Annotated in this window: 51 protein-coding genes, 6 tRNA genes and 1 pseudogene (2 of these 58 running past the window's edge); 24 read left to right on the top strand and 34 right to left on the bottom strand. The window is 67.7% G+C overall.

What is annotated here, in order from left to right:
- The 7 genes from mltG to AC4D14_RS02915 all read right to left on the bottom strand — a co-directional run.
- Positions 1-159 carry the start of an endolytic transglycosylase MltG gene (gene mltG, locus AC4D14_RS02945; RefSeq protein WP_490900073.1) on the bottom strand. It extends 1,071 nt beyond the left edge of the window, so only the first 159 of its 1,230 coding nucleotides appear in the window; its start codon is at positions 157-159; its stop codon lies off the left edge, out of view.
- Complete coding sequence (ruvX, locus tag AC4D14_RS02940) at positions 156-734, bottom strand: Holliday junction resolvase RuvX (RefSeq protein ID WP_490900072.1); 579 nt, start codon at positions 732-734, stop codon at positions 156-158. Before ruvX ends, mltG begins: the two co-directional genes overlap by 4 nt.
- Before the next feature lie 12 nt (positions 735-746).
- Complete coding sequence (gene alaS, locus AC4D14_RS02935) at positions 747-3,425, bottom strand: alanine--tRNA ligase (protein WP_490900071.1); 2,679 nt, start codon at positions 3,423-3,425, stop codon at positions 747-749.
- A gap of 70 nt (positions 3,426-3,495) precedes the next feature.
- Positions 3,496-3,756, bottom strand: a complete 261-nt coding sequence (locus AC4D14_RS02930) for a DUF6167 family protein (protein ID WP_490900070.1) — start codon at positions 3,754-3,756, stop codon at positions 3,496-3,498.
- Positions 3,757-3,823: 67 nt separating this feature from the next.
- Positions 3,824-4,198, bottom strand: coding sequence for a DUF948 domain-containing protein (locus tag AC4D14_RS02925; protein WP_490900069.1), 375 nt, complete (start codon positions 4,196-4,198; stop codon positions 3,824-3,826).
- A gap of 155 nt (positions 4,199-4,353) precedes the next feature.
- On the bottom strand, positions 4,354-4,980 hold the full coding sequence (gene rpsD, locus AC4D14_RS02920; protein ID WP_307083131.1) for a 30S ribosomal protein S4: 627 nt from the start codon (positions 4,978-4,980) through the stop codon (positions 4,354-4,356).
- 222 nt (positions 4,981-5,202) lie between these two features.
- Positions 5,203-6,624, bottom strand: coding sequence for a replication-associated recombination protein A (locus tag AC4D14_RS02915; protein WP_490900068.1), 1,422 nt, complete (start codon positions 6,622-6,624; stop codon positions 5,203-5,205).
- A 190-nt stretch (positions 6,625-6,814) separates the two neighbouring features.
- On the opposite strand from AC4D14_RS02915, the gene AC4D14_RS02910 reads away from it, so the two are divergent.
- Entirely contained in the window at positions 6,815-7,486 is a 672-nt protein-coding gene (locus AC4D14_RS02910; protein WP_490900067.1) for an acVLRF1 family peptidyl-tRNA hydrolase, read from the top strand.
- A gap of 104 nt (positions 7,487-7,590) precedes the next feature.
- Here the strand turns inward: AC4D14_RS02910 and rpe are convergent, their stop codons facing one another.
- From rpe to AC4D14_RS02885, 5 genes and pseudogenes are all read right to left on the bottom strand, one after another.
- Positions 7,591-8,256 (bottom strand): ribulose-phosphate 3-epimerase, encoded by a 666-nt coding sequence (gene rpe / locus AC4D14_RS02905; protein WP_490900066.1) that lies wholly within the window; start codon positions 8,254-8,256, stop codon positions 7,591-7,593.
- Between the two features lie 59 nt (positions 8,257-8,315).
- Positions 8,316-9,839 (bottom strand): RsmB/NOP family class I SAM-dependent RNA methyltransferase, encoded by a 1,524-nt coding sequence (locus AC4D14_RS02900; protein WP_490900065.1) that lies wholly within the window; start codon positions 9,837-9,839, stop codon positions 8,316-8,318.
- Positions 9,836-10,792 (bottom strand): methionyl-tRNA formyltransferase, encoded by a 957-nt coding sequence (locus AC4D14_RS02895; RefSeq protein WP_490900064.1) that lies wholly within the window; start codon positions 10,790-10,792, stop codon positions 9,836-9,838. The genes AC4D14_RS02900 and AC4D14_RS02895 overlap by 4 nt, the downstream gene beginning before the upstream one ends.
- On the bottom strand, positions 10,789-11,400 hold the full coding sequence (gene def, locus AC4D14_RS02890; RefSeq protein WP_490900063.1) for a peptide deformylase: 612 nt from the start codon (positions 11,398-11,400) through the stop codon (positions 10,789-10,791). Before def ends, AC4D14_RS02895 begins: the two co-directional genes overlap by 4 nt.
- Positions 11,401-11,652: 252 nt before the next feature.
- A pseudogene (locus tag AC4D14_RS02885) lies at positions 11,653-12,513 on the bottom strand (cytochrome); the annotation flags it as partial.
- A gap of 162 nt (positions 12,514-12,675) precedes the next feature.
- On the opposite strand from AC4D14_RS02885, the gene AC4D14_RS02880 reads away from it, so the two are divergent.
- The 5 genes from AC4D14_RS02880 (at position 12,676) to AC4D14_RS02860 (ending at position 13,933) form a co-directional block, all read left to right on the top strand.
- Positions 12,676-12,749 (top strand) — tRNA-Gly (locus tag AC4D14_RS02880).
- A gap of 51 nt (positions 12,750-12,800) precedes the next feature.
- Positions 12,801-12,874 (top strand) — tRNA-Cys (locus tag AC4D14_RS02875).
- A 26-nt stretch (positions 12,875-12,900) separates the two neighbouring features.
- Positions 12,901-12,975 (top strand) — tRNA-Val (locus tag AC4D14_RS02870).
- Between the two features lie 420 nt (positions 12,976-13,395).
- Positions 13,396-13,472, top strand: a tRNA-Gly gene (locus tag AC4D14_RS02865).
- 206 nt (positions 13,473-13,678) lie between these two features.
- On the top strand, positions 13,679-13,933 hold the full coding sequence (locus tag AC4D14_RS02860) for an antitoxin (protein WP_490900062.1): 255 nt from the start codon (positions 13,679-13,681) through the stop codon (positions 13,931-13,933).
- 84 nt (positions 13,934-14,017) lie between these two features.
- On the opposite strand, the gene zapE is transcribed toward AC4D14_RS02860, so the two are convergent.
- Entirely contained in the window at positions 14,018-15,046 is a 1,029-nt protein-coding gene (gene zapE, locus AC4D14_RS02855; RefSeq protein WP_490900061.1) for a cell division protein ZapE, read from the bottom strand.
- Positions 15,047-15,231: 185 nt separating this feature from the next.
- On the opposite strand from zapE, the gene AC4D14_RS02850 reads away from it, so the two are divergent.
- Both AC4D14_RS02850 and AC4D14_RS02845 read left to right on the top strand, forming a co-directional pair.
- A complete protein-coding gene (locus tag AC4D14_RS02850; protein ID WP_490900060.1) occupies positions 15,232-16,185 on the top strand; it encodes a sulfurtransferase in 954 nt (317 codons plus the stop codon).
- Positions 16,182-16,622, top strand: coding sequence for a SufE family protein (locus AC4D14_RS02845; RefSeq protein WP_490900059.1), 441 nt, complete (start codon positions 16,182-16,184; stop codon positions 16,620-16,622). The genes AC4D14_RS02850 and AC4D14_RS02845 overlap by 4 nt, the downstream gene beginning before the upstream one ends.
- Here AC4D14_RS02845 and AC4D14_RS02840 read toward each other — a convergent pair.
- Positions 16,603-17,880: an alpha/beta hydrolase family protein gene (locus tag AC4D14_RS02840; RefSeq protein ID WP_490900058.1), complete on the bottom strand. Its 1,278-nt coding sequence runs from the start codon at positions 17,878-17,880 to the stop codon at positions 16,603-16,605. The genes AC4D14_RS02845 and AC4D14_RS02840 overlap by 20 nt on opposite strands.
- A 124-nt stretch (positions 17,881-18,004) precedes the next feature.
- Between AC4D14_RS02840 and AC4D14_RS02835 the strand changes: the two genes are divergently transcribed.
- The 9 genes from AC4D14_RS02835 (at position 18,005) to AC4D14_RS02795 (ending at position 28,163) form a co-directional block, all read left to right on the top strand.
- Complete coding sequence (locus tag AC4D14_RS02835) at positions 18,005-18,496, top strand: hypothetical protein (RefSeq protein WP_490900057.1); 492 nt, start codon at positions 18,005-18,007, stop codon at positions 18,494-18,496.
- A gap of 14 nt (positions 18,497-18,510) precedes the next feature.
- On the top strand, positions 18,511-18,948 hold the full coding sequence (msrB, locus tag AC4D14_RS02830) for a peptide-methionine (R)-S-oxide reductase MsrB (RefSeq protein ID WP_490900056.1): 438 nt from the start codon (positions 18,511-18,513) through the stop codon (positions 18,946-18,948).
- A 273-nt stretch (positions 18,949-19,221) separates the two neighbouring features.
- Positions 19,222-20,616 (top strand): DUF6421 family protein, encoded by a 1,395-nt coding sequence (locus tag AC4D14_RS02825; RefSeq protein ID WP_490900055.1) that lies wholly within the window; start codon positions 19,222-19,224, stop codon positions 20,614-20,616.
- On the top strand, positions 20,613-21,365 hold the full coding sequence (locus AC4D14_RS02820) for an SDR family NAD(P)-dependent oxidoreductase (protein ID WP_490900054.1): 753 nt from the start codon (positions 20,613-20,615) through the stop codon (positions 21,363-21,365). The genes AC4D14_RS02825 and AC4D14_RS02820 overlap by 4 nt, the downstream gene beginning before the upstream one ends.
- 24 nt (positions 21,366-21,389) lie before the next feature.
- Positions 21,390-22,460, top strand: a complete 1,071-nt coding sequence (locus tag AC4D14_RS02815; RefSeq protein WP_490900053.1) for a threonine aldolase family protein — start codon at positions 21,390-21,392, stop codon at positions 22,458-22,460.
- Between the two features lie 124 nt (positions 22,461-22,584).
- Entirely contained in the window at positions 22,585-23,217 is a 633-nt protein-coding gene (locus AC4D14_RS02810) for a DUF3000 domain-containing protein (RefSeq protein ID WP_490900052.1), read from the top strand.
- Between the two features lie 32 nt (positions 23,218-23,249).
- Positions 23,250-24,608 (top strand): HRDC domain-containing protein, encoded by a 1,359-nt coding sequence (locus AC4D14_RS02805; protein WP_490900051.1) that lies wholly within the window; start codon positions 23,250-23,252, stop codon positions 24,606-24,608.
- 148 nt (positions 24,609-24,756) lie between these two features.
- Positions 24,757-26,043, top strand: a complete 1,287-nt coding sequence (locus AC4D14_RS02800; RefSeq protein WP_490900481.1) for a thiolase family protein — start codon at positions 24,757-24,759, stop codon at positions 26,041-26,043.
- Entirely contained in the window at positions 26,040-28,163 is a 2,124-nt protein-coding gene (locus tag AC4D14_RS02795; RefSeq protein ID WP_490900050.1) for a 3-hydroxyacyl-CoA dehydrogenase NAD-binding domain-containing protein, read from the top strand. Before AC4D14_RS02800 ends, AC4D14_RS02795 begins: the two co-directional genes overlap by 4 nt.
- Positions 28,164-28,509: 346 nt before the next feature.
- Here the strand turns inward: AC4D14_RS02795 and AC4D14_RS02790 are convergent, their stop codons facing one another.
- From AC4D14_RS02790 to AC4D14_RS02765, 6 genes are all read right to left on the bottom strand, one after another.
- Positions 28,510-29,487: an aldo/keto reductase gene (locus AC4D14_RS02790; RefSeq protein WP_490900049.1), complete on the bottom strand. Its 978-nt coding sequence runs from the start codon at positions 29,485-29,487 to the stop codon at positions 28,510-28,512.
- A gap of 122 nt (positions 29,488-29,609) precedes the next feature.
- On the bottom strand, positions 29,610-30,026 hold the full coding sequence (ndk, locus tag AC4D14_RS02785) for a nucleoside-diphosphate kinase (RefSeq protein WP_490900048.1): 417 nt from the start codon (positions 30,024-30,026) through the stop codon (positions 29,610-29,612).
- A gap of 79 nt (positions 30,027-30,105) precedes the next feature.
- Entirely contained in the window at positions 30,106-30,549 is a 444-nt protein-coding gene (locus tag AC4D14_RS02780) for a DUF4233 domain-containing protein (RefSeq protein ID WP_490900047.1), read from the bottom strand.
- 4 nt (positions 30,550-30,553) lie between these two features.
- Positions 30,554-31,930, bottom strand: coding sequence for a bifunctional folylpolyglutamate synthase/dihydrofolate synthase (locus tag AC4D14_RS02775; protein WP_490900046.1), 1,377 nt, complete (start codon positions 31,928-31,930; stop codon positions 30,554-30,556).
- Positions 31,927-35,247, bottom strand: coding sequence for an isoleucine--tRNA ligase (ileS, locus tag AC4D14_RS02770; protein ID WP_490900045.1), 3,321 nt, complete (start codon positions 35,245-35,247; stop codon positions 31,927-31,929). The genes AC4D14_RS02775 and ileS overlap by 4 nt, the downstream gene beginning before the upstream one ends.
- Positions 35,248-35,628: 381 nt before the next feature.
- Positions 35,629-36,429, bottom strand: a complete 801-nt coding sequence (locus AC4D14_RS02765) for an SDR family oxidoreductase (protein ID WP_490900044.1) — start codon at positions 36,427-36,429, stop codon at positions 35,629-35,631.
- Positions 36,430-36,510: 81 nt separating this feature from the next.
- Between AC4D14_RS02765 and valS the strand changes: the two genes are divergently transcribed.
- Entirely contained in the window at positions 36,511-39,132 is a 2,622-nt protein-coding gene (gene valS / locus AC4D14_RS02760; protein WP_490900043.1) for a valine--tRNA ligase, read from the top strand.
- A gap of 83 nt (positions 39,133-39,215) precedes the next feature.
- Here the strand turns inward: valS and AC4D14_RS02755 are convergent, their stop codons facing one another.
- From AC4D14_RS02755 to AC4D14_RS02730, 6 genes are all read right to left on the bottom strand, one after another.
- Complete coding sequence (locus tag AC4D14_RS02755; protein WP_490900042.1) at positions 39,216-39,830, bottom strand: mycothiol-dependent nitroreductase Rv2466c family protein; 615 nt, start codon at positions 39,828-39,830, stop codon at positions 39,216-39,218.
- A 131-nt stretch (positions 39,831-39,961) separates the two neighbouring features.
- Entirely contained in the window at positions 39,962-41,254 is a 1,293-nt protein-coding gene (clpX, locus tag AC4D14_RS02750; protein ID WP_490900041.1) for an ATP-dependent Clp protease ATP-binding subunit ClpX, read from the bottom strand.
- A 147-nt stretch (positions 41,255-41,401) separates the two neighbouring features.
- On the bottom strand, positions 41,402-42,076 hold the full coding sequence (locus AC4D14_RS02745) for an ATP-dependent Clp protease proteolytic subunit (protein ID WP_490900040.1): 675 nt from the start codon (positions 42,074-42,076) through the stop codon (positions 41,402-41,404).
- 50 nt (positions 42,077-42,126) lie between these two features.
- Positions 42,127-42,750, bottom strand: a complete 624-nt coding sequence (locus AC4D14_RS02740) for an ATP-dependent Clp protease proteolytic subunit (protein WP_490900039.1) — start codon at positions 42,748-42,750, stop codon at positions 42,127-42,129.
- Positions 42,751-42,976: 226 nt separating this feature from the next.
- Entirely contained in the window at positions 42,977-44,380 is a 1,404-nt protein-coding gene (gene tig / locus AC4D14_RS02735; protein ID WP_490900480.1) for a trigger factor, read from the bottom strand.
- Between the two features lie 90 nt (positions 44,381-44,470).
- Positions 44,471-44,544 (bottom strand) — tRNA-Pro (locus AC4D14_RS02730).
- A gap of 111 nt (positions 44,545-44,655) precedes the next feature.
- Here AC4D14_RS02730 and AC4D14_RS02725 point away from each other — a divergent pair.
- Positions 44,656-44,729, top strand: a tRNA-Gly gene (locus AC4D14_RS02725).
- Between the two features lie 90 nt (positions 44,730-44,819).
- Here AC4D14_RS02725 and AC4D14_RS02720 read toward each other — a convergent pair.
- Positions 44,820-45,701 (bottom strand): Fpg/Nei family DNA glycosylase, encoded by an 882-nt coding sequence (locus AC4D14_RS02720; RefSeq protein ID WP_490900038.1) that lies wholly within the window; start codon positions 45,699-45,701, stop codon positions 44,820-44,822.
- Positions 45,702-45,742: 41 nt separating this feature from the next.
- On the bottom strand, positions 45,743-46,216 hold the full coding sequence (locus tag AC4D14_RS02715) for a ribose-5-phosphate isomerase (protein WP_490900037.1): 474 nt from the start codon (positions 46,214-46,216) through the stop codon (positions 45,743-45,745).
- Between the two features lie 199 nt (positions 46,217-46,415).
- Here AC4D14_RS02715 and pepN point away from each other — a divergent pair, with 199 nt between their 5' ends.
- The 4 genes from pepN to AC4D14_RS02695 all read left to right on the top strand — a co-directional run bounded on the left by pepN (position 46,416) and on the right by AC4D14_RS02695 (position 50,635).
- Positions 46,416-48,968: an aminopeptidase N gene (gene pepN, locus AC4D14_RS02710; RefSeq protein WP_490900036.1), complete on the top strand. Its 2,553-nt coding sequence runs from the start codon at positions 46,416-46,418 to the stop codon at positions 48,966-48,968.
- Positions 48,969-48,972: 4 nt separating this feature from the next.
- Complete coding sequence (locus AC4D14_RS02705) at positions 48,973-49,446, top strand: OsmC family protein (RefSeq protein WP_490900035.1); 474 nt, start codon at positions 48,973-48,975, stop codon at positions 49,444-49,446.
- Between the two features lie 56 nt (positions 49,447-49,502).
- Complete coding sequence (locus AC4D14_RS02700) at positions 49,503-50,144, top strand: mechanosensitive ion channel family protein (RefSeq protein WP_490900479.1); 642 nt, start codon at positions 49,503-49,505, stop codon at positions 50,142-50,144.
- Positions 50,145-50,206: 62 nt separating this feature from the next.
- Complete coding sequence (locus AC4D14_RS02695; protein WP_490900478.1) at positions 50,207-50,635, top strand: globin; 429 nt, start codon at positions 50,207-50,209, stop codon at positions 50,633-50,635.
- Between the two features lie 59 nt (positions 50,636-50,694).
- Here the strand turns inward: AC4D14_RS02695 and AC4D14_RS02690 are convergent, their stop codons facing one another.
- A complete protein-coding gene (locus tag AC4D14_RS02690) occupies positions 50,695-51,360 on the bottom strand; it encodes a DUF8185 domain-containing protein (protein ID WP_490900034.1) in 666 nt (221 codons plus the stop codon).
- Between the two features lie 6 nt (positions 51,361-51,366).
- Positions 51,367-51,828 carry an acyl-CoA thioesterase gene (locus AC4D14_RS02685; RefSeq protein ID WP_490900033.1) on the bottom strand — a complete coding sequence of 154 codons (462 nt, stop codon included), beginning with the start codon at positions 51,826-51,828 and terminating at the stop codon, positions 51,367-51,369.
- 224 nt (positions 51,829-52,052) lie between these two features.
- Here AC4D14_RS02685 and AC4D14_RS02680 point away from each other — a divergent pair, with 224 nt between their 5' ends.
- A complete protein-coding gene (locus AC4D14_RS02680; RefSeq protein ID WP_490900032.1) occupies positions 52,053-52,949 on the top strand; it encodes an acyl-CoA thioesterase in 897 nt (298 codons plus the stop codon).
- 262 nt (positions 52,950-53,211) lie between these two features.
- On the opposite strand, the gene ettA is transcribed toward AC4D14_RS02680, so the two are convergent.
- The 4 genes from ettA to AC4D14_RS02660 form a co-directional block, all read right to left on the bottom strand.
- Positions 53,212-54,894 carry an energy-dependent translational throttle protein EttA gene (gene ettA, locus AC4D14_RS02675; RefSeq protein ID WP_490900031.1) on the bottom strand — a complete coding sequence of 561 codons (1,683 nt, stop codon included), beginning with the start codon at positions 54,892-54,894 and terminating at the stop codon, positions 53,212-53,214.
- Between the two features lie 50 nt (positions 54,895-54,944).
- The gene (locus AC4D14_RS02670; RefSeq protein WP_490900030.1) at positions 54,945-55,457 is read right to left on the bottom strand and encodes a hypothetical protein; all 513 of its coding nucleotides are present in this window, start codon (positions 55,455-55,457) and stop codon (positions 54,945-54,947) included.
- A complete protein-coding gene (locus AC4D14_RS02665) occupies positions 55,454-56,002 on the bottom strand; it encodes a GNAT family N-acetyltransferase (protein WP_490900029.1) in 549 nt (182 codons plus the stop codon). The genes AC4D14_RS02670 and AC4D14_RS02665 overlap by 4 nt, the downstream gene beginning before the upstream one ends.
- 113 nt (positions 56,003-56,115) lie before the next feature.
- Positions 56,116-56,512, bottom strand: partial view of a single-stranded DNA-binding protein gene (locus AC4D14_RS02660; protein WP_490900028.1) — the 3' portion only. It continues 188 nt past the right edge of the window; the window shows 397 of its 585 coding nt (coding positions 189-585); the start codon falls outside the window, past its right edge; it ends in the stop codon at positions 56,116-56,118.

Genomic DNA, 56,512 nt, shown 5'->3' with positions numbered 1-56,512 from the left:
GGAGGGCCTCCGGTTCCGGTCGCGGCGGCTCAATTCCTGGTTCTGGAAAAACTGCTCGACCGGCTCAGCCAGCGTAGGCTCCTCTTCATAGGTGACGCCTTCCGCGTGCCGGTCATCCGGGTCATGGGCTGCCGGGGACTGCGGGTAACGGGAACTCACAGTTCCTGGTCCTTCCCACTCAATGTGCTATCCGAAATGACGGGTTCCTCCATTGAGGCCAACAAGGGAACCGAAGGTGTGCTGTGCTGACGCGCGGTGACATGCTCCCCCACGTCCCGTCCGAGTGAACGTTGCATGTCGATGGCATGCTGGAGTATTTCAACCGCAGCCACCTGATCAACTACCTTACGATGTTCCCGGCTGCTCAATCCAGCCTGACGCAACGATCGGTGTGCCGAAACGGTGCTGAGCCGCTCGTCGATGAGCCGAACCGGGATGTCCGTGCCGGCGGCCTGGAGGGCGTCGGCCACCAGTTGGGCGTAGCCGCGGGCCATCGCGGCCGACTCCGCTTCCCGCCCGCTGAGCTGGCGGGGCAGCCCGACGAACACCTCGACGGCGCCGCGTTCGCGGGCCTCCTCGACGAGGACCCGGATGTCGCTGTTCCTCCTGGCGTCCCGTTTCAGGGTCCGGATGGGGGTTGCGAGGAGGCCGTCACGGTCGCTGCCGGCCAGCCCTACCCGCACCATGCCAACGTCGACGCCCAGTTTCGGGCCCGCGGGGTGGTCTCCTGGCATGGGACGGCCCGGTCAGCGCGCCGCGACTGCGGCGCGGATCGCTGCGAGGGCGTCGGACACCTTCTCCGGGTCGGCTCCGCCGCCCTGGGCGACGTCGTCCTTCCCGCCTCCGCCGCCGCCGAGCACTCCGGCCGCGGTGCGCACAAGCGCCCCTGCCTTGACTCCTTCGGCGCGCGCCGCCTCGTTGGTTGCGACGAGGATCAGCGGGCGCCCATTGGAGGTGCCCGCTGCGGCGACGACGGCGGGAGCGGAGCCGAGGCGTCCGCGCAGGTCGAGGGCGAGCGTCCGAAGGGCGTCAGCGCCGCCGACCGCTCCGGCGTCGTGGGCAATAAGGCGCACCCCGTCGACGTCAACCGCCGTGTCGACGAGTGAGGCCGCTGCCGCGGTGAGCTGTTCGTTGCGCAGCCGCTCAAGTTCCTTCTCGGCGGTCTTGAGCTTCTGCAGGGTCAGGGAAAGCCGTTCGGGGAGCTGGTTCGAGGGAACCTTAAGCATCTCAGAGAGCTCGGTGACGAGCGCGCGCTCGGCCGCGAGGTGGCGGAAGGCGTCCATGCCCACGAGGGCCTCGACGCGGCGGTTTCCTGAACCCACCGACTGCTCCCCGAGCAGCGTCAGCGATCCGATCAGCGATGTTGAATCGACGTGCGTTCCGCCGCACAGTTCACGGGACCAGTCTCCGTTGATCTCCACGACGCGCACCTTGTCGCCGTACGCCTCACCGAAGAGGGCCATCGCCCCGAGTGCCTTGGCTTCGGCCAGGGGCATGATCTTGGTTTCGACGGTGTGGTTGCTGCGGATGGCGAGGTTCGAAACCTCCTCGATCTCGCTCTTGGCCGCGGCGCTGATCCCCTCGCCCCAGGCGAAGTCGAAGCGGAGGTAGCCGGCCTTGTTGAATGATCCGCGCTGGGTGGCCTCGGGGCCGAGGATCTGGTGCAGCGCAGCGTGGACGATGTGGGTTCCCGAGTGGGCCTGCTCCCCCGCGTTGCGGCGCTGGCGGTCCACGGCCGAGGTGACGGCGGCACCGCGCGTGATCTCACCTTCCCGCACGACGGCCTTGTGCACGTTGAGGCCCTTCACGGGGCGCTGCACGTCAAGGACCTCGACGACGAACCCGTCGCCGGTGATCAGGCCGACGTCGGCGGCCTGGCCGCCCGATTCGGCGTAGAAGGGGGTGCGGTCCAGGACGAGTTCAATCTCCTCGCCCTGGGTGGCGACCGGAGTTGCCTGTCCGTTGCGCAGCAGTCCGGTGACCACGCCGTCCGTGGTGAGTTCCTCGTAGCCGGTGAAGATGGTCTCCCCGGCCGCGAGGATGTCGTTGAACACCGAAAGGTCGGCGTGGCCGGCCTTCTTGCCGCGGGCGTCGGCCTGAGCGCGCTGGCGCTGCTCGAGCATGAGCGAGCGGAAACCCTCGGCGTCGACGGCGAGTCCGGCCTCCTCCGCCATCTCAAGGGTGAGGTCGATGGGAAAGCCGTACGTGTCGTGCAGGGCGAAGGCATCCGAGCCCGAAAGCGGCCGGTTGGCGGCCTTGGATTCCTTGACCGCCTCCTCGAGGCGCGCGGTGCCTGAGGCGATGGTGCGCAGGAACGCCTTCTCCTCGGCGTACGCGATGCGGCTGATCCGCGCGAAGTCCTGTTCGACCTCCGGGTAGACGCCCTTCATGGCGTCCCGCGAGACCGGGAGCAGGTCCGGCAGGCAGGCCTTTTCGACGCCGAGCAGGCGCATGGCGCGCACGGCGCGGCGGATCAGCCGGCGGAGCACGTACCCGCGGCCCTCGTTCGAGGGCGAAACGCCGTCGGCGATCAGCATGAGCGCGGAGCGGATGTGGTCGGCGACCACGCGCATCCGGACGTCGTCGGTGTGGTGCGGGTCGTCGTCCGATTCGGCGCTGGTGTACTCGCGGCCGCTGAGTTCGGCTGCCTTGTCGAGGACGGGGCGGACCTGGTCGGTCTCGTACATGTTCTCGACGTTCTGCAGGATCATCGCGAGGCGCTCGAGGCCGAGGCCCGTATCGATGTTCTTCTTGGGCAGCTCACCGAGGATCTCGAAGTCGTCCTTGCTGGTTCCCTCGCCGCGCTGGTACTGCATGAAGACCAGGTTCCAGATCTCCACGTACCGGGAGTCGTCGGCCTCGGGCCCGCCTTCGGCGCCGTACTCCGGTCCGCGGTCGTAGAAGATCTCCGAGCAGGGGCCGGCCGGGCCGGGCTGGCCGGTTGACCAGTAGTTGTCCTTCTTGCCCAGTTTCTGGATCCGGTCAGCCGGCACGCCAACCTCGTCGCGCCAGATGGCAAGGGCTTCGTCGTCCTCGTGATAGACGGTGATCCACAGCTTCTCCGGCGGCAGGCCGTAACCGCCCTGGTCGACGCCGGAGGTGAGCAGTTCCCATGCCATCGCGATGGCGTCCTTCTTGAAGTAGTCACCGAAAGAGAAGTTGCCGGCCATCTGGAAGAACGTGCCGTGGCGTGCGGTCTTGCCGACCTCTTCGACGTCGGCGGTGCGGATGCACTTCTGGACGCTCGTGGCGCGGTCGTAGGGCGCCTGCTCGCGGGCGGTGAGGTACGGAATGAACGGCACCATGCCGGCCACGGTGAAAAGCAGCGAGGGGTCGCTGGAGACGAGCGACGCCGACGGCACGACGGTGTGGCCGTTCTTTTCGAAGTAGCTCAGCCAGCGGCTTGCAATCTCGTGGGACTTCATGGGGGTTGGAGATCCTTCTCGTCAGGCGGGGGGGGAATGCGGGCGGGGGCTCCGGGTCGCGGGAGCCGGCTCAGCGGCGGGCGGCGCTCGCTGCGGACGCCGGCGCAGCGGGTTCGTCGGCTGAGATCCCGAGTGCGGCGCGCAGGTCCGACTCGCGCTCGTGCATGCCGGAGCGCAGCGCGTCGGCAAAGTCGGCGATGCTGTCGGAAAGTTCACCGACGGCCCGGTTGATCCCCTGGGGGCCGATCGCGGACTTGGCGGCCGAGACCTTGCGCACGGCGAGAACACCGATGGCAACACCTGCTGCCATCCACAGGGCTCTTCTAATCATGGGTGCCTCCTCGGGCGGTGCTCTGGTCGGATAACCGCCGGCCTGTCTCGGACCGGCGTCGAAGGTGTCAGCGGCTGCGGCGGCGCCGGACCGGTGATTTGCGTCCGGCGAAGGCCGAGCGCACGCCGTAGGAGAACGCGGCGACCTTGATCAGGGGCGCGCCGAGCGTCGCGGCGAAAAGCGATGAGAGGGCCGAGATGTTGGCGGAGGCATCCGAGACGTTCGAAGTGATCCCGTCGACGTTCTTCAGCTGCTGGTGTGTTGTGCCGACGGTGCTTGTCACTTCGGCGATCAGGGGCGTCGTCTCGTCGCTCACCGTGCGGATTGCCACGCGCAGTTCGTCGAACACCTTGCCGAGCTTCCATACGGGGATGGCCAGCAGGGCGACGAGCACGGCGAACACTCCGGCGGCAATGAGGCCAGCAATATCTCCACCGGACATGTTCGGTCTCCTTAAGACAGGGAAAATGGGGGGCCGCCACGGGGCGGCCGGTTTCTCTATGTACCTTACCTACTCAATAGCCCGCGGCGTTCGCCGCGGGCTATTGAGCCAAGCTGTTCAGTTAGGTCCGGCGGATTCCTCCGCCGGCGCACGGGTTAGCGTGCGTAGTACTCGACCACGAGCTGCTCTTCGCAGGTCACGGGGACCTCGGAGCGCTTGGGGCGGCGGACCAGGCGGGCCTGGAGCTTGTCGAGCTGAACGTCGAGGTAGCCCGGGACTGCGGGCAGGACGTCGCGGTGGGCGCCTGCTGCAGCAACCTGCAACGGGACCATGGTCTCGCTGCGGGAGTGGACGTGGATGAGCTGGCCTTCGGCGACGCGGAACGACGGGCGGTCAACGCGGGCGCCGTCAACCATGATGTGGCGGTGCACAACAAGCTGGCGGGCCTGGGCGATGGTGCGGGCGAAGCCGGCACGGAGCACGAGGGCATCGAGACGCATTTCGAGCAGCTCGATGAGGTTCTCACCGGTCAGGCCTGCGGTGCGGCGGGCTTCCTCGAACACGCGGGTCATCTGCGCTTCGCGGATACCGTACTGGGCGCGCAGACGCTGCTTTTCGCGCAGGCGTACGGCGTAGTCGCTGTCCTGCTTGCGGCGGGCGCGTCCGTGCTGTCCGGGCGCGTACGGCCGGCGCTCGAGGTACTTCTCGGCCTTGGGGGTCAGAGCAATGCCGAGGGCACGCGAAATGCGCACCTTCCGGCGGGCACGTGTGTTGTTAGCCACGTTTACCTTTCACTGTTTCTGCGGCAAAGAGCCTGGGCCGCTTCCGCGTCCGGGCACTTTCTTTGTGTTGCTGGCCTCCTCTTGCGGAGAGCCGGGAGTAGCCGCGTCCCGGTACTACAGTCAGCGGAGCGCACAGCCCGACCCTCCGGTAACCGAGGGGATGGGCACAAGCGCAGCGCTACTTGCCAGTCAACCAGCTATCTTAGCAGTCCCCGGAGGCGCTTACTTGCCACGCAGGATGCGCCGGAGCCTGGCGAGCCGCGTGCCGATGTCGCGCTCGGCGCCGCGGTCGGTCGGCTTGTAGTAGTCCTTGCCCACGAGGTCATCGGGCGCGTACTGCTGGGCCGCGATTCCATGGGGTTCATCGTGGGAGTAGATGTATCCCCTGCCGTGGCCGAGCTGGGAGGCACCGGGGTAGTGGGCGTCGCGCAGGTGGGCGGGGATGCCCTGGCCGCGTCCGGCGCGGACGTCTGCGACGGCAGCGTTGATCCCGTTGTAGGCGGCGTTCGACTTCGGCGCCGTCGCGATGTGGACGACCGCTTCGGCGAGGATGATCCGCGCCTCGGGCATTCCCACAAGCTGCACCGCCTGGGCCGCCGCCACGGCCGTCTGAAGCGCGGTGGGATCGGCCATGCCCACATCCTCCGATGCCGAAATCATCAGGCGCCGCGCGACGAAGCGCGGGTCCTCCCCCGCCTCGAGCATCCGGGCGAGGTAGTGGAGAGCGGCGTCGACGTCGGATCCGCGAAGGGTCTTGATGAAGGCGCTTGCGACGTCGTAGTGCTGGTCCCCGGCGCGGTCGTACCGCAGGGCGGCGACGTCGAGCGCCTTTTCAGCGTGCTCGAGCTCAACGATCACCGGCCCGTCCGGTTCCTGCTGCGCCGAGGTGGCGACTCCCGCCGCCGCCTCAAGGGCGGTCAGGCCCCGGCGGGCGTCGCCGGCGGCAAGGCGCACGAGGTGCGCGAGGGCTTCCTCGCTCAGGGTGACCGTGCCGGCCAGCCCGCGCTCGTCGGCCGCGGCGCGGGTGAGCAGCCCTGCAATGTCTGCCTCCGTGAGCGGCCGCAGAGTCTGGAGCAGCGAGCGTGAGAGCAGCGGTGAGACGACGGAGAAGGAAGGGTTCTCGGTTGTTGCGGCAATGAGGACAACCCAGCGGTTCTCCACGCCCGGCAGCAGGGCGTCCTGCTGAGCCTTGTTGAAACGGTGGATCTCGTCGAGGAAGAGGACAGTGGTCCTGCGGTAGAGGTCGCGTGCGGTGAGGGCCTCGTCCATGACCCGGCGGACATCCTTTACGCCCGCCGTGATTGCGGAAAGTTCAACGAACTGCCGGCCCTGCCCCCGCGCGATCACGTGGGCGAGGGTTGTCTTGCCGGTGCCTGGCGGGCCCCAGAGGATGACCGATGACGGCCCGGCCGGCCCTCCGGCGGCGGCGTCGCCCGCGAGGGTCCTGAGCGGAGAGCCCGGGCCCAGGAGGTGCTGCTGGCCCACCACTTCGTCGAGGGACCGCGGACGCATTCTCACGGCGAGCGGGCTGCGGGGGCGCTGCGCCGGAGTGCCGGCCCCGGAACGTCCCTGGCGGTCCGCGGGCGCCGTGGAGTCATCGGAACCCGACGGGTCCTCCATGTCCACGCTGAATAGATCATTCACACCGCCAAGGCTACTGTGTAGCACGGACACCGGCAGCGCCGGCGCCCGTGGCCGCAGGGCGCATACGCCGGCCCTGACATTTACGGGCTGGAGCCGACGCGCGGACGGAACCGGCCGGCGCGCCGAAACCGTCCGACGGCCCTGAGCCGGGCCCACACGTCCACTCAACCGGCGCAGAGGAAAGGGCCCGATGACTGATACACGAAGGGTCCTTGTCCCGGGGCAGCGTCTGGCCGGGTGGGTTGAACGGTTCGCAGAGCGCAACGGCGGCTACACCGCAGCGGCGGGAGGTGGTGGGAACGAACCCGAGGGGAGCCTGGTGCTCACGGCAGCGAACGGCTGCCGCGCGGTGCTCACTCCCCCGCTGACCCGCACCCCGTCCACCGCTCCGGCATCCCTTGAGTCGCTGGCCCTGACGGCGTCGGCGCCCCGCACCGTGGGCCTGCTCCTGGTGCGCCGCGGCGGCTATTCGGTCGGCGCAGCGCGGGGCGGGTCGCTCCTCGCGACGAAGACGGGAACGCGGTACGTTCAGTCGCGCACAGCGGCCGGCGGCTGGTCGCAGCAGCGGTTCGCGCGGCGGAGGGCGAACCAGGCCTCGGCGCTCGTTTCAACGGCCGCGGAGCAGGCGGCCGCGGTCTGGGCGGGGCATCCCGTCGACTGCCTTCAGCTTGGCGGCGACCGGCAGCTCGCCCTCGAGGCGCTCCACCAGCCCGGTCTTGCGCGCTACGTGGCCCTTCCGATGCTGCCGTTCATCACCGTTCCCGACCCGCGCCTCGAAGTGCTGCGCCGGACCGCCGCCGACGCGATGTCGGTGCGCATCACCATCACCGACGCGCCGCCGCTGGCCGGCCCGCCCGGGTGAACCGCCCGCGTGCCCGCCTTGGGCTCGCGCGGGCGGGCCCGCCGGAGCGCCGTCACCGGTGCGCCGCCAGGTGCTGACCGCGACCAGCCTTTCGGGACTCCTGCCTAGGGCTGCGCCGATTCGGCGGCGCGCCGCAGCCGGTCGATGGCCTCGGCAGCGTCATCGGCCCCGTACACGGAGGATCCCGCAACAAAGACGGTTGCCCCGGCTTCGGCCGCCCGCACGATCGTTTCCTCGGTGACGCCGCCGTCAACCTGGACCCGCACGGGAAGGGAACCGTCGCCGATCGCCCGGGCTGCCTTTCGAATCTTCGGCAGGGTGAGCTCAAGGAATGACTGGCCCCCGAATCCCGGCTCCACCGTCATGATCAGCAGCATGTCCAGCTCGCCGAGCATGTCGAGGTAGGGCTCGACGGGCGTGGCCGGCCGCAGTGCCATTCCGGCGCGGGCGCCGCCGGCCCGCAGTTCCCGGGCGAGCCGCACCGGTGCCGTTGCCGCCTCGGCATGGAACGTCACCGACTGGGCCCCCAGTTCGGCGTAGGCCGGGGCCCACCGGTCGGCGTCGTCAATCATCAGGTGCACGTCCAGGGGCAGCGGGCTGACCTCCCGGATGCGCTTCACCACCGGCTGTCCCAGGGTCAGGTTCGGCACGAAGTGGTTGTCCATGACATCGACGTGCACGGCGTCGGCGGTGGCGATCCGTTCGAGCTCACGCTGCAGGTTCACGAAATCGGCGGAAAGAATGCTGGGGTTGATGGAGCAGGCTCCCATGGCGGTCCTTCGGGTCGGTGGCGGGCGAACCGGTCCTCGCGGGCGAGGGCCGGTTCCGGTCAGGCGGGTTTGCGGATCAGGGCGAGGAACATGGCGTCGGTGCCGTGCACGTGCGGCCACAGCTGGGCCGTTTGGCCATGGCCGGCGGCGAGCGGTCCGCCGATGCTCACCGCGTCGAGCGCCGCACCGGCGTCGAGGAGCTCAAGGTCCTTGCGCTTCCGCAGCACGTCCTCAACCACCGCAGAAGTCTCCGCGTGGTGCGGGGAGCAGGTGACGTAGGCGACGACGCCGCCTGGCCGCACCGCGTCGAGCGCCGACTCGAGCAGGCCGCGCTGCAGCGGGGCGAGCGCGACAAGGTCGGAGGGCGAGCGCCGCCAGCGCGCCTCGGGCCTGCGGCGGAGGGCACCCAGGCCGGTACACGGCGCGTCGACAAGCACGCGATCGAAGCTTTCCGGGTCCTCCTGGCCGATCTCACGTCCGTCGCCGACGCGCACGGTCCACGTTTCACTGTTCACGGGCCGCAGCGCGTTGCGCACGAGCTGCGCGCGGTGCGGAACCGGTTCGTTCGCCACAAGGGTGGCCCCGGCCGGCTGCGCCAGGGCGGCGAGCAGGGCCGACTTCCCACCCGGACCGGCGCAGAGGTCGAGCCAGCGCTCATGGACCGGGGCTTCACCTTCGGATCCGCCACCGCCGAGCGTCACGGCCGCCAGGGCGCGGGCCACGAGCTGGGATCCGGCGTCTTGAACGCGCAGGGTCCCTTCACGGACCCCGGCGAGCCGGCCGATGTCGCCGCCTGCGAAGTAGGCCGATCCCTCGGCGAGCTGTCCGGGCTCGGCGCCCGCCTCAAGCGCCTCATCCAGGGATCCGAGGCCGGGCAGTGCCACGAGGTTCACCACGGGCGCGGCGTTGTCCGCCTCGAGGAGCTGGTCGATCTCGGCCGGATCGCGTCCATGCGCGGCAAGGGACTGCCGGAGGGCGCGGATAATCCATTCGGGGTGGCTGTGAGCGATCGAGGCGACCTTGACCGCGTCATCCTGGCCGGCTGTGAGCTCGGCGATCCACTCCGCGAAGGTCCGTTGCGAAACCTTGCGCAGGACGGCGTTCACCAGGGAGGCCGGTCCGGCACCGATGACGGCGCGGACAAGACCAACGGTCTGGTCGAGGGCCGCGTGGGCCGGAACCCTCATGGCCAGCAGCTGGTGCACTCCGAGGCGGAGGGCGTCGAGCACCGCCGGGTCGAGCTGGCCGAGCGGCCGGTCCACGCACCGCGCGAGCACGGCGTCGTAGGTTCCCTGCCCGCGCAGTGCGCCATAGGCGAGTTCGGTGGCGAAACCGGCATCGCGGCGGTCGAGCCGGTGCTTGCGGATACTCGCAGGGAGCACGAGGTTCGCGTAGGCGTCGTCGGCCGCAACGGCGCGCAGCACCTCGAAGGCCACGAGCCGGGCAGGGTCCGCCCGGCGGGTCCGCTCCGAAGGCGCGGACTGCGAGAATTTCCGTTCACCGGACCGGTTGCGTTCGCGGCCCTTCTCATTGCGGCGCCGCGGTGGTCCTCCACGCTGTCCCGAGACTTCCCCAGCACTCATTCGAAAACCAACTTCCCGCGCGCCATGGCGCCCCTTGCCCAGTCGCGGGCATCCATACTTTTCTTACCTGCCGGCTGCAGCTCACCGAGTACAACTGGGGCTGACCCCGTACCGATCAGGACCCTGCCGCCCTCGAGCGCCGCTTCCCCGGGTGCCAGCTCCCGTCCTGAAGCCCCGTTTCCGGGCTGAGCGCCGGCCGGTTCGGACTCCACCGTCCGCACGGGCCCGACCTTGATGCGCTGCCCGTTCAGGAGCGTCCAGGCCCCGGGCTCGGGAGTCACGGCGTTGATCCTCCGACGCACGGCAAGTGCCGGTTGGCTCCAGTCGACGCGGGCATCGTCAATTGTCAGCTTGGGCGCCAGTGAGACGTCTCCGCGCTGGGGAACGGCGTCGATGCGCCCCTGATCCAGGGCGCTGAGCGTCTGGACGAGAAGCACCGACCCGCTGTCGGCCAGCCGGGCGAGCACTTCGCCGCTGGTGTCCGACGGCGAAAGCGTCTCAGTGAGCGTTCCATAGACCGGCCCGGTGTCGAGGCCCCGCTCGAGCCGGAAGGTCGAGGCTCCCGTGATGTCATCACCGTTGAGCACTGCGTGCTGCACCGGCGCCGCACCGCGCCAGGCCGGCAGGAGCGAGAAGTGCAGGTTGATCCATCCGTGCCGCGGGAGGGCGAGCGCGGCTTCGGGAACAATGCCGCCATAGGCGACGATAGCGGCGGCGTCGAGGTGGAGGTCGGCGAGGTGCGCCGTCAGGGCGTCGTCGAAGCGGTTGGCCTTGATGGTCGGCAGTCCCAGCTCGGCGGCCCTCACCGCCACTGGGCTGGGAGCCATGACCTTCTTCCGCCCGACGGGCGCGTCGCGGCGGGTGAGTACGGCGGCGATCTCGAACCCGGCCTGGGCGAGCGCATCGAGTGAAGGAACGGCGACCGCGGGAGTTCCAGCGAAGAGGATCCTCACAGGGACCGGCCCTGCGGGTTCCGGGGTCGGCCGGCGGAACCGCCGGGCCCTGCGGGGCGGGTGAAGCTTGAGCCAAGGCTCCTGGCGCGTTGCGCCTCGGTCTGTCCGGCGACGGCGTTGTAGCCCGCGCTGCGGATGGCCCTCATTGCCGACTTCCGGTCCTCGCCGGTGAGGCGGTCGATGTAGAGGGTGCCCCGAAGGTGGTCGGTTTCGTGCTGGAAGCACCGGGCCAGCATTCCCGTTCCCTCGACCTGCACGGGATTGCCGGTTGCGTCCTGTCCGGTGACCCGCGCCCACTCCGCGCGGGGAAGGTGGTTCCCAAGTCCGGGAACCGAAAGGCACCCTTCGACGTCATGGTCGCCCTGGATCTCGTCTCCAACCTCAAGAACCGGGTTGACGATGTGCCCTTCAACCCCGTCGACGCGGTAGGTGAAGACCTGGAGGCCGATCCCCACCTGCGGGGCGGCAAGGCCCGCCCCCTGGACGTCGATCATGGTTTCGCGCATGTCCGCCACCAGCTTTTCCAGCTCGGGGCCGAAGTCGGTGACTTTGGCCGCGGGGGTGCGCAGAATTGGGTCTCCGATAATGCGGATACTGAGTACAGCCATCGAAATGGAAATCCTTAACCTGGGGAACGCGGAACCTGGGCCGCGGTAGATGTGCCGGCCTCACGGCCGGCTGGTCCTCAAGCCATTCTAGATCGGAGAAGGGTTCCCCCGGCCCGCTGCCACTGAAGCGCCGCCCTCCGCGGGAGCTGAAGTCAGGCCCGGTGCATCCGGCTCCCCGCCCAGGCCAGGTGCCTTCGCGGGCTCCACTTCCGCAGGGGCGGGCGCTGCCGGAGATCGGTCAGCGTCGGCGGGGGCCGGTGCGGCCGCCGGGTGTGCGGGCGGCGGCCCGACAGGCAGCAGCGCCCTTCCCGCGGTCTCGGCGGCGATGCCTGCGGCCCATGCGCGCCGGAGGGCAACGAATCGAAACCAGTGCTCCCGCAGAACGGCCGGGTTCGCCCTCATTGCGCGCACTTCGGTCTGTCCCACTGCCACTCCGAGAAGCAGGGGCTCCTCTCCGTAGCGCCAGGGCTCCCACTCCCCCGTGTGCGGATCAACAAGGCTTTCCTGTGCCTTCATGCCCGCCACAAGTTGCATGACCACCTTGTCGTCGAGGCCCTTGACGAAGCCATCGCGGTCGGTGTTCTTCGTTTTGTAGTCGATCAGGCAAATCCTGCCGCCGATCGTCGCAACGAGGTCGAGGGTTCCGGCATACCCCAGCTCGGTGTTCCAGACCGTCAGCTCCGGCGCCAGCGGTTGCACATCGTAGAGCTCCCACCACTCGTCGAAGCGCTGCGCAAATCCTTCCTCGCCGTTCTCCACGAGCGCAAGCCGCGCCGCGTCGAGCGTGTGCTCCCGCCCGAGGGCGCGCAGTGCGACCTGTTCGCAGTAGTTGTGCACCCGGGTGCCGCGCAGCGCGGCGTCGTCACGGTACCGCTCCGCTGCCTGGGATGCGTCACGGACGGCTACCCGCAGTTCGGCAGGTTTGCCGAGGGAACCGGGAAGCCGGGGATCACTGGCCAGCGCATTGGCTGCCATGTGCCCGAACCACCCGCCCAGGGAGGTGGGCGCCTGAGCGATGACCGTCGTGATCGACGGCACTGTCGGTTCCTCCGACGTCGACCTCGCATACATGCGTCCGTGAGCGGTGGAATGTGCAAGCAGCGGTTCAGTCATGGCTTAAGTCTGTCACCCTCCGCCGACACTCCCGTGCCGCGCGGTGCAGCGGACGGCTGAGCCGATTGGACGAACCTCAAATAGTCCTATAGAGTTTTTTCTCGTTGGAAAACGAAAAAACACAACGAACTCAACGGTTTTGGTGTTGGAAAGTTTCCCTCTGCGGACGTAGCTCAGCTGGCTAGAGCACCACCTTGCCAAGGTGGATGTCGCGGGTTCGAATCCCGTCGTCCGCTCGCAAGTCACTGCATGGCCGGATTCATTCGGCTGTCTGTTTGTTGGGTAGCGGTGGGGTGGCCGAGTGGCTAGGCAGCGGCCTGCAAAGCCGTGCACGCGGGTTCGAATCCCGTCCCCACCTCCAGTAGGTGAGTTGCAAACCATGAAAATGGGCGATTGGCGCAGCGGTAGCGCGCTTCCCTGACACGGAAGAGGTCACTGGTTCGATCCCAGTATCGCCCACCAGCGAAACAGCACGTTCAAGGCACTTTCCCCTCGGGGAAGGTGCCTTTCGTGTTTTCCCGGCCCGCTCGTCCCAAGGGTGGCGGGCCAGCGCGCCGACCACCGGAACCACGCCTTCCAAGAAGATTTTTCCCCTCACGGAATTATCCCTCCCCCCCTCCGGAGGGGAGGCCGATCCTCCCCTCCGGCAGACCACCCGCCGGGCAGCTCCGCCCTGCAGCATCCACTGCCACCGTGTGTGCTCTTGGATCCGCTTGGACCAGGGCGTGCCGCCCAGGATTTGGCACCCCCTTCACTGCACGATATCGTTGAGCGAAGGCACTGGTCAGAGTCGGCTTTACGGAGCGTGGAAGAGTTTCCGCCCCTGAATCCGGCCGGAACAAGTGCAATCCATACCGGGCCCCTCCTCGGGGGCGCCCATCTGCGGACGTAGCTCAGCTGGCTAGAGCACCACCTTGCCAAGGTGGATGTCGCGGGTTCGAATCCCGTCGTCCGCTCCATCGCTTCCCGATCTCAGCCGGGAAAGCCCCTCCCTCCCCGCGAAACTGCAGCACACCACGCCAAACCCCGCCTAAACCGTGGTGACCTGCGAACTCAGCCTGGGAAGGACTGCTTCCAGCGGCCACCCCTCCAGAGTCGGGGAGATCTGCCCTAAACTTGTGGACCAAGGGAACACAACGGTTCCCGGGTATGAAAGGAGGTGTCTGTGTCTGTATTTGACGGGCTCAAAGGCAAAGCCGGTGGATTGAAGGACAAGGCAGCCGGGCTGATCGGTTCGAACTCGGGAAAGGTCAAGGCCGGTATCGGCAAGGCCGGCGGGTTGATCGACGGCCGGACCGGACACAAGTACTCCCGGCGGATCGCCGGCGTCCAGTCCAAAGCCTCAGCCATGGTCGACAAGATCGAGCGCGACCGCGCTCGGGGCAACGGCACGGCCGGCCCTCAGCCACCTTCGGCCTAGATGCTTTAAGCACGACAAAGAAGCGCCGGTCCCGCCGAGAGGCGGAGCCGGCGCTTTTGTTTTGACGCAGTGGCAGAGCCGGCTCTAGGACTCGCCCTGCCTGGCGAGGGCCGTGAGCCGGGACACCGCGCGGTAGTACTTCTTCATATAGCCGCCGTTCATCATCTCTTCAGTGAACAGCTTGTCGAAGGTCTGCCCGCTCGCAAGGATCGGCACGTCCCTGTCGTAGAGGCGGTCGGCGAGGACGACGAAGCGCAGGGCTACGGCCTGCTCGGTGATGGTGTGCACGTTGTGCCATGCCACGGCCTGGACGCCGTCGAGCATGGCCCGGTACCGGCTCGGGTGCACTCCCGCCAGGTGGTTGATGAGGTCGCCGAAGTCATCCTCGGCGATCACGCCGCCGTTGCTCGAGAAGTCCTTGACGCGGTGGCGCAGCCCCGACTCGGTGAGCGGCTCGGGTGCCTGGGGCAGCCCGCGGTGGCGGTAGTCCTCGCCGTCGATGCGCAGGACGTCGAACTGGTCGGCGAGCACCTGGATCTCCCGCTGGAAGTCGACGGCGGCGAACCTGCCCTCGCCCAGCGAACCCGGCAGCGTGTTCGACGTCGCGGCCAGTTTCACGCCGGCGTCGGCGAGTTCGCGCATCAGGCGCGACATGAGCACCGTGTCGCCGGGATCGTCGAGTTCGAATTCGTCAATGCACACCAGCCGGTAGCCGCTGAGCGAATCGACCGTCTTGCGGAAGGACAGCGCGCCAACCAGGTTCGTGTACTCAACGAAGGTGCCGAATGCCTTGGGGCCGTGGGAAGCATGCCACAGCGACGCAAGGAGGTGGGTCTTGCCGACGCCGAAGCCGCCGTCGAGGTAGATCCCGGCCCTCGACTCGGCCTTCTTCGCTCCGAAGAACTTGCGGAACCCGCTCGGCTCCGGCTCGTTGACACCGACGGTGAAGCGCCGCAGGCCCTTCACCGCTGCGGACTGCGACGGCTGCTGGGGGTCCGGGCGGTAGCTGTCGAAGGACACCTCGCCGAAGCGGGCCGACGGGTAGAAACCCTTGAGCAGATCCTCAACCGATAGTTTCGGCGCGCGGTCGGTCAGGTGTTCTATCGATGCCACGTAGTCGATCCGCTTCCTCTTGCCGCAAATGGTTGAATGAGCCGCGCTGGGGGCGTACCCACGCTAGGCAAGGATACGTCACGGCGTCACCGTGCCGGGTGATGCCGGACGGTCCTTCCCGGAAGTATTAACGGCCCGGCGTGGTTAGGCTAAGAGGAAACAACATCTCTGCAGAAAGCCTCTCAATGACCCTCGCACCAGACCCGGCCGAGAAATTCGCCGCGTACGCACACCCCGAACGGCTCGTCTCCACCGAGTGGCTGGAGCAGCACCTCGGGGCGGACGGACTCGTGGTCGTTGAGTCCGACGAGGACGTCCTGCTCTACGAGACCGGACACATCCCCGGCGCGGTGAAGATCGACTGGCATACCGACCTCAACGACGAGGTGGCGCGCGACCTCATCAACGCCGAAGGCTTCGCCCGCGTTATGTCAGCCAAGGGTCTCTCACGCGATTCGACAGTCGTCATCTACGGGGACAAGAGCAACTGGTGGGCCGCCTATGCGCTCTGGGTCTTCGAGCTGTTCGGTCACCCCGACGTACGCCTGCTCGACGGCGGCAGGGACAAGTGGATCGCCGAAGGACGCACACTCACCACGGAACCCGCAGCCGTCGCACCAACGGATTACCCGGTGATCGACCGCAACGACCGGCCCATCCGCGCCTACCTTGCCGACGTGCTTGAGCACTTCGGCAACCCCATCATCGACGTGCGCTCCCCCGATGAGTACACCGGTGTGCGCACCCACATGCCGGCCTACCCCGAAGAAGGCGCAATGCGCGGCGGGCACATTCCCACTGCTGCTTCGATTCCCTGGGCGCGCGCCGCCGCCGACGACGGCACCTTCCGCCCGCGCGAGGAGCTCGAGGCGATCTACAGGGGAGAGGCAGGGCTGTCGGACGGCGACGACGTCGTCGCCTACTGCCGCATCGGTGAGCGTTCGAGCCACACCTGGTTCGTCCTGTCCCACCTGCTTGGTTTCGACAAGGTACGCAACTACGACGGTTCATGGACCGAGTGGGGCAACGCCGTGCGGGTTCCGATCGTCCGGGGCACCGAACGCGGCTCCGTCCCGGCCGGCCTGCGCGGCGCGGGATCCAGCGGCACCGCCGCTGCACGAGAGGAGATGGCCAAGTGACGAAGGTGCTGCCTGCGCAGCTGGCGGAGATCGTCGACGATTTCCAGGCACTGACGGAGCCTGACCGGCTTCAGCTGCTTCTCGATTTCTCCCGCGGGCTGCCCGAGCTTCCCGAACGGCTCAAGGAACACCCGGAACTGCTTGAGCAGGTCGTCGAGTGCCAGAGCCCGCTTTTCCTCACCCTAGAGGTCGAGGACACAGCCGAGAGGAACGTCCACCTGTTTTTTTCGGCGCCTCCTGCGGCTCCGACCACCCGTGGCTTCGCCGGGATCCTCCTTGAGGGCCTCGATGGGCTCCCCGCGGAGGAAGTGCTCGCCATCCCCGACGACATGCCCGACCGGCTTGGCCTGACCCGCGCCGTCTCACCCCTGCGCATGCGCGGGATGGCGGCAATGCTCGGCCGGATCAAGCGCAAAGTCAGGGAGTCGGCGGCGTAACCCCGGCCGCCCTGCGGCCACCGGGCCGCTCGCGGTGGAGGACGGGGCTGAGCCATCCCGACACGGTTGCCTCCCACTTGTCCGGGTCGACGTTCCATTCCTTCGTGTGCCGTGCCCTGTGGAAGCGCGCAAATGTGACGAACGTCGGGTTGCGTTCCGCCAGCTCCGCCGAAGGTCCCACCGGAACATACTCATCATCCTCGCTGTGGATGATGAGCGTGGGAATGGTGAGCTGGTCCGCCCGCGATACCCAGTCCATGCTCTTGAGGTCGAGCGGAGCCGCAAGGCCGGTGACCCGCTTGGCGGCGTCGTTGCCCAGCAGCCACTGGCCCATGCGGCCCACGGGTGCGGGAATGCGGTTCAGCTGTGCCTGGTGCGCCAGCACCTCGACCCAGTCCACCACCGGCGCGTCAAGGACGAGGGCGAGGATCCGCCGGCGGTGCCGGGAGAGGTCGGCCGTCTGCAGCGCGATGGCGCCGCCCATCGACCAGCCGAACAGCACCACGGACGAGGCACCGGAGGAAACCGCGAAGTCGATTGCCGCGTCGACGTCGCGCCATTCGGTCATGCCCAATCCGTAGCGTCCGTCGGGGGCGTACGGGGCCTCGCCGTCGTTGCGGTAGGAGATGACGAGGCTGGTGAGCCCCTGGGACCGGGCGGTGCGCACCGCGCGGAGGGCTTCGGTTCGCTGCGCTCCCCTGCCGTGCACCATGATCGCCCAGGTCTGGGCGGGTGACTCGGCGCGGATCAGCCACGCCGGGGCGAACCCGCCGTCAACAGGCAGGCGCTGCTCCTCGTCGGCGAAACCGAGGTCCGACGGCTTCTCGAAGACGCTGCCGCTCCACCAGCCGCGCCTGGCAGAACGCAGATCACCGGCATACACCTCTTCGACCTCGCGCTGCACCGTTCCTTCGCGCGGGTTGTACGACCGGATCGCACCGATGCGCGCGTGCCCGGCCCCCCGGTCGAAGTACAGGCTGTAAGTGCCCTCCACTGTGGTGTCCTCGTTGGCCGGAAGGATCACCTGCGCTTCGCGTTCCGAACCCACAACGGCCAGGATCTCAAGGTTCTCGTCCCGGGAGCGGGCAGGAGTGACAACCCGGCGGGCGAAGTAGGCGGCGAGCGCGGACGCCGCCGTCGCCGCCGACGAGGCGAGGACCGCGCCTACACCTACGCCCAGGGCCGTCCACTTCGCCCAGGGGGCGGTGGCGGCAGGTGAGGGCGCTGGCCGAAAAAACGGTGCTTGCTGGAAGGGCATAGGAACATTCTGTCCTGTCCCGGAGCGTTGATCCCACTTCCGGCCGTCTCAGCGCGCCCCCGGGGCCCTTTCCGGGCCAGCCGCCGGCCTCCTCCTGCGCCGCACCGGCGGTTAGTCTTGCCCTATGACGCAAACGATCGTGGTGCTGACCGAGGAACCCCTGAATGCCGCCGACGTGAAGAACCTGCAGGCGCTGGAGGGGGACGAGGAGACCGAATTCGTGGTCCTGGTGCCCGTCGACCGCGAGAAGAGCGTCGTCGGCGAGTTCCTCCACCATCTCAGCCTGCTTGAGCTCGCCCAGGCCTTCCGGGACCTGAACCGGGGCGAACCCTCCGGTTCCGAGCCCGAGACCTCTGCTGCCTCCGCCCTTGACGCGTCGCTGGCCGCCTGCGCCGCCGGCGGTCTCCGGGCGCGCGGCTACGCCGTCGAGCACAACGCGGTCGAGGCCCTGGTCAAGGCCGCCGCCGCGGAGGACGCCGGTCAAGCCGTCGTCGTCACCCGCCCTCACGCCGTGGCTGATACCTTCCACACCGACTGGGCGAACAAGGCGCAGGACAAGCTGGGCATCCCCGTGCTGCATCTGTACTCGGGTTCGGGATTTATCGGCGGGTCATAAACGTTGCAAAAAGTATGACCACTTCAAAAAACGAAAACCAGCCCGCGGCCCAGCCCGAGGTCCGGAAGACCGATGAGGAATGGCGCAGGGAACTGACCCCCGAGGAGTACCGCGTGCTGCGGCAGGCGGGCACCGAGATGCCCTTCACCGGCGAGTACCACGATTCGCACACCGCCGGCACCTACCAGTGCAGGGCATGTGGCCAGGACCTCTTCACAAGCAACGAGAAGTTCGACTCGCACTGCGGCTGGCCCTCCTTCTGGGCTCCGCTGGCCGAGGACAAGGTGAGGTACCTCCACGACCGCAGCATGGGGATGGACCGGGTCGAAGTCCGTTGTGGGCGCTGCGACTCCCACCTCGGGCACCTGTTCGAGGGTGAGGGCTTCCAGACCCCCATTGACCAGCGGTTCTGCATCAACTCCATCTCTATGAAGCTTGTCCCCCGGGACTAAGCAGCAACGGCAGGAACTTCGCGGCTTACCGCGCGCCGCCTGCCATCCGCACGGCTGCCAGCCCCTCCCGCATTCAGCGGGAGGGGCTGGCGCGTTTAACCCCGGCAGCCGCAGGAGTGCTTGTTCTCCCGGAGGTACGTTCGCCCTTCGAGCATAAAGTTTTCTTATATGTCGGCTATCGATTGATTAGGAAAGCTACTTTATTGCTAGGCTTCGAGTCAGAACATCACTCCCGACCGGCCCGCCCGGAACGGCGACCAGGAAGCAGGCACCATGTCCCAGACCGTATCTCCTCCCAGCCCCGCCACTGAGGCCCGGTTCGGCTCGAATCCGGCCGCCCTCGCACAGCACCCGTCATGGATCAGCCTGAAGGAAGCCGCCGGCGCACTGCAGCCGCTCCAGGTGAAGGACGGCTCGATTCCTGAGCCAACGGACCACGCCAAGGCTTCCGAACTGACGCGCATCATCATCGATGCGGTCGCGGACCTCGCACCCTACTTCCCGCACGACGAGGCCTACCTTACGGCTGTCGTTGCCGACCTCCGCGCCTGGGAGTCTGCCGGCTTCGGCGTTCCCGACTTCCTCGATTCCCTTCTCGCGTTCCAGCCCCAGCGCGACCGGGTCGACGGGCTGGCCCACCTCGTCCTGTTCCCCATGTACACCCAGAACGGCAGCACGAGCCGCCTCGTCGAAGCCGTCCTCATCGAAGTCATCTGGCCCGAGTTCATCGCCGACCTCGAAGCGGGCGAGTACTCGAACGCCCTGTTCGTGCCCATCCGGTTCCTCGACTTCACCGCGGGCTACGACACCAACTCCGCCGTGCTGTTCCCGGAGACCGTCGCCGTCCGCGAAACCCCGACCTTCACCTGGGGCGCCATCTTCGCCGACCGCGAAGCCGCGCGGTTCCGCAGGGTCGTTGAGGCCGCGGCCGAGATCACGCGCCTCGAACTGCCCGACGACGCACTGGAGCTCCTGCAGGACCAGCACCTCGCCGAGGAAACCTTCGTCATGTGGGACCTCATTCACGACCGCACCCACATGCGCGGCGACCTGCCGTTCGACCCCTTCATGATCAAGCAGCGGATGCCCTTCTTCCTCTACTCCCTCGAGGAACTGCGCTGCGACCTGACCGCCTTCCGCGAATCCGTGCGCATCAGCAAGGACGAAGAGGCCTCCCCCGAGACCCGCAAGCACGCACGCCTCGTGCAGTACGCGGTCATCTTCGACCGGATCTTCCGCTTCGCCATCACCGGCTCCCGCGTGCGCAACTACGACGGCCTGGGAGGCCAGCTCCTGTTCGCCTGGATGCACCAGCACCGTGTCCTGCACTGGACCGACACCAAGCTCACCATCGACTGGGAGGAAGTTGCCGACGTCGTCGTCGCCCTGGGCGAGGAGATCGAACAGCTGTACTGGCGCTCCATCGACCGACCGAAGACCGCCCACTGGCTCGCCGCCTACGAGCTCGTCTCCCGGACCGTCACCCCGCACCCCGCTTCGGTGTGGGCCAAGGGCCCCGACGCCCTCCCCCTCAGCGGACCGCCGCGCGGGCTCACCGATGCCGTCCTCGACGACGAGTTCCCACTGTCGATGTTCTTCGAGGCCCTCGACCGCAAGATGAAGCCCGTCATCGAATCGACGGCAGGAATCACCGGGGCCACGGCATGACCAGCACCCCGGAGCCGGCGGGCGGAAACCGGCTCGCCGGCCTCACGGTCGTCGTCGCCGGTGCCACGAGCCCCTCGGGCGTCGCCGTGGCACGGGAACTCAGCGGCCGCGGCGCGCGTGTCATTGCCGTCGGCTCCAATGCCGACCGGCTGCAGCGGGCCCTCGGCCACCTCGACGGCGTCGACAAGCGCGTCTGCGACCTCACCGACGCCGCGGCCGTCACCGGGCTCGCGGCGGCAATCGAGGCCGACGCCGGTGGCGTGGACGGACTAATCCACCTCGTCGGAGGCTGGCGCGGTGCCAAGGGCATCACCACCCAGTCCGACGAGGACTACTCCTTCCTCCATGACTCGGTGTTCCGCACCCTGTTCAACACCAGCCGTGCCTTCTACGACCAGCTGGCGCGCTCTCCGCGGGGCAGGCTCACGGCCGTGTCGGCGACCGCCGTCGACTCACCCACGGCGGGCGGCGCGTCGTACGCCGCAGTGAAGGCCTCGGTGGAGGCCTGGCTGCGGGCCGTGGCCGACGGCTTCACCCGCGACGGATCGCAGGCGGCTGCGACGCCGCTCGTCGTCAAGGCCCTCCTTGACGACGCAATGCGCGAGGCCAACCCGGAACGGCGCTTCCCCGGCTACACGCACGTCGACGACCTCGCCCGGGCCGCGGCGGCCCTGTTCGCCGTGCCGGCGGCCGAGGTCAACGGCCTGCGGACGACACCGGCCGACCTGCTGGCCAAGGCCGACGGCTAAGCACCGCTAGGGGATAATGGGACAGTGACTGAGACTCTTTCGACCTTCCGCCCGCTGCACGACATCACCGAGCGCGGCTTCGCCTCCGACAACTACTCGGGGGTCCACCCCGAGGTGCTCGCCGCGATCGCGGCCGCCAACGGCGGCCACCAGGTGGCCTACGGCGACGACGTCTACACGGCCCGGCTCAAGGAACTGCTTGAGGAGCACTTCGGCCCGGGCATCGACGCCTTTCCGGTGTTCAACGGCACCGGCGCCAACGTGCTCTCGCTCCAGTCGCTGCTGCCCCGCTGGGGCGCCGTCATCTGCGCCGCGACAGCCCACATCAACGTCGACGAAAACGGCGCGCCCGAGCGCGTCGGCGGCATCAAGCTCCTTCCGGTCGCCACACCGGACGGCAAGCTGACCCCGGAACTGATCGACCGCGAAGCCTGGGGATGGGGCGACGCCCACCGGGCCCAGCCGCTTGCCGTGTCCATCACGCAGACCACCGAGCTGGGAACCCTTTACACGGTCGAGGAGATCCGGGCCATCGCCGACCACTGCCACGCGCGCGGCATGCACCTTCACATGGACGGCGCGCGGCTCGCCAATGCCGCAGCGGCGCTCGGTCTCCCCCTGCGCGCCTTCACGCGCGACGCGGGAGTGGACATCCTCTCCTTCGGCGGCACCAAGAACGGGTTGATGTTCGGAGAATGCGTCGTCGTCCTCAACCCCGCGGCGTCAACGGGACTTGAGTACCTGCGGAAGATGAACATGCAGCTCGCCTCGAAGATGCGCTTCGTTTCCGCACAGCTGATCGCCCTTCTCGAAAACGGCCTGTGGCTGCGCTCGGCTTCGCACGCCAACGCCATGGCCGCCCGGCTCACGGAAGCGGTGCGCGGCATCGACGGCGTCCAGCTCACGCAGGAGACGAAGGCCAACGCCGTCTTCGCCATCCTGGACCCGGCGGCCGCCGACCGCATCCGCGAGCAGTTCCGCTTCTACGACTGGGACCAGGCAACGGGCGAGGTGCGCTGGATGTGCTCCTTCGACACAACCGAAGAGGATGTCGACACGTTCGCCGCAGCGATCAAGCGGGAAGTCAGCGCCTAGACAGGGGCCCCGCGGCACCTCACGGCGGGCCGGCACTCCGGTCCGCCGTGTGGTCCCGGTCACGAAAAGATAACCGCGGCGCGTCACCGTACCCGCCCGGCAGCCCATGGCATAGCCTGCGGTGGTGAGCGCAGACGCCAGCCCCCCGGAGGTACCCCGCGAGTTTCACGCTGCACTGACCAGCCTGCGGCAGGCGAAGTGCCGCAGCGAGCTGCGCCTCGACGAGATCCCCGCACCCTCGCGCCTTGCTCCTTACGCCGTCGCTCTCGGCGCCGAGGTCTTCCAGCCCGCCCAGCCGGGGCCGCACCCGGTCCACGGGCCGGCGCGGTCCGCGTTCGCCGAGGAACCCGAGGAGCTTGCGGCCGGGCGCTTCATCCTCCTGTTCGACCCGAACGGCTCCCCGGTGTGGGACGGAAAGTTCCGGGTGGTGACCTACATCCGCGCCCAGCTCGAACCCGAACTCGGCAACGACGGGCTGCTGGGCTCGGTGGCGTGGACCTGGCTGGTCGAGGCGCTGGAGAACCACGGCGCCGCCCACCACAGCGCCGGCGGCACGGCCACGAGGATCCTCTCCGAGAGCTTCGGAACCCTTGCCGAGCGTTCGGACACCATCGACATCGAACTGAGGGCATCGTGGACCCCCGACAACGCCGATGTCCGCAGGCATCTTGAGGCGTGGTCGGACATGGTGTGCACCTTCGCCGGGCTCCCGCCCCTGCCCGACGGAGTGCTCTCGCTGCCGCACCGGCGCAGCTAGCTCCAACGGCCCGGCGATAGACTGAAGGCACCATGAGCTCCAAGACTTCCGAACAGGCGGCCAGCAACCCCGCCAGCAATCCCGCCACCACCACTGCTGGTGCAGCCGCCGAGATCGAAGCCCTCCCCCTCCTGACGGAGCCGCGGGACGGGGTTCCCCTCGTCATCGACACCCAGGCCGGCCTGGAACGGGCGGCCGCCGCTCTTGCCGCCGGCACCGGTCCCGCCGGTGTCGACGCCGAAAGGGCCTCCGGTTTCCGATACGGCCAGCGCGCGTTCCTGGTCCAGATCCGGAGGGAGGGAGCGGGAACCTGGCTCATCGACCCCGAACCTTTCGGCGACCTCAGGATCATCGACGAGGCGCTCGACGGCGTCGAATGGATCCTCCACGCGGCAAGCCAGGACCTCCCGTGCCTGTCGGAACTGGGCATGTGGCCGGACCGCCTCTTCGACACCGAACTGGCGGCACGGCTCGCCGGCCTGCCCCGCGTGGGGCTCGCCGCAGTGATCGAATCCCAGCTCGGGTTCGGCCTGGCCAAGGAGCACTCGGCGGCCGACTGGTCAACGCGGCCGCTGCCCGAGCCGTGGCTCCGGTACGCCGCCCTTGACGTTGAGGTGCTCACCGAGCTGCGTGGCAAGCTCGCCGCCCTGCTTGACGCCGATGGCAAGCTCGCCATCGCCGAAGAGGAGTTCGAACACATCCGCTCCACCCCTCCGGCCGAACCCCGCACCGACCCGTGGCGCCGCACCTCGGGGCTTCACCAGATCCGCGACCGCCGCCAGCTCGCCGCTGTACGGGCGATCTGGAATGAACGCGAGGACCTCGCCCAGCGCCGCGACGTCGCGCCCGGCCGGCTGATCCCCGACTCCGCGATCGTCGCCGCGGCCAAGGCGATGCCCTCAACCGTTCCCCAGCTCCTTGCCACAAAGGGCTTCCACGGCCGGGCCGCGCAGAAGGAGGCAACCCGCTGGCTGCGCTGCATCAACGAGGCCCGGCGCGCCCCCGACCTTCCGCCGCTGCACGTCTCAACCAACGCCCCGCCCCCGCCCCGGGTCTGGGCCGAGAAGGATCCGGAGGCCGCCGCACGCCTGCTGACCGCCCGTCCGCGGGTCGCCCTGCAGGCCGAGAAGCTGGGGATGCCGGTCGAGAACCTGCTCACGCCCGATTTCCTGCGCAGGATAGCCTGGCGCCCTCCGGCGGAAATCACGCTCGAAAGCATCGGCGCCGCACTCGCGGAGCTCGGAGCCCGGCGGTGGCAGATCGAGAACGTCGCCGCGATCATCACCGTTGCGTTCCTGGATCCGGAACCGCTGCCCGAAAAGGGCCAGGCGGCCCGGCAGCCGGCGGCATCTTCCGCGGGTGGAGGCGATGAGGAGCAGGGCCCGCAGTAGGCACAGCGGGAGAAGGTTGCGGGAGGCCGGGCCGGGCCCACCGGGTGCGCCGTTTGCATGGCGCCCGCGGGCAGCGGTTCACCGCCGGGCGGTCCGGGGTGACGGTGTGGCGCGGCGCACTTGCCACCCAAAGTTACCGGTGAGTAACATGAGGGCGGACCAACATCTCAAAGAGGAGCATCAGGTGAGCCGACCAGCAGCAACCACCCCTGCGCGCGTTGCAGCCCGCAGCGTGCGCGACGTCGTCTTCGTCGACGGAGTGCGCACCCCTTTCGGCAAGGCCGGAGACAAGGGAATCTACGCGGGAATGCGCGCCGACGACCTCGTCGTCAAGTGCATCAGGGACCTGCTGCGGCGCAATCCCTCCCTGCCGCCCGAGCGCATCGACGATGTCGCCATTGCCGCCACAACGCAGACCGGCGACCAGGGCCTCACCATCGGGCGCACCGCGGCACTGCTGGCCGGCCTGCCCCGCACCGTGCCCGGGTTCGCCATCGACCGCATGTGCGCCGGCGCGATGACCGCCGTCACGACCACGGCCTCGGGGATCGCCTTCGGAGCGTACGACGTCGTCATCGCCGGCGGCGTCGAGCACATGGGCAACCACCCCATGGGCGACGGAGCCGACCCCAACCCGCGGTTCGTCTCCGAGCGGCTCGTCGACCCGGCGGCCCTGAACATGGGCAACACCGCCGAGAACCTCCATGACCGGTTCCCCGCCATCACCAAGGAACGCACCGACGCGTACGCCGTCCGGAGCCAGACGAAGCTCGCCGAGGCCTACGCCGCGGGGCGCATCCAGCCCGACCTCGTCCCCGTGGCGGGACGGAAGCCCGGTGCCGGCTGGACGCTTCACAGCGTCGACGAGCCTCCCCGCCCCGGCACCACCGCCGAAGACCTCGCCCAGCTGCGCACCCCCTTCCGTCCGCACGGACGGGTGACCGCCGGCAACGCCGCGGGCCTCAACGACGGCGCGACAGCGGCGTTGCTCGCCTCCGCCGACACCGCAGCCGAACTGGGACTGACCCCCCGGATGCGCCTCGTCGCCTACGCCTTCGCGGGCGTCGAGCCCGAGGTCATGGGCATCGGACCGGTTCCCGCCACCGAGAAGGCCCTGCGCCAGGCCGGGCTGGAGATCGACGACATCGGGCTGTTCGAAATCAACGAGGCGTTCGCCGTGCAGGTCCTTTCCTTCCTCGACCACTTCGGCATCGCCGACGACGATTCCCGCGTCAACCGGTACGGCGGCGCCATCGCCGTCGGCCACCCCCTCGCCTCCTCTGGGGTGCGCCTGATGACCCAGCTCGCGCGGCAGTTCGAGGAGGACCCGTCGGTGCGTTACGGCATGACCACGATGTGCATCGGACTGGGCATGGGCGCAACCGTCATCTGGGAAAATCCCCGCCACTCCGACTACGGACAGGATGCAGCATGAGCTTTGAGCGCTTTGAGGAACTGGCATCACTGGTTCCCGCCGAGATCATCACCCACTCCTACGTTCAGGACGTCGCCCTGCCTGGCGGCGTGGGAACGTTGGCGCTGATCACCCTCGACAACGACCTCGACTCCAACAAGCCCACCACGCTGGGGCCGAACACCCTCATCGAGCTGGGCCGCACTCTCGAAGGGCTCAAGGAGCGCAGCGGGCGCGGGGAGATCGCCGCCGTCGGAATCACCGGCAAGCCGTACTTCCTCGTCGCCGGAGCCGACCTCTCCACCGTGAAGTCGCTCAAGGCTGAGAAGCACGGGCGCAGCATGGCCGAACTCGGCCACGAGGTGTACAACCTCCTCGGAACGCTGGGCGTGCCAAGCTTCGCCTTCATCAACGGCGTCGCCCTCGGCGGCGGGCTCGAGGTTGCCCTCGCGGCGGACTACCGCACGGTCTCAACCGGCGCGAACGGGCTTGGCCTTCCCGAGGCCTTCATCGGCCTCGTGCCCGGCTGGGGCGGCGTGTACCGGCTCCCCCGGCTGATCGGGCCGGCCTCCGCCGTCCGGGTCATGATCGAAAACCCGCTCAGCAACAACCGGATGCTCGACGGCAGGGCGGCGTATGGCATCGGCATCGCCGACGCCCTTTTCGAGCCTGCCGACTTCCTCGAGCAGTCCCTCGCCTGGGCGGCCCGCGTCGTCGCCGGTGACTCGGCGACAACGCAGGCCCTCAACGTGCGCCGGGCGGAATTTTCCGCCTACACCGAGGCCGACTGGGACGCCGCAGCAGCAGCAGGACGGGCCTTCGTCCAGGCACGCACCGGGAACGCCGCTCCGGCGCCGTCGCGCGTCCTTGACCTCTTCGAGACAGGGAAGACCCTGAACCGGGAGCAGTCGGCCGAGGCCGAATGCGTGGCCCTTGCCGAACTCATGCAGACCCCGGAGTTCCACGCCACCGTTTACGCGTTCCTTGAACTGCTGCAAAAGCGCGCCAAGCGTCCGGCCGGTGCGCCCGATGCCAAGCTCGCGCGCCCTGTGACAAAGGTCGGCGTCGTTGGCGCCGGGCTCATGGCAAGCCAGCTTGCCCTGCTGTTCGCCCGCCAATTGAAGGTGCCCGTGGTCCTGACCGACATCGATGCGCAGCGCGTGGAGAAGGGCGTGGCCTACGTGCACGCCGAGGTGGACAAGCTCCTCGCCAAGAAGCGGCTCTCCCCCGACGCCGCAAACCGCACCAAGGCCCTCGTCTCCGGCTCGGTCTCGAAGGACGTCTTCGCCGACGCCGATTTCGTCATTGAAGCGGTCTTCGAGGAACTGGCCGTCAAGAAGCAGGTCTTCGCCGAGGTTGAGGCCGTCGTCAGCTCCGAGTGCATCCTCGCCACCAACACCTCATCCCTCTCGGTCACTGACATGGCCGCCGACCTCGCCCACCCCGAACGCGTTGTCGGTTTCCACTTCTTCAACCCGGTCGCCGCGATGCCGCTGCTGGAGATCGTCAGGGCGCCCAAGACCGACGACGCCGTCCTCGCCACGGCATTCGCCCTGGCCAAGCAGCTGAAGAAGAACGCCGTCCTGGTGCAGGACGCCCCGGCGTTCGTCGTCAACCGGATCCTCGGGCGCATGTTCGGCGAGATCACCAAGGTCTTCGACGAGGGCACCGACGCCGAAACCGCCGACAATGCGCTGCGCCCGATGGGACTGCCGATGACGCCGTTCCGCCTGCTCGCCCTCGTGGGTCTGCCGGTAGGCCAGCACGTCCAGGAATCGCTTCACGCAGCGTTCGGCGACCGGTTCCATGTGTCGCCGAACCAGCAGAAACTGATCGACGCCGGAATCAAGGGCCTGTGGGTGAAGGACGAGTCCGGGCAGGAGATCGTCCCCGAATCGACCCTGGCCCTGCTCGAGCGTGGTTCCTCGCCGTCCACAAGCGAGGAGATTCTGCGGCGCACGCAGGACGCCCTTGCTGACGAGATCGGCCGGATGCTGGCCGAGGGCGTCGTCGCCGCACCCGAGGACATCGACCTGTGCGTGATCATGGGCGCCGGCTGGCCGCTGCACCTCGGCGGGATCACCCCGTACCTGGACCGCACCGGAGCCTCGGAGCGGGTCAACGGGCGCACCTTCCGCTGACGCTGACGGCGCGGGGTCCGCCCCGCGCCGTCGTCGTCAGCGCCTCCGCTCCCCTGCCGAGTTGGCACCTCCCCACGCAAAGACCGCGTCAAACGTTGGTGAGCTGCGGTTTCGGCCAGGAGGACGGGGACGACGGCGGCGGTGGGAGGTCCGCCGACCCCGCCAGACGCCCTCCCGTGCCCCCCGCCCCCTGCCGAGTTGGCACATCTCCACACAAAGGCCACGCGAAACGGTGGTGAGCTGCGGTTTCGGCAGGCGGGCTGGTGCGGGCAGACGGGGACGACGGCGGCAACGGGCCGCCCGTCCGTCAGCGGAAGAACCTCCCCATAAGCCCCGCCGCGGCGCCTCAGATCAGTTGGGTCTTCGGGATCCGCGGGAAAATACCTTCGAGCTCCTCGAGATCTTCGGGCGACGGCACCCAGGCCACTGCAGCCGCGTTCTGCGCGACCTGTTCCGGGGTGGTGGCCCCCGCGATGACACTGGCGACGGCGGGCTGGGCGGCGAGCCACGAGAACGCGACCTGCAGCTCGCCCAGACCCCGCGCGGCGGCGAAGTCGCTGAACTCGGCGAGCTGGTCCCAATCGACCTTCTGCAGCATCGCCGTCCGGGAGTGGGTCAGCCGGCTGCCGGCCGGAGCGTTCCCGGCCGCATACTTGCCGGTCAGGAGGCCGTTCGCGAGCGGGTAGTAGGGCAGCAGTCCCAGCCCGTACTGCTCGACGGCGGGAACCACCTCGTTCTCTGCCCGCCGGTCGAGCAGGTTGTAGTGGTTCTGGGCGGAGATGAACCCCTGGTAGCCGCCGATCCTGGCGGTGTAGTGGGCGTCGGCGATCTGCCACCCGGAGAGGTTGGAGTGCCCGATGTAACGGACCTTCCCGTCCCGGATCAGCTGATCCAGCGCGGAGAGGGTCTCCTCGATGGGAGTCCCGGGGTCGGGCGTGTGCAGTTGGTACAGATCGATCCAGTCGGTGCCAAGCCTGCGCAGCGACGACTCAACCGCGCGCACGATGTAGCGGCGCGAACCCCGGGCACCCCAGTCCGGGCCGTTGGCCCCTTTGACGTCGACGCCGAACTTCGTGGCGACGACCACCTCGCCGCGGCGGTTCCCCAGCGCCCTGCCGAGCATCTCCTCGCTGGTCCCAGGCGTCCTGCCGTAGGCGTCGGCGACGTCGAAGAAGTTGATTCCAGCGTCGATGGCCGCTGCGACGACGGCGTCGGTTCCCGCCTGGGACTCCGAGGCCGTTCCGGGTCGGCCGAGGTTGTTGCACCCAAGCCCCACGGTCGAGACGCTGAGCCCTGAGCTGCCTAACCTGCGGTAACTAGTCATGGCCCAACGCTACCGCCGGCGCGGCCCGGAACCTCAAGCGCCCGACCGAAGTGCGGCACCCGAAGTGCGGGACCGGGAGTCCGGGACCGGGAGTCCGGGACCGGCCGTGCCGGCAACGAGAATCAGCCGAACCAGATGCCGATCTCCCGCGCGGCCGACTCGGCCGAGTCGGAACCGTGGACGAGGTTCTGCTGCACCTTGAGTCCCCAGTCGCGGCCGAAGTCGCCGCGGATGGTTCCCGGTGCAGCCGTTGTGGGCTCCGTTGCCCCGGCGAGGGAGCGGAAACCCTCGATGACGCGCTGGCCCTCGAAGACGGCCGCGACGATCGGACCGCTGAGCATGAATTCAACGAGCGGCTCGTAGAAGGGCTTGCCGACGTGCTCGGCGTAGTGCTCTTCAAGGAGCTCCCGGGTGGCGGACATCAGCTTGAGGTCCACCAGGGTGTATCCCTTGGCCTCGATCCGGCCGAGGACTGTGCCGGTCAGGTTCCTTGCGACGCCGTCGGGCTTGATCAGTACCAGGGTGCGTTCAATGCTCACGCGGTCCTCCATGAGGTTCGTTGGGGAAGAATTCGAATTGCTCCGCCCCCGACTCTACTAAAGACAGGCAGCGTACTGCCTATTCGCCGGCAGCCTCAGGGTGGGACTTCTCCCATTCGGCCTGCGCCCGGTCCCGTTCGGCGTTCTCCTGGTCGAGCCGGATACCCGTGCGGATGCCGTAGAGCCAGGTCACAGCGAACGCCACGCCGACGAGGAACATCGCCGGCTCGAGGAAGCCGGTCGCGATGAGCAGCAGCTGCAGGACCCAACCGACGGCGATTCCCCACCGCCGGGTCAGGAAGGCGCACGTGGCCACGAGCAGCAGGCTGAGGAGGACTCCCCCGCCGAGGATGAGCGGCGCGGGAAGCTCGTCCCTGCGCAGGCCGAACACCGCAAGGGTGCCGAACAGGACGACGAACGCCTCAAGGACCAGGACCGTCGAGGCGAAGAGGACCTTTACCGACCGGCGTTTCTTGGGCATGCCGGGCCGCCACTCGCGCTGCGCCTTCGTCAAACGGGCCATGGCTCTACTTTCCTAGGAGGGTTCGCGCCTCGCCCACGACCGTGATGGATCCGGTGATGAGGATGCCGCTGGCGAGATCGTTGTCTTCCTCGGCCTTCATCACCGCCCATTCCAGGGCGTCGTCGAGGCGTTCGGCAATATTGACGTTCTCTTCGGCGAATCCGGCCGCCAGCGCGTCCTGCAGCAGGTCGGCGGCGGGAATCGAGCGCACCGACGTCGACTGCGTCAGGCAGACATCCTCGAGGACCCCGCCGAGTTCTTCGCGCAGCTCGGCCAGGATCCCCGCGGCGTCCTTGCCTTCGAGCACCCCGACCACCAGGACGAGCCGGGGGAAGTCGAAGGCCTCCTTGATCGCCTTCGCGGCGGCGCGGGCGCCGTCGGGGTTGTGCGCAGCGTCGACGAGGATGGTGGGCGCGGTGCGCACCACTTCGAGGCGGCCGGGAGAGGTGACCGCGCGCAGACCGGCACGCACGACGTCGGGCTCGAGTTCGCGGGCCCCGCCGCCGAGGAAGGCCTCAACGGCGGCAACGGCGACTGCCGCGTTCTGCGCCTGGTGCTCGCCGTGGAGGGGGACGAGGATTTCCTCGTAGCGGCGCCCGGAGATGCCGGTGAGCGAAAGAACCTGACCGCCGACGCCCACGCTGCGGGCATCGACCGAGAACTCGACGCCCTCGAACCGGAACTCGATGCCCACCTCCCGCGCCTTCTCCAGCAGCACCTGGGCGGCGTCCCTCGGCTGGGCGGCGCTGATGAGGAAGCCGCCCGGCTTGATGATGCCCGCCTTCTCGTAGGCGATGTCCTCGACGGTGTCGCCGAGCAGGTCGGTGTGGTCCAGGGAAATGGGGGTGACCACCGAGACCGCGCCGTCGCCGACATTCGTGGCGTCGGTAATCCCGCCCAGGCCCACCTCGATGACGGCCACGTCGACGGGTTCATCGGCGAAGACGGCGAAGGCAAGCACGGTGACGCACTCGAAGTAGGTCAGGCGCGGCTGGCCCGCCGTGTCTAGCTCGGCGTCGACGATGTCGAGGTAGGGCCGGATCTCGTCCCAGACCCGCACGAACGTCTCGTCGGGCACCGGCTCGCCGTCGATGCTGATCCGCTCGGTGACCCGGGACAGGTGCGGGCTGGTGTACCGGCCGGTCCTCAGGTCGTGCGCCAGCAGCAGGGACTCGATCATGCGCGCGGTCGAGGTTTTGCCGTTGGTCCCGGTGATGTGGATGATCGGGAAGGCCTTGTTCGGCTCCCCGAGGATCTCCATGACCCGGAACATCGGGGCCATACGCGGCTCCATCTTGTGCTCGGGGGCGCGGCTCAGCAGCTCGGCGTAGACGCTCTCGACGGAGAACTGGTCAAGGGGCGCTTCGTCGTTCGGGTTCACTTGTGCCTTTCAACGGTGACGCGGAAGTCTTCGCCCGAGCCATTGCCGGCCCGCACGATCAGTTCGTTGGTGAGGGTTTCGTCCTGGATGAGCCGGGCGTGGTCCTCGAGGGCCTTCACGCTGCCGGCGGCCGTTTCGACGGTTGCCGTGATGCGGTCGCTGATCGACAGATCCGCGTCGCGCCGCGCCTGCTGGATGGCGCGGATCGCGTCGCGGGCGGTGCCTTCGGCTGCGAGCTCCTCGGTGACGGCGGTGCTGAGCACCAGAAACCCACCTCCGGGCAGCACAGCGACGGCCTTTTCGTCGGAGTCGGCGCTGTCGACGACGGTCTCCAGCGTGTACTCCTGCGACTCGAGCGCCACGCCGCCGGCGGTGACCGTGCCGGCGTCATTCACGGACCAGTCACCGGCCTTTGCGGCCCGAATGACGGTCTGGACGTTCTTGCCGAGGCGCGGCCCGGCGGCGCGGGCGTTGACCGCGAGCCGCTGGGTGATGCCGAATTCCTCAGGCGAGGCGTCGGCGTCGTCGATCAGGCACACCGACTTGATGTTCAGTTCGTCGGCGATGATCGACTGGAACTGGCCGTGCAGGCCTTCGGCGGAAGGCGCGACGACGATCAGCTCCGAGAGCGGAAGCCGGACGCGCAGGTTCGCGGCCTTGCGCAGGCTCGAGCCCGCCGAGCAGATCTGCCGGGTGCGGTCCATGCGCTCCACGAGCTCGGGGGCGCCTGGGAACTCCGACGGCGAGGGCCAGTCGGTGAGGTGGACAGAGCGCCCGCCGGTGAGCCCGCGCCAGATCTCCTCGGTTACAAGGGGCAGCAACGGCGCCGCGACCCGGCACACTGCCTCGAGGCACGTGTAGAGGACGTCGAAGGCCTCGGTGTCCTCGTCGAAGAACCGCTGCCTGCTGCGCCGGACGTACCAGTTGGTCAGCGTGTCGAGGTAGCGGCGCAGCGACTCGCTCGCGTCGCTGATGTTGAACGAATCGAGGGCGTCGGTGACCTCCCGGACCAGGTTGCCGGTGTTGGCCAGCAGGTACTGGTCGAGGGGTTCACGCAGCCCCGCCGCGGCCTCGGCGCTCACCGGGCGCGCTTCGTACCCGGCACCGCCGTTGGCGGCGTTGGTGTACAGGCTGAAGAAGTGCCAGACGTTCCATAGCGGCAGGATGACCTGGCGCACGCCGTCGCGGATACCCTGTTCGGTCACGACGAGGTTTCCGCCGCGCAGGATAGGCGAGGACATGAGGAACCAGCGCATCGCGTCGGAGCCGTCGCGGTCAAGGACCTCGGAGACGTCGGGGTAGTTCTGCAGGCTCTTCGACATCTTCTGGCCGTCGGAGCCCAGCACGATGCCGTGGCTGATGACGTTGCGGAAGGCCGGGCGGTCGAAAAGGGCCGTCGCAAGGACGTGGAGGGTGTAGAACCAGCCGCGGGTCTGCCCGATGTATTCGACGATGAAGTCGCCCGGGTTGTGCGAGGCGAACCAGTCGGCGTTCTCCATCGGGTAGTGGACCTGGGCGTACGGCATCGAGCCGGAGTCGAACCAGACGTCGAGGACGTCGGAGACGCGGCGCATCGTCGATCCGCCCTCCTCCGGGGAACGCGGGTCGTCGGGGTTGGGGCGGGTCAGCTCATCGATGAACGGCCGGTGAAGGTCCGGCTGTCCGTCCTTGTTCAGGGGCAGGCGGCCGAAGTCGGCTTCGATCTCCGCCAGCGACCCGTACACGTCGACGCGGGGGTAGGTGGGGTCGTCGGACTGCCACACCGGGATGGGGCTGCCCCAGTAGCGGTTGCGGCTGATCGACCAGTCGCGCGCGTTGGAGAGCCACTTGCCGAACTGGCCCTCCTTGACGCTGCCGGGGATCCAGTTGATCTCCTTGTTCAGCTCCACCATGCGGTCCTTGACCTTGGTGACCTCCACGAACCAGGAGGACACGGCACGGTAGATCAGCGGGTTGCGGCACCGCCAGCAGTGCGGGTAGCTGTGGACGTAGCTGGCCTGGCGTACGAGGCGCCCCTGCTCCTTGAGGACGCGGGTGATCGGCTTGTTCGCCGCGAAGACGTGCTGACCGGCGATCTCCGCCAGCGGGCCGCGGCCGAACAGCGGCAGGAAATGGGCGCCGGAGTCGACGGAAAGGATCACCTGGATCCCTGCGGCCTCGGAGATCTTCTGGTCCTCCTCGCCGAAGGCAGGCGCCTGGTGGACGATGCCGGTGCCGTCGGTCGTCGTCACGTAGTCGGCGACGAGGAACCGGAACGCGTTCTGGTAACCGCCGGACTCGGGGTCGGAGAGGTAGTCCCACAGGGGTTCGTAGGTGAGCCCGTCGAGCTCGGTGCCCAGATAGGTGGCGGTGACAGCGGCGGCCGCCGCGGCGGCGTCGGGGTAACCGAGGTCCTTGGCGTAGGCGCCGAGGAGGTCCTCGGCGATCAGGAAGCGCCCGGGCGCCTCACCGTCCGCCGACTCCCGCGCGTCGGGGACGACGGCGTACCGGATGTCGGGCCCGACGGCGAGGGCGGCGTTCGTGGGGAGGGTCCAGGGCGTCGTGGTCCAGGCGAGGGCGGCGGTGCCTGCGAGTTCCTGCGAGAGCGCCGACTCGCCGGCAAGGATTGGGAAGGTGACGGTGACCGTCTGGTCCTGCCGGTCCTGGTAGACGTCGTCGTCCATGCGCAGCTCGTGGTTGGACAGCGGCGTCTCGTCGTTCCAGCAGTAGGGCAGCACGCGGTAGCCGTTGTAGAGCAGGCCCTTGTCGTAGAGCGTCTTGAACGCCCACAGGACCGATTCCATGTACTCGATGTTCAGGGTCTTGTAGTCGTTCTCGAAGTCCACCCAGCGAGCCTGGCGGGTGACGTACGCCTTCCACTCCTCGGCGTACTTCATGACGGAGGCCCGGGAGGCTTCGTTGAACTTGTCAATACCCATGGCCTCGATCTGCTGCTTCTGGGTGATGCCCAGCTGCTTCATCGCCTCGAGCTCGGCGGGCAGACCGTGGGTGTCCCACCCGAAGCGGCGTTCAACACGGCGCCCGCGCTGGGTCTGGTAGCGGCCCACGAGGTCCTTGGCGTAGCCGGTGAGCAGGTGGCCGTAGTGCGGCAGGCCGTTCGCGAAGGGGGGACCGTCGTAGAAGACGAATTCGTTTGAACCGTTTTCGCCGGCGTCGCGGGCATCGATCGAGGCTTGGAACGTACCGTCGGCGTCCCAGTACTTCAGCACCCGCTCTTCGAGTTCGGGGAAGCGCGGCGAGGCTCCTGCGCCCTCGGGCTGCGTGCCCTCGGAGGTGCGGCCGGTGGAGGAGGTGGCTTTGGGGTAGATCTGCGGCATTTATTCATCCTGAACAACGGTGGAGACAGAACAAGGGGCGGTCATCCTGCTGCGAGGACGTGCTCTGGACCTGGGGCCGGTTGTGCCGGCCACCGGGAGCGGAACCCGCGGTACCACCTCACTTGCCGCCGCCGTGCGTCCAGCCTCCCGGAGGAGGCCGGCCCCACAGGGCTGCCACTCATTTTCAGGCGTTGACGGGCCCACCCGTCCGGTTCTACTGGGCGAGGCGGCCCCTGCCGGGTCCCTCTCGCCGTTCTTCCGGAAGCTCCCCGGTGATGGCCGGTTCGACGCTTGTGGTCCAAGTCTAGCCGCCGGTGGGGAAGAGTGTCGAAAGGGTCCAAGGTTACGGCGACGAGGCCGGTGTCCGGACGCCGTGGCTGCTCAGGTGGCGCGGATGACCTTGTGGTTGGCGGCCTGGGCCAGCGGGCGCAGCACAAGGGAGTCGACGTTCACATGGAGCGGGGCGTTGAGTGCATAGACGATGGTGTCCGCGACGTCGGCGGCGCTCAGCGGGTTCGCCACCCCGGCATAGACCTTGTCGGCCGCGTCCTTGCTGCCGAGGCGGTTCAGGGAGAACTCCTCGGTGTGCACCAAGCCCGGTGCCACTTCGATCACCCGCACATTGTGCTCGGCCTCCTCGAGGCGCAGGGTGCGCGCCAGCGCCTGCTGGGCGGCCTTCGCGGCGACGTAGCCGGCGCCTCCCTCGTAGGCGGCAAGCGCTGCGGTCGACGTCAGGAACACGAAGCTGCCGTGTCCGCTGGAGCGCACGGCGGGCAGGAAACCGCGGGTGATGCGCATCGAGCCGAGGACGTTCACGTTGTACATGTGCTCCCAGTCGGCGGTGCGCGCCTCGGCCACTGATTCCATACCGAAGGCACCGCCGGCGTTGTTGATCACGGCGTTCACCTCGCCGGCCCCCGTGACCTCCCGCACCAGGCGCTCAACCGACTCCTCGTCGGTCACATCGACGACGGCCGCCCGAGCTCCGGTTTCGGCGGCGAGTTGCTCAAGGCGGTCGGCGCGGCGGGCCGCGGCGGTCACTTCCCAGCCGGCGGCTCGCAGTGCGCGGACCGTGGCGGCCCCGATCCCCGAACTGGCCCCCGTGACGACGGCGTGCAGGGGTCCGGAGGAGGTGCGCGAGGGCGATCCGATGGCTGTCGGGGGTGCTTGTCCGGTGCTCATTTGACCACTCTAGCCAGCATCCGCCGTCGTGCGCCCGGCGCTGCGGCCGGCACGGCCGGGCGACGTGAAAGAATGGGCCGCATGGCCGAAAACACTCAGGGCACAGACACGCCCGCACACCAGCCCGTCACCGTCCCCGACAAGCCCGCATTGGAGGGCCTTGAGCCCCGCCTCGCGAAGCAGTGGAGGGACAACGGGACGTACGCGTTCAACCGGGACACCACCCGCGGGGAGGTGTACTCGATCGACACTCCCCCGCCCACGGCGTCGGGTTCGCTCCACGTCGGCCACATGTTCTCCTACACGCAGACCGACGTCCTGGCCCGCTTCCAGCGCATGCGCGGGAAGAACGTGTTCTACCCCATGGGCTGGGACGACAACGGCCTGCCCACCGAGCGCCGCGTGCAGAACTACTTCGGCGTGCGCTGCGACCCCTCGGTCCCCTACGACCCGGACTACACCCCGCCGGCGCAGCCCGCCAAGAATCAGCGCGACTTCGACGCCGTGTCCCGGCGCAACTTCATTCAACTCTGCGAAGAGGTTGCGGTCGATGACGAGAAGGTCTTCGAGGATCTCTTCAGCACCCTTGGCCTGTCCGTCGACTGGAACCTGACCTACCGCACCATCGATGACACCTCCCGTGCCGTCTCCCAGCGCGCCTTCCTGACGAACCTGGCCGCCGGCGACGCCTACCTCGCCGAGGCTCCCACCCTGTGGGACGTCACCTTCCGCACCGCGGTGGCCCAGGCCGAGCTCGAGGACCGCGAGCAGCCCGGCGCCTACCACCGCATCGCCTTCCATGCCCCCGACGGGCAGAAGGTCCACGTCGAGTCGACCCGCCCGGAACTCCTTCCCGCGTGCGTGGCCCTGGTGGCCCACCCCGATGACGAGCGCTACAAGCCGCTGTTCGGCACCACGGTCACCTCCCCCCTGTTCGACGTCGAGGTCGAGATCAAGGCGCACCCGCTGGCCAAGCCCGACAAGGGCAGCGGCATCGCGATGATCTGCACCTTCGGTGACCTTACCGACGTGACCTGGTGGCGTGAGCTGCAGCTTCCCACCCGTGCCGTCGTCGGCCGCGACGGCCGCATCCGTGCTGAGACCCCGGAGTGGATCGCCACCGACCGCGCCCGGGAGAACTATGCGGCGCTGGCGGGAAAGACCATCTTCAGCGCCAAGGAAGCAGTCGTCGAACTGCTGCGCGCCAGCGGAGACCTCGACGGCGAGCCCGTTAAGATCACCCACCCGGTGAACTTCTACGAGAAGGGCGACAAGCCCCTCGAAGTCGTCACGAGCCGCCAGTGGTACATCCGCAACGGCGGCCGCGACGCCGACAAGCGCGAGCGGCTGATCAACCGCGGCCGGGAGATCGATTTCCACCCCGCGTTCATGCGTTCCCGCTACGAGAACTGGATCGAGGGGCTCAACGGCGACTGGCTTGTCTCCCGGCAGCGCTTCTTCGGCGTTCCCGTGCCGGTCTGGTACCGCCTCGACGGCGACGGCGAACCCGACTACGAGAGCCCGATCGTCCCTCCGTTCGAGTCCCTCCCGGTCGACCCGGCGGGCGAGCCGGCCCCCGGGTTCGAGGAGAGCGCCCGGAACCAGCCGAACGGGTTCATCGGTGACCAGGACGTGCTCGACACCTGGGCGACGTCGTCGCTGACCCCGCAGATCGTCGGCGGCTGGTCGCGGGATGAGGAACTGTTCTCCCGCGTCTTCCCCTTCGACCTGCGCCCGCAGGGCCACGACATCATCCGCACCTGGCTGTTCTCGACGGCGGTGCGCGCCGACGCACTGCAGGACTCGGCGCCGTGGCGCCACGCTGCGCTCTCCGGTTGGATCCTTGATCCCGACCGGAAGAAGATGTCCAAGTCCAAGGGCAACGTGGTGGTTCCAACCGACGTGCTCGAGCAGTTCGGCGCCGACGCGGTGCGCTACTGGGCCGCTTCGGCGAAGCTCGGTTCCGATACCGCCTACGAGATCAACCAGATGAAGATCGGGCGCCGGCTTGCCATCAAGCTGCTCAACGCCTCGAAGTTCGTCCTGAACCTCGGCGCAACCGAGAGCTCGGCCTCCCCCGCAGCCCTGCAGCGGGTCACGCACCCGCTGGACCTTGCACTGCTGGCGCAGCTGCGCGAGGTCACGGCCCAGGCGACAGCGGCGTTCGAGAAGTACGACTATGCGCGTGCGCTTCAGCTGACCGAGTCGTTCTTCTGGACGTTCACCGACGACTACGTTGAACTCGTCAAGGACCGCGCCTACGGCGCTGCGGGCGACGACGCCAAGGAGTCGGTGCTGACCGCCCTGGCCACCACCCTCGATGCCCTGCTGCGGCTGTTCGCCCCCTTCCTGCCGTTCGCCACCGACGAGGTGTGGAGCTGGTGGCGGGAAGGCTCGGTCCACCGCGCGCCGTGGCCCGCCGTGCACGCCCTGCAGGGTCTTGCCGACGGCGCCGATCCGGAACTGCTCACATCGGTCGCCCTGGCCCTGGGCGGCGTGCGGAAGGCGAAGTCCGAGGCGAAGGTTAAGCAGCGCACCGAGGTCGCGACGGCAGTGGTGACTGCGTCATCGGCACGCATCTCGCACATCAGGGCAGGCCTTCCCGACCTGCTCGCTGCCGGCAACGCCCGCGAGCTCAAACTGGCGGAGGGCGACGGCGACCTGATGGTTTCCGCAGTGGAGCTGGCCCCCTCGGAGGCCTGACCGGTTTCCCAACCGCACGAAAACGGCCCCGCATTGCGTGGGGCCGTTCGGCTGTGCGGGCCTGGGCGGCCGAACGTGACCGGTCAGTCGAACCGCGGATCCTCCGTGCGGGAGCGCTTGATCTCGAAGAACTCGGGGAAGCTGGCAAGCTGGACCGCGGCGTCGAACAGGCGGCCCGCATCCTCCCCGCGCGGGATTCGCGTGAGCACGGGTCCGAAGAAGGCGGTGCCGTTGAAGGCGACGACCGGAGTTCCCACCTCGTCACCGACCCGTTCGATGGCCCCCTGGTGCGAGGCGCGCAGCTGGGCATCGAATTCGTCCGTCGAACCATAGTCCGCCAGCTCGTCCGGGAGCCCCACCTCCGCGAGGGCTTCCTTGATGACCAGTTCGAAGTCGCGGTTTCCGTCGACGTGGATCCGGGTGCCCATGGCATCGTAGAGCGGCTTGATGTACTGGGCGCCGTGCAGCGTATCCGCCGCGATCAGCACACGCACCGGCGCCCAGGCTGAGTCCATGAGGGTCCGGTAGTCCGCCGGAAGATCGCGGCCCTCGTTCAACACCGCCAGGCTCATCACGTGCCAGTCGATGCTGATGCTTCGGACCTGCTGCACCTCACCCATCCACCGGGATGTCACCCAGGCGTACGGGCACACAGGGTCGAACCAGAAGTCGGCCTTCTCGGCTACGGAATTGTGCATGGGGATACTCCTTTTGGGGTTGGGACAGTTCTGTTCGCGGCGGACCGCGGCAGAAGAGAACGGCGCCGTGCCTTCAGGGCACGGCGCCGTTGCCGGGTACAGGCGGTTTTTCTAAGGGATGGGGATGGGAATTAGGCCGACTTGTTCCGGCGCTTGGCGACCACTTCGTGTGAGAGCAGGGTCGGCTCGGCGCGCTTGGCGACGACGTCGGCCGTGATCACGACCGACGCGACATCATCGCGGCTGGGAAGGTCGAACATGACCGGCAGAAGCACTTCCTCCATGATGGCGCGCAGCCCGCGCGCACCGGTGCCGCGCTCCAAGGCGAGGTCGGCGATCGCCTCAAGGGCCTTGGGTTCGAACGTCAGGGTCACGCCATCGAGCAGGAACATCTTCTGGTACTGCTTCATCAGCGCGTTCTTGGGTTCCGTGAGGATCTGCATCAGCGCCGGACGGTCGAGGTGGGTCACGGTGGTGATGACGGGGAGCCGGCCGATGAATTCCGGGATCAGACCGAACTTCAGGAGGTCCTCGGGCATGACGTCACCGTAACTGACTTCCTCGTTCTTGAGGGAGCTCAGGGGCGCGCCGAAGCCGATGCCCTTTCGCCCGGCACGCGAGCCGATGATTTCCTCAAGGCCGGCGAAAGCCCCGGCGACGATGAACAGCACGTTCGTTGTGTCGATCTGGATGAATTCCTGGTGGGGGTGCTTCCGGCCGCCCTGGGGCGGAACCGATGCGACGGTTCCCTCGAGGATCTTCAGCAGGGCCTGCTGGACGCCTTCACCGGAGACGTCGCGGGTGATGGACGGGTTCTCGCTCTTGCGGGAGATCTTGTCGATCTCGTCGATGTAGATGATCCCCTGCTCGGCCTTCTTGACGTCGTAGTCGGCGGCCTGGATCAGCTTGAGGAGGATGTTTTCGACGTCCTCGCCGACATACCCGGCCTCGGTGAGCGCCGTCGCGTCGGCGACGGCGAAGGGCACGTTGAGCCGACGGGCGAGGGTCTGGGCGAGGTAGGTCTTGCCGCACCCGGTGGGGCCGATCAGGAGGATGTTCGACTTGGCGATTTCGACGTCCTCGCCGCTCGCGGCTCCGGCGAGGGTTCCGGCCGGGCGGGGCGCGCCGCCGGACTGGATGCGCTTGTAGTGGTTGTAGACGGCCACGGCGAGGGACCGCTTTGCCGGTTCCTGGCCCACCACGTATTCCTGGAGGAAATCGAAGATTTCGCGGGGCTTCGGGAGTTCGAACGTGCCCAGATCGGCGACCTCGGACAGCTCCTCTTCGATGATCTCGTTGCACAGATCAATGCACTCGTCGCAGATGTACACCCCGGGGCCGGCGATCAGCTTCCGGACCTGCTTCTGGCTTTTTCCACAGAAAGAGCACTTGAGCAGATCCGTGCTCTCACCAATGCGAGCCATGTGTCAGTCCCCTTACGTGGTACTTGGTTGCTGTCTCCACTCTAGGCCACATGGTCCGGCGAATCAGCATCAAAATGCCCGTGGTGCCAATGAAAAGCACCACGGGCATCCCGGTCATCCGTTCCGGAGCGGGCTCCGGACGGCGGATTACGGAGTGTTGATTTTCGGCTGAACCATCTTGCGGGAGGTCAGCACCTCATCGACAAGCCCGTACGAGACCGATTCCGCGGCCGTCAGGATCTTGTCGCGCTCGATGTCGAGGTTGACCTGCTCGGAGGGCCGCCCGGTGTGCAGGGCGATCGTGTCCTCGAGCCAGGTGCGCATGCGCATCACTTCATTGGCCTGGATTTCAAGGTCGGATGCCTGGCCGCCCTGGCCGCCCGAGAGCGCGGGCTGGTGGATCAGGACGCGCGCGTTGGGAAGCGCGAGGCGCTTGCCCGGGGCGCCCGCGGCGAGCAGGACCGCCGCGGCGCTGGCCGCCTGGCCGAGGCATACGGTCTGGACCTCGGGCCGGATGAACTGCATCGTGTCGTAGATGGCGGTCATTGCCGTGAAGGATCCGCCGGGCGAGTTGATGTAGAGGGTGATGTCGCGCTCGGGGTCCGTGGACTCGAGAACGAGCAGCTGCGCCATGATGTCATCCGCCGATGCGTCATCGACCTGGGTGCCCAGGAAGATGATGCGGTCCTCGAACAACTTCGTGTACGGGTCCTGGCGCTTGAAGCCGTAGGGCGTGCGCTCTTCGAACTGGGGAAGGATGTAGCGGCTCGTGGGCATCTGGGGTGCCTGCGATCCCGCCGCGGCCGAGTAATGGGAATTCATGGGTGTCTCCTGGTGGAAAGTCTCGTGAGTGTGAAAACGGCGGTTGACGCTTAGGCGCGCTGGGTGCCGCCGCCGCCGGACACAGTGCCTGCATGGGCGGAGATGTGGTCGAAGAAACCGTAGTCGAGCCCTTCCTGGGCGGTGAACCACTTGTCCCTGTCGTTGTCCTTCAGGATGGTTTCGACGCTCTGGCCGGTCTGCTCTGCCGTGAGTTCGGCCATGACCTGCTTCATGTGAAGGATCAGTTCGGCCTGGATCCGGATATCCGAGGCGGTTCCGCCGATTCCGCCGGAAGGCTGGTGCATGAGGATGCGGGCGTGGGGGGTCGCGTAGCGCTTGCCCTTGGTGCCGGAGGAAAGCAGGAACTGGCCCATCGAGGCGGCAAGTCCGGTCGCCACGGTGACGACGTCGTTGGGGATGAACTGCATCGTGTCGTAGATCGCCATGCCCGCGGTCACCGAGCCGCCGGGCGAGTTGATGTAAAGGAAGATGTCGCGGTCCGGATCCTCGGCCGAGAGCAGCAGGAGCTGGGAGCAGATGGCATTCGCGTTCTCATCGCGGACTTCGGAACCGAGCCAGATGATGCGTTCTTTGAGGAGACGGTTGTAGATGTAGTCATCGCGGTTGCCCGCGTCGACACTCGCCATGCGGGGGGTGGTTGGTTCGATTGCCATTCTTGTGACCTCTCACTCTGGCGGGCCTGTTCCCTGGGGAACCGCCCGGCCGTTTATCTCTCATTGGACACTAACCCGGCCCGGCTCGTTTTTGCTCCCGCCCGGGTAACTGTTCGCTGACGGCGCACCAGTCCCGGAGGGCATGTGGCGCGGCACCGGCGGCCACCGCCGCAACGCAAAAGACGCCGCGGCCCGGAAGGGCCGCGGCGTCCGAAGAATGCCGGAGTTAGGCGCGCGGTGCCGACTCTTCGCCGGCAACCTCGGCCTCGGGGGCGTCGTCCGGCGCACCAGCGGCCTCGGGGGCGTCGTCCTGCACTCCTGCGGTCTCGACGTCACCGGCGGGCCGCACGAAGTCGCTGAGGTCGACGGCGTCGCCGTTGGTGTCGGTGACCTTCGCCAGTTCCAGGACCTTCGCCAGGGCCTTGCGTCGGCGCACCTCGCCAACGATCATCGGCACCTGGCCGCTGGAGTCGAGCATCTGGGCGAACTGGTTCGGCTCCATGCCGTACTGGCTGGCCGTTGAGACGATGTAGTCGATCAGCTCGTTCTGGCTGACTGCCACTTCTTCCTTGTCGGCGACCGCGTCGAGGATGATCTCGTTGCGGAAGGCGCGCTCGGTGTTGGTCCGCACCTCCGCGCGGTGCTCTTCGGTGTCGTGGTCGTCGCCTGCGGCGCCTGCGTTCTCGGGCTTGAAGTGCTGCTCGAGCTGCTCAGAGATGACGGTCTCGGGAACGGGAACCTCGATCATTTCGACGAGCTTGTCGAGGACCTTGTCGCGGGCTTCGACGCCCTGGTCGACAACCTTGCTTTCGGAGGCCCGCTTGGCGAGGTCCTCGCGGAGCTCGGCGGCGGTGTCGAACTCGCTGGCGAGCTGGGCGAAGTCGTCGTTCACCTCGGGGAGCTCGCGCACCTTGACGGCCTTGACGACAACGGTGACCTGGGCGTCGGCACCAGCGTGCTCGCCGCCGGCAAGCTTCGTTTCGAAAGTGGCCGATTCGTCGGCGCTGAGCCCGGTGACTGCTTCGTCCATGCCCTCGAGCATGCTGCCCGAACCGATGTTGTAGGAGAGGTCCTGGGCCGAGTCGACCTCTTCGCCGTCCACCTTCGCGGTGAGGTCGATGGTCAGGAAGTCGCCGTCCTGCGAGGGGCGGTCGACGGCGGTGAGCGTGCCGAAGCGGCTGCGCAGTTCGTCAACAGCCTTGTCGACGTCTTCGTCGGAGGCCGTTGCGGCTTCGACGGTGACCTCGATGCCCGAGTAGTCGGGCAGTTCGATTTCGGGGCGGACGTCCAGCTCGACGGTGAAGACCAGCTGGCCTTCCTTGGCCGACGGGTCGGGCACCTCGGTGATCTCGACCTCGGGGCGGCTCAGGGGGCGGATGCCGGTTTCACGGACCGCTTCCTGGTAGAACCCGTCGAGCCCCTTGTTGACGGCCGTCTCGATGACGTAGCCGCGGCCGACGCGCTGGTCGATGAGCTGCTGGGGAACCTTGCCCTTGCGGAACCCAGGAACCTGCACCTGACCGGCGATTGTCTTGTAGGCCTCGTCGATGTTCGGCTGGAGTTCCTCGAACGGGACCTCAACATTGAGCTTCACCCGCGTGGGCGAAAGGTTTTCGACAGCGCTCTTCACAGCGTAGGACTCCTGAATGATGTGGGATAATTTCTGCATCTAAAACGAAGGTGCAGTATCCGAAGATACGGTGCCTTCGAGAATACAGAGTCGGGGTGACAGGAGTTGAACCTGCGACTTCCTGCTCCCAAAGCAGGCGCTCTACCAAGCTGAGCTACACCCCGAGAGTGCAGGTGCCAGTCTACGGAACTTTGCCCGCCGTTGCACATTTGGCGATCGGGGCCGGTTTGTGGTGTAGTTATATGCGTTCCGATGAGCCGCAGGGCCCGGAACCCGGGGATGTAGCTTAATGGTAAAGCCTCAGTCTTCCAAACTGATTACGCGGGTTCGATTCCCGTCATCCCCTCCAAAGGGAATAGCACCCGGCCGCAGAAAACGGCCGGGTGCTTTCGCGTTCCGGAGGCTTTCCGGATGCGCTGCCTCCGCGGCCCGCCGCCGGTCAGTCCGCCTGGCAGGCGGGGCACCAGTACAGTTTCCGGGCCACCAGTTCGGCCATCTCCACGGTTGTTCCGCATCTCCTGCACGGCTCCCCGGTCCGCTTGTACACGTAGTGCGGTGCGAGGGCGCCGGTGGCTCCCCCGCGGTCCTCGGGCATTGTCGTAATGATTTTCCCCTGGCGGACGCCGTCGTTCATCAATTGGACGGTGTCGTCCCAGAGCAGGCGGGCCGCCTCCGGTGCTACCGCGCGGCCGGCACGCCACGGGTTGAGGCGGGAGCGGAAGAGAACCTCGGCACGGTAGACATTGCCCACGCCCGCGAGCACCGACTGGTCCATGAGCGCCGCGCCGACCGGTTTCCCGGCGGCTCCGAGCCGGCTGATGAAAACGGCGGGGTCGGTCTCCGGCTGGAGCGGGTCGGGGCCGAGACGGGCGCGCACCGCCGACTCCTGGGCAGGGGTGATCACTTCACAGGCCGTGGGCCCGCGCAGATCCGCCCAGCCGTGCGCGGAGAGGAGCCGCACCCGCACCGCGCCGATAGGGGCCGGCGGGCCCCGGTAAGGGCCGGAGGGGTCGGCCTCCCCTGCGGTTTCGCTCTCCCCGATGCGCCGTGGCGCGCCGATGCTCGATGCGCCGGTGAAGGTGCCGTCCCCGCCGAAGCTCCACGCCCCGTAGAGCCCGAGGTGCACCCGGAGCACCGCCTCGTTGTCGAAGCGCAGGAACAACTGCTTCCCGTGTGCCGCGGCGTCCACGAGGACGTGGCCGTCGAGGAGGGCGGCGCCGGGGGCGAACCTGCCCTGTGGACTTGTCACGGTCAGCCGCTCCCCGGCGAAAACGGAGGAGAACTGGCGTGCGAGCCGGTGGATCGAATGTCCCTCAGGCACGGTTTTCCCCTGGGCCGGCTCCCGCCTGGACGCCGGCGGGGCTAACGGACAATTTCACCGGTTGTTTCGTAGGTTCCGACCTTGTCGATCCTGCGCACATGGCGGGGTTCTCCGCTGAACGGCTCAGCGAGGAATGCCTCGATGATGGCCGTGGCCTCGTCGACGGTGTGCTGGCGTCCGCCGACTGCCACAACGTTGGCGTCGTTGTGCTGGCGTGCCAGCCGCGCGGTGTCAACGCTCCAGGCGAGGGCGGCACGGACGCCGCGCACCTTGTTGGCGGCGATCTGCTCGCCGTTCCCTGAGCCGCCGAGCACGATGCCCAGCGCCTCCCTGCCGGCCTCCTGGTCCGCGACGACGGCGAGCGCAGCGTCGATGCAGAACGCCGGATAGTCGTCCTCGGGATCGTACGAGGTGGGGCCGTGGTCAACGACGTCGTGGCCGGCCGCGGTGAGGTGCTTGAGCAGGTGGGCGCTGAGTTCCAAACCTGCATGGTCTGTCGCTAGGTGGACACGCATGAAGCAATCCGTTCGCTGGGTGGTAGATGCCGCTTCAAGCCTAGTGGCTTGGCCGGCGTGTTCCGCCGCCGCCGGTGCCGCCGGCTCCCTACCGAGGGAGGTGGCCTGAGGGAAAAAGTGAGAGAATACGAAACGCTGCGCTGACAGGTTTTCCGCGCGGCGTCCTGTTAACCCACACTGGAGGCCAACCTTGCCCGGTATGAATCTGACGCGCAGCGAAGCAACCGTCCGCTCCACCCTGCTGACAGTCCACACCTACGACGTCACCCTCGATGTGACCCAGGGGGACCGGGTCTTCCGTTCAACGACCGTCGTCACCTTCGACGCCGCCCAGGGCGCGAGCACCTTCATCGACGCGGTGACCGACACCGTGCACCGGGTGACCCTCAACGGAGTGGACCTCGACCCCGGGGAGGTCGCCGACGGGCACCGCATCGAACTGCCGAACCTCGCCGCGTCGAACCGGCTCGTTGTCGAAGCCGACATGCCGTACATGAACACCGGTGAGGGTCTTCACCGCTTCGTGGATCCCGTTGACGGCGAGGTCTACCTTTACACCCAGTTCGAGGTGCCCGATTCACGGCGGGTATTCGCCGTCTTCGAGCAGCCGGACCTCAAGGCCACGTTCCGCTTCACCATGACCGCGCCGTCGCACTGGGACGTCATCTCCAACTCCCCCACCCCCGAACCGGTCACCGCCATTGCCACGGGCGAGTCCCCCGCGCGCTCGACGTGGTCCTTTGCGCCGACCCCGGTGATGTCCTCCTACGTCACTGCTCTGGTTGCCGGGCCCTACCAGGCAGTGCGCAGTGAGCTGACCAGCTCCGACGGGCGGGTCATCCCGCTGGGGGTGTTCGCCCGCAAGTCGCTGGTGCAGTACCTTGACGCCGAGAACGTCTTCGACCTGACCCGCCAGGGGTTCGCGTTCTACGAGAAGCAGTTCGGCACCCCCTACCCGTTTGAGAAGTACGACCAGCTGTTCGTTCCCGAGTTCAACGCCGGGGCCATGGAGAACGCCGGCGCGGTGACCTTCGTCGAGACCTACGTGTTCCGCTCCCGGGTTCCCGACGCAACGGTGGAGCGCCGGGCCATCACCATCCTGCACGAGCTTGCCCACATGTGGTTCGGCGACCTCGTCACCATGAAGTGGTGGAACGACCTGTGGCTCAACGAGTCCTTCGCCGAGTACATGTCGACGCTTGCCGCCTCCGAGGCGACGGAGTTCACGCAGTCGTGGACCACTTTCGCTTCCCTCGAGAAGTCCTGGGCCTACCGCCAGGACCAGCTCCCCTCAACCCACCCGATCGTGGCCGAGATCAACGACCTCGACGATGTCCAGGTGAACTTCGACGGGATCACGTACGCGAAGGGCGCCTCGGTGCTCAAGCAGCTGGTGGCCTGGGTGGGTCAGGAGAAGTTCATGGAGGGCGTGCGCGAGTACTTCGCCCGCCATGCCTGGAAGAACACGGAGCTCAAGGACCTCCTCGTTGAGCTGGAGAAGGCAAGCGGCAGGGACCTGCAGCAGTGGTCGGCGCTGTGGCTTGAGACCGCCGGTGTTAACACCCTGCGTCCCGAGCTGGCCACCGACGACGACGGGACCATCACCTCCTTCGCCATCCTCCAGAGCGCCCCGGAGGGCTACCCCACGATCCGTCCGCACCGCCTTGCGGTCGGGTTCTACGAGCTCACCGGCGACGGCGTCCTCGAGCGGGTTCACCGCCTCGAGCTGGATGTCGACGGCGAGCGGACCGAAGTCGGCGACGCGGTGGGCCTGCGCCGGCCCACCCTGGCCCTCCTCAACGACGACGACCTCGCCTACGCCAAGATCCGGCTCGACCCGGCATCGCTTCGCGCTTCGATCCGGCACCTCAAGAACTTCGAGGATTCCCTGCCCCGCACCCTTGTTCTGGGGTCGGCCTGGGATGCCGCCCGCGACGGTGAGACCCCGGCCCGGGATTACGTCGAGCTGATCGTTCAGAACATCGGTTCCGAGTCCGATTCCTCTGTGGTGCTCGTGCTCCTGCGCCAGCTCGCCGCCACCCTGCTGTTCTACGTGCGGCCGGAGGACCGGCAGGCAATGGGCGATGCGGTGGCGGACAGCCTGCTCGACCTGGCGCGCGCCGCCGACGCCGGATCCGATTCCCAGCTGCAGTTCCTCAAGGCGTTCGCCGCGCGGGCCCGGACCGAGGCACACCTCGACGTCGTCGAATCCGTCCTCAACGGCTCCGAGGTTCCCGAGGGCCTCACCGTGGACCAGGACCTCCGGTGGGAGCTGCTTACCTCGCTCGTCGTCGGAGGGCGGTTCGGCCGCGCACAGATCGACGCCGAACTCGAGAAGGATTCGACGGCGACCGGGCAGCTCGCCGCCGCGCAGGCCACCGCCGCGATCCCCACCCCCGAGGCCAAGGCCGAGGCCTGGCGTTCACTGGTGGAGCGGACGGACCTTCCCAACGCCACCCAGCGCTCGGCGATCGCCGGGTTCACCCGGGTCCACGACACCAGCCTCCTTGAGCCCTACGCCCCGAAGTACTTCGAGGTGATCAACGGCATCTGGGACACCCGCACCTACGAGATTGCCCAGCAGCTCGTCGTGGGGCTCTACCCCTCCCGCCTGACAACGCAGGACACGCTCGACCGCACCGATGCGTTCCTTGCCGAACTCGGCGACGGCAACCCGTCACTGCGGCGCCTGCTCCTGGAAAACCGGGACGGCGTCCAGCGCGCCCTGCGCGCCCAGGCTGCAGACAGGTAGCGTCATGAGCCTCCACCACTACAACGTTTCGGTGAAGTGGACCGGAAACCGCGGTCAGGGGACCTCGGGGTACCGGGACTACAGCCGCGAACATGAGGTGACGGCGGAGGGGCTGCCGCTCCTTCCCGGCACGGCCGATCCCACCTTCCACGGCCAGAAGGACCGTTGGAACCCCGAGCAGCTGCTGCTTGCGGCGCTGTCCCAGTGCCATATGCTCTCCTACCTGCACATGGCAGTGAAGGCGGGCATCGTAGTGACCGGCTACGAAGACGCCGCCGAGGGGTCGCTGAGACTCAACCGGGACGGAAGCGGCGAGTTCACCCGGGCCGTGCTCAGGCCGCGCGTCGTCGTCGCCTCCCCCGACCATGCCGAAGCGGCCCAGGCAATCCACAAACAGGCATCGGAAGCGTGCTTCATCGCCCGCTCGGTGAACTTTCCCGTCGACCATGAACCGACGATCGTCGTCGACGAAACGTAGAAAAAGGAGAAGCGCCGCGTTCCGCCACCGGCGGGAATGTACGCGCGGCAGTGAGTATGGAAGTGATCAGCATCGGTATGGACCTTTTCCCGCATCTCGGGTTCGGCGGCCGCGTCCTCGACGCGGCGGTCGTCCTCCTTGCCGCCTTCATCATGTGGCTCTTCGTCCGCTTCCTTGTGAGGCGTTCGGTGACGCGCGTGCAGAACGGCTACAACGTCTTCAAGAAGCCCCACTTCCGGTGGGCCCAGCCCGTCCTGCGTTCCCTTGACGGAGCACGGAGGGCACAGCGGGCGGAAACGATCGGTGGACTGCTGATCAGTGTGGCCGGCGTCAGCCTGGCCGTGGTGGCAATCATGATGGCGCTGCAGGAGCTGGGCCTGAACATCGGCCCCATCCTGGCCAGCGTCGGCATCGTCGGTATCGCCATTGGTTTCGGTGCCCGGGAGGTCATCCGCGACGCGTTCCTCGGCTTCTTCATCACCATCGAGGACCAGTACGGGATCGGTGACACCATCGAAATCGGCGAGACCGTGGGCGTTGTGCAGTCCCTCGGTCTGCGGATCACCCGCATGGTCGATGCGGACGGTGCCATCTGGTACGTGCGCAACGGCGATATCACCAAGGTCGGAAACCGCTCGCAGGGCAACTATGTTGAACCCGCGGAGCCGGCGGCAACCTCCGGAGAGAAGGACAAGTGAGCGACTCGGAGCAGTTCCAGCAGGACACCATCCCCCTGGGGACCGGGAGCGAGCGCCCGCCGCTGCCCGCCGACCGCCTGATCGCCACCAGCCGGTCCTTCACCCAGCCGGAGTTCACCGACAACTTCTACGAAACCATCGGCGGGCACCCCACGTTCGTGAAGCTCGTGGACGTCTTCTACGAGGGCGTCGCCAAGGATGAGCTCCTGCGGCCGATGTACCCGGAGGAGGACCTCGGGCCCGCCAAGGAGCGCCTCCTGATGTTCCTCGAGCAGTATTGGGGCGGCCCGAAGACCTACGGCGAGCAGCGCGGTCACCCCCGCCTGCGCATGCGCCATGTCCCCTTCCGCGTCACGCCGCAGGCGCGGGACGCCTGGCTGAGGCACATGCGCGACGCCGTCGACTCCCTTGAGCTGGCGCCGCTTCACGAGGCGACGCTGTGGGACTACCTCGACCGGGCCGCCCAGTCGATGGTCAACGCGGCCGACTAGCCCCAAAAGAGCGGGACAGCCTTGGAACGGCAGGGCTGCCCGGAAGCAGCATCTCAGCCCTAGAAGACCGCGGCGGCGCGCACAAGCACGTGGCCCCGGGAGGTGCTCAGCCTCGTCCACCGTCCGTTGGTGAAGACCGCGGGGGTCTCGCCCGGAGCAAGGAATCCCAGGGTGAAGGCCCCGAACGCGGCGCCCGCCGGAAGCGCGGCCGGCGCGCCGGGCATCGCCCTCCCCCACACCGTTCCGCGCCGGTTGTTAACGATCAGGGCGCCGGCGCGGTCCGGAAGACCCCCGGCGACCTCGGCGATTCCGTCGCGGGCCGCCTGCTCGAGGGCGTCGATTCCCATTGCGCCGGCCGGGCTCCAACCCGCGCGCGGCGGAAGGATTCCCGCCCAGTTCTGCTGCACGGTTGTCGGCGGGACGGCGAATTCCACCCCGTCGTGCATCCTGGCGAGCCGGTCGGACACCGCAGCCAAGGGTACGGTCACGTCGACCGAGGCGGGCTCGGTCAGCGGCATCGTACGCAGGCCCAGCACGGTGGGCGTTGCTTCGCCGAGGATCGTCGGGCGCAGGACGCAGACGTAGGCTGCGAGGACGCTCCCCTGGGCCTGGAGCCGCACCGCGCCGTCGTCGGAGGCCCGCGCGCGCGCTGTGAAGGTGCGCAGGTCGGCCGCTACCTGGGCGTCGGCGAAAAGCAGGCGGGTTGTACCCGCCGCGCTTGACACGGCCGCCTACTTGCCGCTGCGGCGGAAGGGAACCGCCGGGCCGGAGAATGACTCAAGGGCCGTGCGCTGGCCGGCGTTCAGCGGCACGGGCCGTCCGCTCTCCCGGCTGGCCAGGATCATTGTTGTTGAGGCGACGGCGCACAGCGTGCCCCCGTCGGGGCCGCTGCCGTCCTTGACGGTGTAGCCGATCTCGAAGCTTGAGGACCCGACATTGACTACCCAGGCTTCAACGAGCACGGGTTCCGGAGCGTAGTTCAACGGAGCGAGGTACTCGATTTCACTGCGCGCCACGAGGGTGAAGGTTCCGGGGTCGGTCGCTCCGCGGAACGTGCCCCCGTCGGTGGGCTCGAGGGTCATCGCGATCCGTGCGTCCTCAAGATATTGGAGGAACCGGACGTTGTTGATGTGTCCGTAGGAGTCCTCGTCGCCGAAGCGCAGCTGGATCGGGACGGTGAGGGTGCGGGGCATGGTCTCATCCTCTCAAACCGGGAGGCATCCTAGCCATTCGGCCGCGGCCGCGGACGACGGGGGCGCATCGGCACTCCGAGGCCGGTGAACCGCGGGCACCCCGCCGGCCCGCGGTGCCGTCCTGTCCGCTTGAGGCCGCGCCTCCGGTGCGTCTAAGGTCAGCAGTAGGCCCGGACGGCTGCCGCCGGTCCCGAACAGATTCCACCGCAAGGAGACCCCGCCCGATGTCCGCAGAGCCCCGCGCCGATCCCACGCAGTCACTGCTTGAACTGCTCGACCTGAGCAGCGCGGAGGGGGCCCACACGGATGAGGACATCTTCGTCGGTTCCTCGGCGCCGCAGCCGGGCAAGCGTGTCTTCGGCGGCCAGGTCCTTGCCCAGTCCCTCGTTGCGGCGATCCGCACCGTCGAGCCGACCCGCCAGGTCCACTCAATGCACGGGTACTTCCTGCGGGCCGGTGACGCGGACCAGCCGATCACCTTTGGGGTGCAGCGGCTGCGTGACGGCAGGTCGTTCTCCGCGCGCCGCACCCACGCCTACCAGAACGGCGTGCCGATCCTCTCGATGATCGCCTCCTTCCAGGAACCCGACGAGGGGATTCTCCACCAGGACCCGATGCCCGAGAACGTTCCGGACCCCGAGTCGCTGCCAAGCACCGCCGATCTCCTGAGCGGGTTCGACCACCCCGTCGCCCGCGCGTGGGCCTTCGACCGCCCCTTCGACGTGCGTCACATCGATGCCCCGCTGTATGTCAGCAACACCGGTGACCGGGAGCCGAGGAATGCCGTGTGGATGAAGACCTTCGGTCCGATGCCGGGCGATGACTCGCTGCACCGCGCCGCCCTCGCCTACGCCAGCGATTACACGCTGCTTGAGCCGATCCTCAGGCCGCACGGACTGAGCTGGATCCATCCCGGCATGAGCGTGGCGAGCCTTGACCACGCGATGTGGTGGCACCGTCCGGTGCGCGTTGACGAGTGGCTGCTGTACGTCCAGAGTTCGCCAAGTGCGTCGGGGGCACGCGGACTCGCCGCGGGGAAGATCTACAACCGGGCCGGCGACCTGGTGGCCAGCGTCGCGCAGGAGGGGATGATCCGGGTTCCCTCGCCCGGTGGGAAATAGAAGGGGCACCGAGCAGGACCGCGCCCGGCGGACGATGATGTGCCACGGCACAGCACAGTGCAGAAGGCGACGCTGACACACGGCGGCGGGAAGCCGGACAGCGCACAACAGGAAAGCGCCCGCTCCCGGCCACGCCGGGAAGCCGGGGTTAATCGGAAGAGGACGCGCACCCGCGGGTGCGCGTCCTCTTCCGTTGGCCTGCTGTTCTTCCAAGGGGTCCTAGGCCGGAACCGTCCTGGCTCGAATCGTCTCGGGCAGGACCCTAGCCGCGGGTCAGGCGGCGGTGGGTGACCCGGTGCGGCTTCGCGGCATCGGGTCCGAGGCGCTCGATCTTGTTCTCCTCGTAGGCGTCGAAGTTTCCTTCGAACCAGTACCACTTGTCAGGTTCGGCGTCGGTGCCCTCATAGGACAGGATGTGGGTTGCAACCCGGTCCAGGAACCACCGGTCGTGCGAGACGACCACGGCGCAGCCCGGGAACTCGAGCAGGGCGTTCTCAAGGCTGGAGAGCGTTTCGACGTCCAGGTCGTTGGTCGGCTCGTCGAGGAGCAGCAGGTTGCCGCCCTGCTTGAGCGTCATGGCCAGGTTCAGGCGGTTGCGCTCACCGCCGGAGAGGACGCCCGCCTTCTTCTGCTGGTCGGGACCCTTGAAGCCGAAGGCCGAGACATACGCACGGGAGGGCATTTCAACCTGGCCGACCTGGATGAAGTCGAGTCCGTCGGAAACCACTTCCCACAGCGACTTGTTGGGGTCAATCCCGCCGCGTGACTGGTCGACGTAGGAGATCTTCACCGACTCACCGATGCGCAGCTCGCCGTCGTCCAGGGGTTCGAGTCCGACAATGGTCTTGAACAGGGTGGTCTTGCCCACACCGTTGGGACCGATGACACCGACGATGCCGTTGCGCGGCAGCGAGAAGGACAGCCCGTCGATGAGCACGCGCTCGTCGTAGCCCTTCCGCAGGTTCTTGGCCTCGATGACCTGGCTGCCAAGGCGCGGTCCCGGCGGGATCTGGATCTCTTCGAAGTCGAGCTTCCGGGTGCGCTCCGCTTCGGCCGCCATCTCTTCGTAGCGGCTCAGGCGGGCCTTTGACTTGGTCTGGCGGCCCTTAGCGTTCGACCGCACCCACTCAAGTTCCTCGGTAAGGCGCTTAGACAGCTTTGCGTCCTTCTTGCCCTGTACCTCAAGCCGGGCGCGCTTCTTCTCCAGGTAGGTGGAGTAGTTGCCCTCGTAGGGGTAGAGGTGTCCGCGGTCGACCTCGGCGATCCATTCGGCGACGTGGTCGAGGAAGTACCGGTCGTGGGTGACGGCCAGCACGGCGCCCTGGTAGGCGGAGAGGTGCTGCTCGAGCCACAGGACGCTTTCGGCATCGAGGTGGTTGGTGGGCTCATCGAGCAGGAGCAGGTCCGGCTTTTGGAGCAGCAGCTTGCACAGGGCCACGCGGCGGCGCTCACCACCGGAGAGCACCGACACGTCGGCGTCCGGCGGCGGGCAGCGCAGGGCGTCCATGGCCTGCTCCAGCTGGGAATCAAGGTCCCAGGCGTCGGCGGCGTCGATCGCTTCCTGCAGCTGGCCCATTTCCCCGAGCAGCTTGTCATAGTCGGCGTCCGGATCCGCCAGTTCCTCGGATATTTCGTTGAAGCGCTGGATCTTGCCGTAGATCTCCGCCACGCCCTCCTGGACGTTGCCGAGGACGGTCTTTTCCTCATTCAGCGGGGGTTCCTGCAGCAGGATCCCGACGGTGTACCCGGGGCTCAGACGGGCCTCTCCGTTGGAGGGGGTGTCAAGTCCGGCCATGATCTTGAGGATGGTGGACTTACCGGCACCGTTCGGACCGACCACGCCGATCTTTGCACCGGGGAAGAAGGACATGCTTACGTCGTCGAGGATCACTTTGTCGCCGACAGCCTTGCGGGCCTTGGTCATTGTGTAGATAAATTCCGCCATACCACCAAGGCTAGTGCGTGGCAGGGCATAACTCACATTCAGGTGGCCTGCTAAGACCCCTTCGGCCAAGCGGCTGCAGGTTCGACGAACTGTCCCTCAAGGTCGGGATAGACGGGTGGCCCCGCGAGGACACCATCGACATGCGCGACGAACCCGTCGGTCCAGGTCTGTTGCCGGAAGGCATCCCACGCGCGGCGAGCCGTGGGCTTCTGGGTCCAGTAGGCCATCTCCTGGGCGATGCCCGCCCAGTCGCGATCGTTCAGCAACCCGTCGCGGTGGGCCGCGAACGCGTCGCTGAACAGGACGAAAAAGGGAATCAGCACGTGCCGGATCTCCCGGGGCACACCGTCTTCGAGGTGTCCAAGGACATTGCGGAGATGCGGATACATCGGGTCGAGCCGTGACTGGATCGCATCATCCATCGCACGTGCGTTGTGGCGTCGTTCGGCCTCCGACGTGCGCTGCGACTGGCGCAGGCTCATCCATGCCACAACGAGGGCAGCCATAGCGGCCACGGCAGACATTGCGGCGGCGGTCATGTTCATCGCATCACCGGACATCACTGCGTCGCTACCTGAGGTGCCCGCCGGGCCGCCGTTTCGTCTATAAACACGTGATTCTCGCCGTGCACTCCGAGAAAACTGCCCGCATTGTGCATTCCCATCGTCGTGTAGAACCGCCGGGCCTTCTCCGAGGCCGTCAATACGGCGAGCGCGGGTTGGAGTCCCGCGTTCCATGCGAACTTGACCGCGGTTGAGAATAATGCCGAACCGATGCCGCCACGTTGCCATTGGGGATCAACGAAGAACTTTCCGATCTCGCCGATTCCATTGGGCGCCATGAGCGCATAATTCGTCCGGTCGAAATGATCCAGAAGGTAGCGATGTGGCGCTGACACCAGGACGTGTCCGGCGACCCGGCCATCGAACAACGCCACCCAGCGGCCTAGCCCACCGCCCTGCATCAACCACGTGGCCAGGGAGCGCGCATCGCTGTCGGCGTCCCGGCGGGGCGGGTAGGCAGGGTCGGACCGACGAATCCGGGAGAGAACTTCAACGGTTTCATCAAGGTGCTCGCGCACGGAAAAGGGAACAACGATCAACGCCATGGTCCGAATTATGTCCGCCAGAGGCACGGCGTCCTAATGGCCCGAAGTGCGCGGTCATTTCCGTGAACCCCAAAAGCGTCGAAAGACGACTATTCACGCCTGCACCAATCCGCCTAGAATGCGCTGCGTGCCTCGACCGCCAGGGCGTCCTGTTCGGTCTCGGGACCGGACACGCTGACGTCCGGGTCGGTATTGTCGCTGCCCGCTCCCCCGTTCAGTCCTGCAACATCACTGGTACTCTCCGGTTCGAGGATCAGGCCTGTTTCGGGATCCACGCCGTCGGGTGCCGAACCGGCATCGCGCTGCGGATCGTGATCCCCTGTCTTTTCAGTCTTCTCCACCGAGATGCGCCGAAATGCAGCTGTGCCCCACATGAGGTCGTGCCCCGCCGTCTCGGCGTCAATTTCCACCGAGGTTCCCGTCCTTCCGTCATCGTTGATCCAGGGCCGGATCCTCAGCCTGCCAAAAACCACGACGCGGTCGCCCTTCTTGATGCTCGCGGCGCCGTTC

This window comes from Arthrobacter sp. TJ-254 (assembly GCF_058269175.1).
Note: the sequence above shows the minus strand (reverse complement) of the source record. Positions and strands in the feature narration are given on the sequence as shown.

What these genes read in the sequence shown, in the direction of transcription:
- AC4D14_RS02825 (WP_490900055.1), top strand. Translation starts at nt 19,222, where the DNA reads ATGTCCCAGACCGTATCTCCTCCCAGCCCCGCCACTGAGGCCCGGTTC.
- def (WP_490900063.1), bottom strand. Translation starts at nt 11,400, where the DNA reads ATGGCTGTACTCAGTATCCGCATTATCGGAGACCCAATTCTGCGCACC.
- pepN (WP_490900036.1), top strand. Translation starts at nt 46,416, where the DNA reads ATGAATCTGACGCGCAGCGAAGCAACCGTCCGCTCCACCCTGCTGACA.
- rpe (WP_490900066.1), bottom strand. Translation starts at nt 8,256, where the DNA reads ATGGGAGCCTGCTCCATCAACCCCAGCATTCTTTCCGCCGATTTCGTG.
- AC4D14_RS02835 (WP_490900057.1), top strand. Translation starts at nt 18,005, where the DNA reads ATGACGCAAACGATCGTGGTGCTGACCGAGGAACCCCTGAATGCCGCC.
- AC4D14_RS02665 (WP_490900029.1), bottom strand. Translation starts at nt 56,002, where the DNA reads ATGGCGTTGATCGTTGTTCCCTTTTCCGTGCGCGAGCACCTTGATGAA.
- AC4D14_RS02680 (WP_490900032.1), top strand. Translation starts at nt 52,053, where the DNA reads ATGTCCGCAGAGCCCCGCGCCGATCCCACGCAGTCACTGCTTGAACTG.
- AC4D14_RS02715 (WP_490900037.1), bottom strand. Translation starts at nt 46,216, where the DNA reads ATGCGTGTCCACCTAGCGACAGACCATGCAGGTTTGGAACTCAGCGCC.
- ileS (WP_490900045.1), bottom strand. Translation starts at nt 35,247, where the DNA reads ATGCCGCAGATCTACCCCAAAGCCACCTCCTCCACCGGCCGCACCTCC.
- AC4D14_RS02840 (WP_490900058.1), bottom strand. Translation starts at nt 17,880, where the DNA reads ATGCCCTTCCAGCAAGCACCGTTTTTTCGGCCAGCGCCCTCACCTGCC.
- AC4D14_RS02930 (WP_490900070.1), bottom strand. Translation starts at nt 3,756, where the DNA reads ATGATTAGAAGAGCCCTGTGGATGGCAGCAGGTGTTGCCATCGGTGTT.
- AC4D14_RS02795 (WP_490900050.1), top strand. Translation starts at nt 26,040, where the DNA reads ATGAGCTTTGAGCGCTTTGAGGAACTGGCATCACTGGTTCCCGCCGAG.
- AC4D14_RS02800 (WP_490900481.1), top strand. Translation starts at nt 24,757, where the DNA reads ATGAGGGCGGACCAACATCTCAAAGAGGAGCATCAGGTGAGCCGACCA.
- AC4D14_RS02820 (WP_490900054.1), top strand. Translation starts at nt 20,613, where the DNA reads ATGACCAGCACCCCGGAGCCGGCGGGCGGAAACCGGCTCGCCGGCCTC.
- AC4D14_RS02745 (WP_490900040.1), bottom strand. Translation starts at nt 42,076, where the DNA reads ATGAATTCCCATTACTCGGCCGCGGCGGGATCGCAGGCACCCCAGATG.
- msrB (WP_490900056.1), top strand. Translation starts at nt 18,511, where the DNA reads ATGACCACTTCAAAAAACGAAAACCAGCCCGCGGCCCAGCCCGAGGTC.
- AC4D14_RS02700 (WP_490900479.1), top strand. Translation starts at nt 49,503, where the DNA reads ATGGAAGTGATCAGCATCGGTATGGACCTTTTCCCGCATCTCGGGTTC.
- AC4D14_RS02900 (WP_490900065.1), bottom strand. Translation starts at nt 9,839, where the DNA reads ATGAGTGCTGGGGAAGTCTCGGGACAGCGTGGAGGACCACCGCGGCGC.
- AC4D14_RS02790 (WP_490900049.1), bottom strand. Translation starts at nt 29,487, where the DNA reads ATGACTAGTTACCGCAGGTTAGGCAGCTCAGGGCTCAGCGTCTCGACC.
- AC4D14_RS02805 (WP_490900051.1), top strand. Translation starts at nt 23,250, where the DNA reads ATGAGCTCCAAGACTTCCGAACAGGCGGCCAGCAACCCCGCCAGCAAT.
- AC4D14_RS02910 (WP_490900067.1), top strand. Translation starts at nt 6,815, where the DNA reads ATGACTGATACACGAAGGGTCCTTGTCCCGGGGCAGCGTCTGGCCGGG.
- ettA (WP_490900031.1), bottom strand. Translation starts at nt 54,894, where the DNA reads ATGGCGGAATTTATCTACACAATGACCAAGGCCCGCAAGGCTGTCGGC.
- AC4D14_RS02740 (WP_490900039.1), bottom strand. Translation starts at nt 42,750, where the DNA reads ATGGCAATCGAACCAACCACCCCCCGCATGGCGAGTGTCGACGCGGGC.
- AC4D14_RS02780 (WP_490900047.1), bottom strand. Translation starts at nt 30,549, where the DNA reads ATGGCCCGTTTGACGAAGGCGCAGCGCGAGTGGCGGCCCGGCATGCCC.
- AC4D14_RS02850 (WP_490900060.1), top strand. Translation starts at nt 15,232, where the DNA reads ATGACCCTCGCACCAGACCCGGCCGAGAAATTCGCCGCGTACGCACAC.
- clpX (WP_490900041.1), bottom strand. Translation starts at nt 41,254, where the DNA reads ATGGCTCGCATTGGTGAGAGCACGGATCTGCTCAAGTGCTCTTTCTGT.
- AC4D14_RS02765 (WP_490900044.1), bottom strand. Translation starts at nt 36,429, where the DNA reads ATGAGCACCGGACAAGCACCCCCGACAGCCATCGGATCGCCCTCGCGC.
- valS (WP_490900043.1), top strand. Translation starts at nt 36,511, where the DNA reads ATGGCCGAAAACACTCAGGGCACAGACACGCCCGCACACCAGCCCGTC.
- AC4D14_RS02755 (WP_490900042.1), bottom strand. Translation starts at nt 39,830, where the DNA reads ATGCACAATTCCGTAGCCGAGAAGGCCGACTTCTGGTTCGACCCTGTG.
- ruvX (WP_490900072.1), bottom strand. Translation starts at nt 734, where the DNA reads ATGCCAGGAGACCACCCCGCGGGCCCGAAACTGGGCGTCGACGTTGGC.
- AC4D14_RS02685 (WP_490900033.1), bottom strand. Translation starts at nt 51,828, where the DNA reads ATGCCCCGCACCCTCACCGTCCCGATCCAGCTGCGCTTCGGCGACGAG.
- AC4D14_RS02705 (WP_490900035.1), top strand. Translation starts at nt 48,973, where the DNA reads ATGAGCCTCCACCACTACAACGTTTCGGTGAAGTGGACCGGAAACCGC.
- alaS (WP_490900071.1), bottom strand. Translation starts at nt 3,425, where the DNA reads ATGAAGTCCCACGAGATTGCAAGCCGCTGGCTGAGCTACTTCGAAAAG.
- AC4D14_RS02925 (WP_490900069.1), bottom strand. Translation starts at nt 4,198, where the DNA reads ATGTCCGGTGGAGATATTGCTGGCCTCATTGCCGCCGGAGTGTTCGCC.